The sequence below is a fragment of the Streptomyces sp. NPDC002817 genome, from assembly GCF_053592055.1.
Window position 1 is genome coordinate 1 of sequence record NZ_JBSFUY010000042.1, and the last position, 56,716, is coordinate 56,716.

Below are 56,716 nucleotides of genomic sequence, written 5' to 3' on the forward strand. Positions count from 1 at the left end.
CCCCCTCAAACTCTCCGACTCCCCCACCCACATCACCACCCCACCCCTCCTGGGCCAGCACACCGAAGAAATCCTCATCGGCGAACTCGGCATCGAGGAAACGGAGTTGCCGCTCCTCAAGGCACAGGGCGTGATCTGACCGACGGCGGCCCACGCCGCTTCCACTCCGTCCCGGGCGAGCCACGACCGCTCCCCGGGACGGTTTCCGTGAGTACCCGAACCGGAGTGAGGTAGCCCAGCATGTCGACACACGCATCCCGTATCGCCCCGCCCGTCGGCGACACCGTCATCGACCGGCTCGTGGAGTCCAACCGTGCCTACGCCGCAGGGTTCGTGGACCCGGGCATGGGTGCCCGTCCGGTCCTGCGCGTGGCCGTCGTGGCCTGCATGGACGCCCGTATCGATCTGCACGCCGCGCTCGGCCTGCAACTCGGCGACTGCCACACCGTCCGCAACGCCGGCGGTGTGGTCACCGACGACACCATCCGCTCCCTGACGATCAGTCAGCGAGCCCTGGGTACCCGCAGTGTCGTCCTCATCCACCACACCGGCTGCGGTATGCAGACGCTGACCGAGGAGTTCCGGCACGAGCTGGAGATGGAGGTGGGGCAGCGACCGGCGTGGGCGGTGGAGGCCTTCCGGGACGTCGACCAGGACGTACGGCAGTCCATGCGGCGGGTGCGCACCTCGCCGTTCCTGCCGCACACCGACGATGTGCGCGGTTTCGTCTTCGACGTGACGTCGGGGCTGCTGCGGGAGATAGAGGCGGGGGTCTGAGCCGGTCCAGGGGCCGTGGGACCATCTCGGCATGCGCCTGACAGCTGACGGGGCCGCGCCGGTCCCGCGGTCGGTATGGGTGGAGGGTCTCGAGACCGACGACCGCTACGTCTTCGAGCTTGTGCGCCCGCTCTTCCTGGCCGCCGGTGATCGCATCGGGTTCGAGGGCGACGGCCTCGTCGTCGTGCGGCCCTGCGGAGCGCGGCTGACGGCGGAGGGCTCCTGGTCCACTCGTTGCGGACCGGGAGTCGGAAGCCGCCGGTAGGCGCTCGGCGGGACTGCCGTCCGGCCCGCCCACCCGGCCCACCCGGCTCGCCCCTGCTCTCGAAGCCGGGCGGGCCTTGCCCCCTCGCCCGTCGTCACACGCCCCGGCCGGCCATCGCGGCGATCTGCTTGCAGTAGAAGTCGGTCGTGTTCGCGGTGTGCCGGCGCATGAGCTCCTCGGCGCCGTCGGGGTCGGCGCCGGCTATGGCCTCGATGATCAGGGCGTGCTCGCTCCAGGCGTCCGTGCCGCGGGGCTTGGCGATGGGCATGTAGTACCAGCGCACGCGCCGGTCCACCTGGGGGATGAGCTCGGCGAGGACCGCGTTGCGCGAGAGGTGGGTGATGTGGGTGTGGAGGGCGGCGTTCGCCTCCACGATGGCGCGGGCGTCGCCGGCCGCGAGCGCGGTGAGGCCGCTCTGCTGCAGTTCCCACAGCCGGGCGACGTCGGTGGGGGTGGCGTGCTGGGCGGCGCCGCGCGCGGAGTGGGTCTCCAGGACGGCCCGGACGCTGAGGAGTTGGGCGCACTCCTCGGCGGTGGGGGAGTGGACGAAGGCGCCCTGCGAGGGGCGCAGGTCGACCCAGCCGGCGGTGTGGAGTCGTTGGAGGGCTTCGCGGATGGGCTGACGGCTGACGCCGAGGTGCTCGGCGAGGTCGGCCTCGACGAGATGCTGACCGGGTGTGAGCGTGCCGTTGATGATCAGCTCGGTCAGGGCGTCGTAGACCGCCTGGCGCAGCGGGGCGGGCCGGGCGATCGGGCCGCGGGCTGCCACGGTGGGTGTGTCGGGCATGGACCCTCTCCCTCGTTCGACTGCGGACGGCGAACATCGACTACGGGATACTGAGTTTAGTATGCAATAGCCACTCCAGCGTGGCCCGTGTTGCGGACTCCCGTGAATTGCCTCGGCGCACCTCTGGTGTCGATCGATCGAGGGATGCAAAATACTGTATGCAATTACCGTCCCCGCCTGACAGCGGACCGGACACCGCTCCTGAGGGGGTCACTCCGTGTCGTACCGCACCGCTCTCGCAGAAGTCCTCACCCGTGCCGTCGCACCCTGCGCCGAACTGACCGGCGCGGAAGGCAGGTTCCCCCGTGGCGCCGTGACGGCCCTCGGGGCCACCGGGCTGCTGGGACTCACCGTCGCCACCGAGTTCGGCGGCGCCGGCCTCGGGCTGCCGGAGGCCGCCGAGGTGGTGGCGCGGACCGCATGCGTCTGCCCCGCCACGGCGGCCGTGCTCCAGGCCCACTACACGGCGGTCGCCGTCATCGAGTCGTACGGCAGTCCCTGGGTGCGCGGAGAGATCGCCGCCGGACGCCACCTCACCAGCCTCGCCCTCGCCGAGGACGGCACGGGTGGACACGGGGAGGAGGCCCAACTCCTCACGTCACGTTGCACCGCGGTCCGTTCCGGTGGCGTGGTCGCGCTGCGGGCGCGCAAACGCCAGGTGGTCGCGGCGGGGGAGGCCGACAGTTACCTCTGGTCCTCCCGCCCGCTCGGCGCGCGGGACGGCCTGAGCCTCTGGGGGGTTCCGGCACACGCTCCGGACCTGTTCGTCCCGGCCCGGCCGGACGCCGCGGGGCCGCCCGGCGGCGCGACCTCCACCGTGCTCGCCGATCCGGTGCTGGTGCCCGCCGACGCGATGCTCGGCGAGGACGGCGGCGGGCTCGACATCGTGCTGCGCACGGTCCTGCCCTGGTTGCTGGAGCTGCGGGCCGCCGCCGGCGCGGAGGGGCTGCGCCTCGCGGCCGCCGACGTGGTGCGCCGGCCCGCCGGCTCCCTCGCGCCGTCCTGAACTCCCGCCCGGGGGAGGCTCGTTCGGCTGCGGCCCGTGCGGTCAGTCCTGGCCGGAGCCGGACGCGATCTGCTTGCGGTAGAAGTCGCTCGTGCGCTCGGTGTGCTTGCGCATCACCTCGCCCGCGCGGTCCGCGTCGCCCTTGGCGATGGCCTTGATGAGCTGGGTGTGCTCGTTCCAGGCCTCCTTGCCGCGGGGTTTGGCGATGGGGGTGTAGTACCAGCGCACCTTCTGGCCCACCTGTGCGAGCAGTTCGGCCAGGACGTCGTTGGCGGCCACGGAGGTGACGAAGGCGTGCAGGGCGGTGTTGGCCGCGACGAGGCGTTCGACGTCGCCCTCGGCGAGCGCGTCGACGCCTTCCTGCTGGAGCTCACCGAGGCGTTCGACGTCCTCGGGCTGTGCGTTCTGCGCGGCGAGCTGGGCCGAGTAGGTCTCCAGCACCGAGCGGACGCCGAGGAGTTGGGCGGCCTCCTCCTCGGTGGGGGAGTGCACGAAGGCGCCCTGGGCCGGGCGCAGGTCGACCCAGCCGGCGGTCTGCAGTCGCTGCAGGGCCTCGCGGACCGGCTGGCGGCTGACGCCGAGGTGCTCCGCGAGCTCGGCCTCGACCAGGTGCTGGCCGGGCTTGAGGGAGCCGTTGACGATCAGCTCGGTCAGGGCGTCGTACACGGCCTGGCGCAGTGGTGCCGGGCGGGCGACGCGCCGGGACGCTGCGGCCGTGAGTGCCTCGCGCATGGTTGTCCCGTTCTGCCGCCGGGCCGACGGCTTTGGCAAGTGGTAGCCGCCGAGTGGGTTGCCGACGGCGGCTTCAGCATACAGGTTTTGGTATGCAACATGGTGTCGGCTGTTGGTTGTGCGGCCTGGCTCGACCGAGGCTCCGGGCTCCCTCGTGGGCCGGAATCGGCGCAGGCTTCTTTACGACTGTCGTCTGTATACAGAAGCCTGTATGGGGTATTGTCTCAGTCTCCTGCAACCCTCGCCGGGGACCCGTGTGACGGAAGGCGAAGCGATCATGACGACCAGCGGGAGCGATGTGACGGTCGAGAGCGTGGTCCGGAGGGTGGTGGCCGATCACCGGGATCAGCGCGGCGCGCTGCTGCCCGTACTGCACGCTCTGCAGGCCGAGTTGGGCCATGTGCCGCAGGAGGCGGTCCCGGTGCTCGCCGACGAGCTCAACCTCTCCAGGGCGGACGTCCATGGAGTGGTGACCTTCTACCACGACTTCCGCCGTGAGCCCGCGGGACGCACCACGGTCCGTATCTGCCGCGCCGAAGCCTGCCAGGCGCTGGGCGCCGACCGCCTGGTGAGCTACACACGCGAGGCGGGACTCACTCTGGGCGAGACGACACCCGACGGTTCCGTGACCGTCGAGCAGGTCTTCTGCCTGGGCAACTGCGCGCTGGGGCCGTCGGTGGAGGCGAACGGACGGCTGTACGGACGAGTGGGCCCGGCCCGGCTGGGCTCGATCCTCAACGGGACGGTCTGATCATGAACAACTCCTCCCCGGCCGGCATCCCGGCCGACACCCCCGCGGACATCCCGGTCGGCGCCCCGTCGCACTCCGCGGTGACGGTCTACGTCCCCCGCGACTCGGCGGCCAGGTCCGTCGGCGCCGACGAGGTCGCCGGCGCCCTCCAACGCGCCGCCACACGCGGGGACTTCGCCATCGACGTCGTACGCAACGGCTCGCGCGGCATGCTCTGGCTGGAGCCGACGGTCGAGGTCGTCACGCCGCAGGGCCGCGTCGGCTACGGCCCGGTGACCCCCGAGGACGTCGACGGACTCCTGGCCGCCGGCCTGCTCGACGGCGCGGACCACCCGCTGCGGCTCGGCCTCGTCGACGAACTGCCCTGGCTGGCCCGCCAGAACCGGGTCACCTTCGCCAGAGTCGGCGTCATCGACCCCCTCTCGCCGCGGGACTACGTCGAGCACGGCGGCCTCGCCGGACTGCGCGCCGCCCTCGAACTCGCCCCCGCGGACGTGGTCGCCGAGGTCACCGACTCCGGGCTGCGCGGACGCGGCGGCGCCGGATTCCCGGCCGGTATCAAGTGGAAGACCGTGCTGGGCTGCGCCGACGAGCTGAAGTTCGTCTGCTGCAACGCCGACGAGGGCGACAGCGGGACCTTCGCCGACCGCATGGTCATGGAGGGCGACCCGTTCCTGCTCATCGAGGGCATGACCATCGCCGCGCACGCGGTCGGCGCGAGCGAGGGTTACGTCTACATCCGATCCGAGTATCCGGACGCGATCGCCACGATGCGCGAGGCGATCGAACTCGCCCGTGAGCAGGGCTGGTTGGGCAAGGGTGTCCTCGGCTCCGCGCTCGACTTCGACCTGCACGTACGCGTCGGGGCGGGCGCGTACATCTGCGGCGAGGAGACCTCCATGCTGGAGAGCCTGGAGGGCAAGCGCGGCATGGTCCGCGCGAAGCCGCCCATCCCGGCGATCGAGGGCCTGTTCGGCAAACCGACCGTGGTGAACAACGTGCTGACCCTCACCACCGTCCCCACGGTCCTCGCGAACGGCGCCAAGGCGTACCAGGACCTCGGCGTCGGTCGCTCCCGCGGCACCCAGGTCTTCCAGCTCGGCGGAAACATCGCCCGCGGCGGCATCGTGGAGACCGCCTTCGGCATCACCCTGCGCGAGCTGATCGAGGAGTACGGGGGCGGCTCCCACACGGGCCGCCCGGTCCGTACCGTGCAGGTCGGCGGGCCGCTCGGGGCATATCTGCCGGATTCGCTGTTCGACCTGCCGATGGACTACGAGGCGTTCGCCGAGGCCGGTGCGATGCTCGGGCACGGCGGGATCGTGGTCTTCGACGACACCGTCGACATGGCGGCCCAGGCCCGCTTCGCGATGGAGTTCTGCGCCGAGGAGTCCTGCGGCAAGTGCACTCCGTGCAGGGTCGGTTCGGTCCGTGGCGTCGAGGTGATCGACAAGATCGTCGCCGGCACGCACCGGGACGAGAACCTGGCCCTGCTGGAAGACCTCTGCGACCTGATGACCGACGGCTCGCTGTGTGCGATGGGCGGACTGACCCCGATGCCCGTGCGCAGCGCCCTCACCCACTTCCCCGACGACTTCCACGGCGGCCGCCGGCTCCTGGAGATCCAACCCGTGAACGCCACTGGCGTGAGGACGGAGGGCACGGCATGAGCCTTCTCAAGGAACCCGACTACGGAACCCCGGAACAGCCCGGCCCGGCAACGGTGTCGGTGGAGATCGACGGCCTGGCGGTGAACGTCCCCGAGGGCACTTCGGTGATGCGCGCCGCGGCACAGGCAGGCGTCGACATACCCAAGTTGTGTGCCACCGACAGCCTGGAGGCGTTCGGCTCCTGCCGCCTGTGCGTGGTGGAGATAGACGGGCGGCGCGGCACCCCGGCGTCCTGCACCACTCCGTGCTCCGACGGGATGAAGGTGAGCACCCAGACACCGAAGGTGGAGAAGCTCCGCCAGGGCGTCATGGAGCTCTACATCTCCGACCATCCCCTGGACTGCCTCACCTGCCCCGCCAACGGCGACTGCGAACTCCAGGACATGGCAGGCGTGGTGGGCCTGCGGCAGGTCCGCTACGGCTACGAGGGCGAGAACCACCTCGACGCCGAGAAGGACACCTCCAACCCCTACTTCGACTTCGACCCCGCCAAGTGCATCGCCTGCTCCCGCTGCGTCCGCGCCTGCGGCGAGGTCCAGGGCACCTTCGCCCTCACCATCGAGGGCCGCGGTTTTGACTCCAAGGTCTCGGCCGGCGCCGGTGAGTCCTTCATGGACTCCGAGTGCGTCTCCTGCGGCGCCTGCGTCCAGGCCTGCCCGACGTCCACGCTCCAGGAGCGGTCGGTCGTCGAACTCGGCATGCCGACCAGGTCGGTTGTGACCACCTGCGCGTACTGCGGTGTCGGCTGCTCCTTCAAGGCCGAGCTGCGCGGCGACGAACTCGTGCGCATGGTGCCGTACAAGGACGGCGGTGCGAACGAGGGCCACTCCTGTGTGAAGGGCCGCTTCGCCTTCGGCTACGCCACCCACCCCGACCGCCGGCTCAAGCCCATGGTCCGCGAAAGGATCACCGACCCCTGGCGTGAGGTCGAGTGGGACGAGGCGATCGGCACCGTCGCCCGGCGGATGCGTGAGCTCCAGGACCGGTACGGCACGAGTTCCGTCGGCGCCATCACCTCCTCGCGCTGCACCAACGAAGAGGTCTACGTCGTGCAGAAGATGGTCCGCGCGGCCTTCGGCAACAACAACGTCGACACCTGCGCCCGCGTCTGCCACTCCCCGACGGGATACGGCCTCAAGCAGACCTTCGGCGAGTCGGCGGGCACCCAGGACTTCCGTTCGGTCGCCGAGGCCGATGTCATCATGGTGATCGGGGCCAACCCCACTGACGGGCACCCGGTATTCGCCTCCCGGATGAAGCGCCGGCTGCGCGAGGGCGCCGAGCTGATCGTCGTCGATCCGCGCCGCATCGACCTCGTACGCTCGCCGCACGTCGAGGCCCGACACCACCTCCAGCTCAGGCCCAGCACCAACGTGGCCGTGGTCAACGCGATGGCCCACGTGGTCGTCACCGAGGGTCTGGTCGACCGCGCCTTCGTGGACGCCAGGTGCGAAGGCTTCGACGACTGGGCGGAGTTCATCGCCCGGCCGGAGAACAGCCCGGAAGCGGTGGAACCCGTCACCGGCGTCCCGGCCGCCGAACTCCGCGCCGCCGCAAGGCTGTACGCCGAAGCCCCCAACGGCGCCATCTACTACGGTCTCGGCGTCACCGAGCACAGCCAGGGCTCCACCATGGTCATGGGAATGGCCAACCTGGCGATGGCGTGCGGCAACATCGGCCGCGACGGCGTCGGCGTGAACCCCCTGCGCGGCCAGAACAACGTCCAGGGGTCCTGCGACATGGGCTCGTTCCCGCACGAACTGCCCGGCTACCGCCACGTCTCGGACGACGCGGTACGCACCGTCTTCGAGAACCTCTGGGGCGGAACCATCCTCGCGGAGCCGGGACTTCGCATCCCCAACATGTTCGACGCGGCCATCGACGGCACCTTCCGCGGACTCTTCGTCCACGGCGAGGACATCGCCCAGTCCGACCCCAACCTCCAGCACGTCACCGCAGCGCTGAAGGCCATGGAACTCGTCGTCGTACAGGACCTGTTCCTCAACGAGACGGCCAAGTTCGCCCATGTCTTCCTGCCCGGGGCGTCGTTCCTGGAGAAGGACGGCACCTTCACCAACGCCGAACGCCGCATCAACCGCGTCCGCGCCGTCATGAAACCCAAGACGGGCAAGCACGAGTGGCAGATCGTCAGCGAGATCGCCACCGCCATGGGCTATCCGATGGCCTACGACCATCCGAGCCGGATCATGGATGAGATCGCCTCGGTCACACCGACGTTCACCGGCGTCTCCTTCGACCTCCTCGACAAGCTCGGCAGCGTCCAGTGGCCGTGCAACGAGGAGTCGCCGGAGGGCACGCCCATCATGCACGTGGACGAATTCGTGCGCGGCAAGGGCAAGTTCGTGGTCACCTCCTATGTGCCGACCAACGAGCGCAGCACCCGGCGCTTCCCGCTGGTCCTCACCACTGGACGGATCCTCAGCCAGTACAACGTCGGCGCGCAGACCCGCCGTACCGGCAATGTCGCCTGGCACCCCGAGGACATCCTCGAACTGCATCCCCACGACGCCGAGGACCGCGGGATCAAGGACGGCGACATGGTCACCCTGGCCAGCCGTGTCGGGCGGACGACCCTGCGCGCGGAGATCTCCGACCGGATGCCGACCGGGGTCGTCTACACCACCTTCCACCACCCCGTGACCGGGGCCAACGTGGTGACCACGGAGAACTCCGACTGGGCCACCAACTGCCCCGAGTACAAGGTGACCGCCGTCCAGGTGGGGCTCGCCCGCCCGGACCGGGCCGGTGACGGTGAAGCCGCGGAGAACGACCTCGTGACGGTGGTGGACTGAGATGACAGCGACCGTGCCGTCCGAGCTCCGGATGGCGAACGACATCGCCCGCAACCTCGGCCATCTGCCGGGGGAGCGGGCCGCCGAGGAGATCGCCGGGCACATCGGCAGGTTCTGGGACCCGAGGATGCGTACCAGGCTGTACGAGTTCGTCGACGCCGGCGCGGACGGCCTCGACCCCCTGGTGGTGGCCGCGGTGAAGCTCCTGCGCTGAACAGACCGCGCCTGCGCCCGCTGCGGGGACGCGCAGCGGGCGCAGGCGCTCTCATGCCCGCCGCCGAGATGCTCCTCGCCGCAGCCGGCGAGGAGTTCCCCGCATCAGCCCCCGATCGCCGACATCGGCCGCTCAGGCTGGACGAAGGACGCCTCGTCGAGCCCGGCGCCCGCCTTCTTGCCCCACATCGCGGTGCGCCAGAGCCCGGCGATCTCCTCGTCCGGGGTGCCGGAGCGCAGGGCCGTGCGCAGGTCGGACTCCTCGCGGGCGAACAGACAGGCGCGGACCTGCCCGTCGGCGGTGAGCCGGGTGCGGTCGCAGGCGCGGCAGAACGGCCGGGTGACCGAGGCGATCACCCCGACCCGCCCGGGTCCGCCGTCCACCAGCCAGCGTTCGGCGGGCGCGGAGCCGCGCACCGACGAGGGCTCGGGGGAGAGGGCGAATCGGGGGCGGAGGCTCTCGAGGATCTCCTCGGCCGTCACCATGTCGGCCCGCTGCCAGCCGTGTTGGGCGTCCAGCGGCATCTGCTCGATGAAGCGGAGCTCGTAGCCGTGGAGCAGGGCCCAGTCGAGGAGGTCGGGGGCCTCGTCGTCGTTGACGCCGCGCATCAGCACCGAGTTGACCTTGACGGGGAGGAGCCCGGCGGCGCGGGCCGCGTCGAGGCCGGCGAGCACGTCGTGGTGCCGGTCGCGGCGGGTCAGGGTACGGAAGACCTCGGGGCGCAGGGTGTCGAGGGAGACGTTGACCCGGTCGAGCCCGGCCGCGCGCAGGGCTTCGGCGGTACGGGCCAGTCCGATGCCGTTGGTGGTGAGCGAGAGCCTGGGGCGCGGGGCGAGGGCGGCACAGCGGGCGACGATGCCCACCAGGCCGGGGCGCAGCAGCGGCTCGCCTCCGGTGAAGCGCACCTCGGTGACGCCCAGTTCGGTGACCGCGACGGAGACCAGCCGTACGACCTCCTCGTCGGTGAGCAGCTCCGGCTTGGCCAGCCACCGCAGTCCTTCTTCCGGCATACAGTACGTGCACCGGAGATTGCACCGGTCGGTCAGTGAGACCCGTAGATCGCGGGCGATCCGGCCATGGGTGTCGATCAGCACGACTTCCTCCCCTGTACATATCCCAAATACTGCATACAGTATGGAGCTAGATGGGGCGGCCTCGGGCAGAGAGGAGTCGTTCATGCTGTTCCGGCAGCTCGAGTACTTCGTGGCGGTGGCGCGGGAACGCCACTTCGCCCGGGCGGCGGAAGCCTGCTACGTCTCCCAGCCCGCGCTCTCGGCGGCGATAGCCAAGCTGGAGCGGGAGCTGAACGTCACGCTCATCAACCGCGGGCACAACTACCAGGGCCTCACCCCCGAGGGTGAGCGGCTCGTCGTATGGGCCAAACGGATCCTCGCCGAACAGGACGCGTTCAAGGCGGAGGTGGCCGCCGTGCAGTCCGGCATCACGGGCACGCTGCGGCTCGGCACGGACCCCACGGCGTCGACGACCCTGGCGCTCCCCGTGGCCGCGTTCTGCGCCGCCCACCCCCTCGCCAAGGTGCAGGTGCGCTCCCGGCTGTCCACGAAGGAGCTCCACCGCCAACTCCGCGACTACGAACTCGACGTCGCCATCGCCCACTTCGACCCCGGCGACCAGGAGGGCCTCCAGGTCGTACCCCTCTACCAGGAGCGCTACATGCTCCTGGTGTCGGACGACCACCTGGTGGCGCAGTCCTCGACCGTGACATGGGCGGACGCGGCCCAGTTGCCGCTCGCGCTGCTCACGCCGGACATGCGGATCCGGCAGATCGTGGACACCGTGTTCGCGGAGAAGGGGTTCGTGGTCACCCCGCAGGTCGAGACGGACTCCATCGCCTCCCTCTACGCGCACGTCGGCGGCGGCGAGTGGGCCAGCATCGTGCCGCACACCTGGCTGCGGGCGATGCCCGTCATCGGCCGGACCAGAGCGCTGCCCCTGGTCGACCCGGAGGCCGGCGCGCAGGTGTCCGTGGCGATCCACGCCGCGACCCCCGGCTCGGTCGCCGCCCGGGCCTTCGTCAACGCGGCGACCGGCCTGTCGCTGGACGACTTCTTCGCCCGCCCGCTGCCCAGCGAGCACCGCGTGCGCTGAGCCCTCGTCCGCGTGTGCCGAGCCCACCGTCCGGAGCCTGTGTCAGGGTGCGTGGCGCGCCTGCACCGCCTTTCGGTCCAGCCCGCCCTTCGCGGTGTACGGCAGCGCGGTGACCAGCTCGAGCCGGTCCGGCACCTCGAACGCGGCCAGCCGGTCACGGCAGTACCGCAGGATCTCCTCGGGCCCCACGCTCTCGCCCTCCCGCACCACCACGGCGGCGCCCACCCGCTGCCCGTACACCGTGTCGGGCACGGCGAACACGGCCGCCTCGGCGACCCCCGGACACCCGGCGAGGATGTCCTCGACATGCTCGGGCGAGATCTTCTCGCCGCCGCGGTTGATGAGGTTCTTGATACGCCCGGTCAGGGACAGGTACCCGTCCGCGTCGAGGGTGCCCAGATCGCCGGTGCGCAGCCAGCCGCCGACGAAGGTGTACGCCGTCTCCTCCCGGTCGCCGAGATAGCCGCGCGCGACGGTGGGACCGCGCACCCACAACTCGCCCTCGACACCCACCGGACAGGCCCGCCCGCCGCGGTCGAGCACCCGGATCTCGACACCGGTCGGCCGCCCGACCGAACCGTGCTTCAGCGCACCCCGCCCCGGCAGCGGCTCGCTGGTCGCCTGGTGCGAGGACTCCGTCATCCCGTACGCGGACAGCAACGGCGCCCCGAACGTACGCTCCAGCGCCCGCTGCGTGGCCGGGTTGAGGGGAGCGCTGCCACTGCGTACGAACTTCAGGGCCGGCGCCCGCGGGCCCGGGTACTCCCGTTCCGACCGGTCCAGCAGGATCTCGTGGATGGCCGGGGCCGCGGTGAACCAGGTGGCGCCCACGGCGCGCATGTCGCTCCAGAACGTGCCTGCCGTGAACCGGCCCCGCTCGGGCAGCAGCACACAGCCGCCGCTGGCGAGGGAGGCCAGCAGCGCCGCGAACAGCCCGTGACCGTGGAAGAACGGCATCACCGCGACCGTGGCGTCGTCGGGCCCCAACTCGTAGGTGATGCACAGGGAGTGGACGGACGCGGCCACGTTGGCATGGGTGAGGGGAACCATCTTCGCCCGGTCGCTGGTGCCGGCGGTGAAGAGAACGAGTGCGTCATGGGCAGTCAACTCACCTGCTGAGCCGCTGACGTGGGGTGCTGCACACGCACCGGGTTCGAACACGACGGCCGCCGTCCCCGCACGGGAGACGTCCACGCGCAGCGGCCAGGCGGGGACCGGCAGCGGGGCGCTTGTCGCGGCCGGGCCCAGAAGCACCGCCCGCGCCCCCAACGCATCGATACGTGCCGAGAGTTGGGACACGGGCAGCGCCGGGTCCAGAGGAGCCGCCACCAGGCCGGCCCGCGCCGCTCCGAGGAGCGCCACGACGAACTCCGCGGTGTTGGCGCAGATCAGGCCGACCGCGTCGCCGCGGCGCAACCCCGTGCCGCCGAGCCGTGCCGCCACCCCGTCCGCCAGGGCCGCGAGACCCCGGTAGGACAGATGCACCCGTTCTCCGGTGACGACCAGGGCCCGGGCGTACGGGCGTTCACGCACCTGCGCGTCGAGGAGATCGACGAGGCCCGTGACCGTCGGAGGCCGGTACCCGTTGGCGTCGCGCACGGATGCCGCGGCCGGAACGGCCATGACCCCACCCCCTCGCGCCCAGGTCCGATGCTTCAGTCCTCTGCGAGCCTGCGGTGACCTGCGGTGCACGTCCAATACCTACTGGCGAACGGCCGATAGCAGGCGTCTATCAAGGGAGTTGCGAGGGCCCTCGGCGGCCGTCGATAGATGTTGTTTATCGGCTGGTCGCCGATGGGTCTTGGACGCGGACGGACGCGCTGCGGATGGTGAGAGCAGTAGCCGCTCCGGCAGGACCTGCCCAAGGAGGACCTCGGACCATGACCGCCCCCTCGCCACTGGAGACCGCGGCAGCAGCCGACGTTCCGACCGAGCTCACCGACGGGTACCACCTGGTCGTCGACGCGCTCAGGATGAACGACGTCGACACCATCTACGGCGTGGTCGGCATCCCGATCACCGACCTGGCCCGCCTCGCCCAGGCCCAGGGCATCCGTTACATCGGCTTCCGTCACGAGAGCAACGCCGGTCACGCGGCGGCCATCGCCGGCTACCTCAACAAGAAGCCCGGCGTCGCCCTGACGGTGTCGGCCCCCGGCTTCCTCAACGGCCTGGTCGCGCTGGCGAACGCGACCACCAACTGCTTCCCCATGGTCCAGATCTCCGGCTCCAGCGAGCGCCACCTCGTCGACCTCAAGCAGGGCGACTACGAGGAGATGGACCAACTCGCCGCCGCCCAGCCCTTCGTGAAGGCCGCCTACCGGGTCAGCCGCGTGGAGGACATCGGCCGCGGTATCGCCCGCGCCCTGCGCACCGCGATCTCCGGACGCCCCGGCGGTGTCTATCTCGACATCCCCGCCGCGGTCCTCGGCGCCATCATCCCCAAGGCCGAGGGCGACCGCACCCTGAGCCGCCTCGTCGACCCCGCCCCGCGCCAACTGCCCGCGCCGGAGGCCGTGGACCGCGCGATCGAGCTGCTGGCCTCCGCCGAACGCCCGCTGGTGGTGCTCGGCAAGGGCGCGGCGTACGCCCAGGCGGACGCCAAGGTACGGGAGTTCGTCGAGTCGACCGGCATCCCCTACGTACCGATGTCGATGGCGAAGGGCCTGCTGCCCGACGACCACCCGCAGTCGGCCGCCACCGCCCGTTCCCTGGCGCTGAAGAAGGCCGACGTCGTGATGCTGATCGGCGCCCGCCTCAACTGGCTGCTGGGCCACGGGCAGACGGGCTGGAACCCCGACGCCAAGTTCATCCAGATCGACATCGACCCCAAGGAGATGGACAGCAACCAGCCCATCTCCGCCCCGCTCGTCGGCGACATCGAGTCGGTGCTCGACGCACTCGCCGAACGCACCAAGCCCGGCCAGATCCAGGCCCCTTCGGCCTGGCGGGACGAGCTCGGGGAGCGCTCGGCGCAGAACGTCGCCAAGATGGCCGAGCGCCTCGAAGCCGACCCGCACCCCATGCAGTTCATGGGCGCCCTCAAGGCCGTACGCGACGTCGTGCGCCGGCACCCGGAGACGTACATCGTCAACGAGGGCGCCAACGCGCTGGACATCGCGCGCAACGTCATCGACATGCATGTGCCGCGCCACCGCCTGGACAGCGGCACCTGGGGCGTCATGGGGATCGGCATGGGGTACGCCATCGCCGCCGCCGTCGAGAGCGGACAGCCGGTCGTCGCCATCGAGGGCGACAGCGCCTTCGGGTTCAGCGGCATCGAGATCGAGACGATCTGCCGCTACCGACTGCCCGTCGTCACCGTGATCATGAACAACGGCGGTGTCTACCGCGGCGACGACATCAACCCGTACGACGACGCACCCTCGCCCACCACCCTGATGTCGGCGGCCCGCCACGACCTGCTCATCGAGTCGTTCGGCGGCAAGGGCTACCGCGCCACCACCCCCGCCGAGGTCACCGCCGCCCTGACCGAGGCCCTCGCCTCCGGCGGCCCGGCGCTCATCGACTGCGTGATCGACCCGTCGGCCGGCACCGAGAGCGGCCACATCTCACACCTCAACCCCAAGGGCATCACCGTCGGCAACATCACGCCGGCCAAGAAGTGACCACGTAACTTCACGTAAAGGAAGCACACATGAGTGAAAAGCCGCTCGCCGGAATCAAGGTGATCGACTTCACCGGGGTCCAGGCCGGCCCCGCCTGCACACAGATGCTCGCCTGGTTCGGCGCCGACGTCCTGAAGGTGGAGCGTCCCAACGGCGGCGACGTGACGCGCCGTCAGCTCCGGGACATCGAGGACCTCGACGCGCTCTACTTCACGATGCTCAACAGCAACAAGCGCTCCCTCGCCATCAACACCAAGACCGCCGAGGGCAAGGAGGTCCTGGAGAAGCTCATCGAGGGCGCCGACGTCCTGGTGGAGAACTTCGCCCCGGGCGCCCTGGACCGGATGGGCTTCACCTGGGAGCGCATCCAGGAGCTCAACCCGCGCCTGATCTTCGGCTCGGTCAAGGGCTTCAACGACCAGTCCTCCTGGAACGACCTCAAGGTCTACGAGAACGTCGCCCAGTGCGCGGGCGGCGCCGCCTCCACCACCGGTTTCTGGGACGGGCCGCCGACCATCTCCGGTGCCGCCCTCGGCGACACCAACACCGGTATGCACCTGGCGATCGGCATCCTCACCGCGATCATCGACCGCAACAGGACCGGCAAGGGCCAGAAGGTATCCGTCTCCATGCAGGACGCCGTCCTCAACCTCTGCCGCGTCAAGCTGCGCGACCAGCAGCGGCTGGAGCGGATCGGCTACCTGGAGGAGTACCCGCAGTACCCCAACGGCGAGTTCACCGACGTGGTGCCGCGCGGCGGCAACGCGGGCGGCGGCGGCCAGCCCGGCTGGGTGCTCAAGTGCAAGGGCTGGGAGACCGACCCGAACGCGTACATCTACTTCACCGTCCAGGAGCAGAACTGGAAGCGCACCGCCGAGGTCATCGGCCGCCCCGAGTGGGCCGAGGACCCGCAGTACGCCACCGCGCGCGCCCGTCAGTCGCACATCTTCGAGATCTTCGAGGAGATCGAGAAGTGGCTCGCGGACAAGACCAAGTACGAGGCCGTCAACATCCTGCGTGAGTGGGAGGTGCCCTGCGCCCCCGTGATGAGCATGAAGGAGATCGCCTACGACGAGGACCTGCGCCGCAGCGGCACCGTCGTCGAGGTCGAGCAGAAGGAGCGCGGCACCTATCTGACGGTCGGCAGCCCGGTGAAGTTCTCCTCCTTCAAGCCGGACGTCACCGGCGCCCCGCTGCTCGGCGAGCACAGCTCCGAGGTCCTGGTCGAACTCGGCTACGACGAGGAGACCATCGGCCGGCTGAAGGAGAGCGGCGTCATCGTCTGACCTGAGTCCGACGACGCGGAAGCGGCCGTGGCCTTCGGGCCACGGCCGCTTCCGTACGCGGTCCGCCGGGGCTCAGACCGAGGCCTCGGCCCGTCGCCGCATCAACTCCCGCTCCCGCTCACGGCGTGCGGTCACGTCCCGGATGACCGCACCGACGTACGTGCTGCCGTCGGGACCGGGAAGCAGCACCACGCTGAACTCGATGGACAGCTTGCGGCCGTCCGCGGCCAGTGCGGGAACGTTCAGCAGGTCCGCGTCCCCGTACTTGCTGTACCCCCGCTCCATGGCTTCCTCGAAGCCCTCCTGGTGCCGCTTCCGGTGCCGCTCGGGAATGATGACGTCCAGGCTGTCACCGTCCACGTCGTCCGCCGAGAACCCGAAGATGCGCTCCGCGCCCCGGTTCCAGTAGCGGATCAGTCCTTCGCCGTCGACGATCACGATGCCGTCGGGTGCCTGGGCGGCCATTTCCAGCACCACATCGGGGTTCAGATCTTCCATGTCGCCTCCGAGCCGGGGCCGTTGGATGCTGATCGAGTACAGGTCGGCAGTATACAGAGGATCGTATACAGGATCCAGGCCTCGAACGACTGAGGCGGGACCCCTCCGGCGCAGGGGGCGCTCCCCGCCGGTAGAGGTCCCGCCGTCGTGCAGCGGAGGGCCGGTCAGCCCTGGGTGGCCGCGCCCCGCAGGGTGAAGCGGTCCGCTTCCGCGTGCACGTTCATGGAAGTGCCGTCCCGTGGCGGCGGGTCGGGCCGCCTCATGCGGCGGTCCGGTGGGCGAGGAGGTCGCTGATGGCGTGGACGGTACGGAGGGTGGGGACGTCCGTGTGGGTGATGTCGGCCAGTTCCACGACCGCGGCGAGCAGGACGTCGAGTTCGAGAGGCTTGCCCGCCTCCAGGTCCTGGAGGGTGGAGGTGCGGTGGTCGCCGACGCGTTCGGCGCCGGCCAGCCGTCGCTCGATGGAGATCCCGATGTCGCAGCCGAGTGCTTCGGCGACGGCCAGAGTCTCCTGCATCATCGTTTCGATGACTTGGCGGGTGCCGCCGTGGTGGCACATCTGACGCATGGTGGCGCGGGCCAACGCGCTGATCGGGTTGAAGCTGATGTTGCCGAGCAGCTTGAGCCAGATGTCGTTGCGCAGGTCGGGTTCGACGGGGCACTTGAGCCCGCCGGCCTTCATGGCCTCGCTGAAGGCCTGACAGCGCTTGGAGGTCGACCGGTCCGGTTCGCCGATGGAGAAGCGGGTGCCTTCCAGGTGGCGGACCACGCCCGGTCCTTCGAGTTCGGTGGCGGCGTAGACCACGCAGCCGATGGCGCGTTCGGGGGCGAGCACCGCACTGACCGCCCCGTCCGGATCCACGCTGTCGATGCGGTGGCCGTCGTACGGTCCGCCGTGTTGGTGGAAGTACCACCAGGGGATGCCGTTCTGGGCGGCGACGACGGCCGTGGTGTCGTTCAGGAGTGGCTCGATGAGCGGCCCGCACGCCGCGTACGAGTTGGCCTTGAGCCCGAGGAAGACATAGTCGACGGGGCCGATGTCGGCCGGGTTGTCGGTGGCGTGGGCGAGGGCGGTGAAGTCACCGCGGGGGCTGAGGACCTGTACGCCGTTGCGCCTCATGGCCGCGAGGTGCGGTCCACGGGCGATGAGGTGGACGTCGGCGCCTGCGCGGTGCAGGGCGGCGCCGACGTAGGCGCCGATGGCTCCGGCGCCGAGGACTGCGACTTTCACTGGGTGGCGCTCCGTTCGGTCGAGGGTGTACCGCGGAACTGTCGAAATCTGTCGACGAAATATTGTCTACAGGATGGAACGGGCGCCAGCAAGAGTTTGGGACGGCACCCGGACGGCCGCCCGTGGCGCGTGAGAAGCGCGGGCCGTTTGCTCATCCGCGCTCGTGAGCTGCTGGTACGGCCCACCGGTGAGGGCCCAACTCCCGGGTGTCCAGGGGTTTGTGCGCCGTAGACTGTAGGCGAAAGCCAATCCATACTTGGCTCTCGCATACAGCGATGACGCTGCTGAGGAGGGCCCGTGATGTTGTCGACGACAGGACTGCCGCAGGGCGCGGTGCCCAAGCTCGAACGCCCCGGCCCGCTGCGCGACCGTGTCTACGAGGCGCTGCTCGAACTCATCACCACCCGAGCGCTCCAGCCCGGCCAGCATCTGGTCGAGAGCGAGCTCGCCGGCCACCTCGGCGTCTCCCGGCAGCCCGTGCGCGAGGCATTGCAGCGCCTCAGCACCGAGGGGTGGGTCGATCTGCGGCCCGCCCAGGGCGCGTTCGTGCACGAGCCCACCGAGGAGGAGGCCGACCAACTCCTCACCGTCCGTACGCTACTGGAGGCCGAAGCCGCCCGGCTCGCCGCGGCCAACGCGTCCAAGGCCGCCATCGGCGTGCTCGAGGAGATGTGCGCGGAGGGCGAGCGCGCGGTCGCCGCCGACGACGTGGACCGCGCGGTCGCGATGAACGCCCGACTGCACGCGAAGATCATGGAACTGGCCGGCAACGCCGTCCTCGCCGAGCTGGCGGCACAGGTCGACCGCCGGGTCCGCTGGTACTACACGCCGGTCGCCCGGCAGCGCGGACAGCAGTCCTGGATCGAGCACCGTGAGCTGATCGCGGCGATCGCGGACCGCGACGAACAGCGCGCCACGGCGGTCATGCGGGCCCACACCGAACACACGCGGAAGATGTACCACGAGCGCGACAAGTAGGGGTCCGATCGACCCTGGGTACAGTCCCCGCATGTCCGACGATCAGAGACCCTCGCCCCCCGGGGACCGGCTCGGCCACCTCCTGAAACGGGCGCAGGCCAAGCTGGCCAGGGCGTCAGCCGAGGCGCTCGCGCCCCACGAGGTGGACGGTCACGAGCTGACGGTGCTCGCGGTGCTCTCGGGGGCGGCGTCGCTGTCGCAGGTGGAGGTGGCCGGGCGGCTCGGTGTCGACCGTACGACGATGGTGGCGCTCCTCGACGGCCTGGAGGATCAGGGGCTGGTCGAGCGGCGTCGCAGTCCACGCGACCGGCGCAAGAATCTCGTCGAGCTGACGGCCGCCGGACGGGAGTGTCTGAGCCGGGCCGAGCAGGCGCGCCGGGTCGCCGAGGAACGTTTCCTCGCGCCGTTGGGGGAGGAGACGGCGGCATCGTTCGTACGGGCCCTGCGGGTGCTGGCCGCGGAGAAGCGCGTCCGCGGATGACCCCCTCCGTGTAATCGTTCCGTCGCTGGTGGTGAGTCCTCGGGAGCGCTCCGCACCGGGCCCCTGAGCACCGTCCGAGGCACGGATATGCAGGTGAAAGGCGCTCCGAAAGCTTGGTATTGTTGTCCATGTCGCCGCGGGGAACACCCCCGGCCAGGCGGCAGACACCTGGTCCGGGTGGCGGAATGGCAGACGCGCTAGCTTGAGGTGCTAGTGCCCTTTATCGGGCGTGGGGGTTCAAGTCCCCCCTCGGACACCAGCTCAGCTGAGACCCCTGTTGATCAGGGGTCTTCTGCTTTGGTCCGGAACTCTGGTGGCTGAGGTCGCCCACGGCCTGCCGGGCCTCGCTGCGTACCGCCCCCATGCCGGCGACGGTCACCAGCACGACGCCCGCGCTCTGGGCCCACGAGGGCTGTTCGGCAAGGAGTACGAAGCCGGCGACGGTCCCGATGGCGGGTTCCAGGCTCATCAGGGTGCCGAAGACCGTCGTGGGCAGATTGCGCAGGGCGACCATCTCGGCGGTGTACGGCAGGATCGGCAGCAGTAGCGCTGCCAGGGCCGACAAGGCGAAGGTCTGCGGGTCCATGTGGCCGACGATGTGACCGGCGCCGGCGAACGGCAGGGTCACCGCGGAGGCCGCCACCATGGAGGCGCCCAGGCCGCCCAGGCCGGTGAACTGGGCGCCGACCCGTTTGGTCAGCGGGATGTAGTCGGCCCAACCCGCCGCAGCTCCGAGTACGAAGCCGACTCCGGCCAGATCGACCTCACTGCCAGGCCACCTCCTGGCGGCCCTCGGCGAGGGCGAGCAGCCATGTGCCGACCTCGGGGATCCAGGGCACCCCCGGTGACCCGCCCGCCGCGCCCCGCGGCGCCCAGTCCGAACCGCTGGTGGCCGGCCTGCGCCGAGCAGTCGATGACATGGCCGACGCCCTTGCCCCTGGTGAAGTCCCGTACGGCGGCCGGGGCCGCGTCCGGTGTCCCCAGCTCGACGATCAGCTCCACGCCCAACTGCCGTGCCGGCGCCCGGCGGTAGGGGCTGCGGCCGGCGCAGATCACCCGGGCACCCCTGGCCTGCCCGTTGATCACGGCGCCGAGCCCCACCTGACCGAGCCCGGTGACCAGGACCGTGTGGCCGGCGACCGCCGCCGCGCGGCTCCACGGCACGCGGATCCCGCCTTGTCCGGAGGCCGGCTGGTGCGGGGCTCCCTTGCCGCGCCAGAGCCGCTGGAGCGATCGCTTGGAGTCTCTGCGGATCCGCTGGGGGACGACTCGACCCACGGCGGATCCCTCGCCCTCCTGGGGGCGCGGGCAGCAGCGGTCCGGGCAAGGGGTCGCCGCAGGTCTGGGGCAGGATGGCAGCCATGGGACAGACTCCGAACCCGGTCGATGTCCTCGTGGTCGGCGCCGGAGCCGCCGGAGCGGTGCTCGCGGCACGGCTCAGCGAGGACCCCGACCGGAGCGTGCTGCTGATCGACACGGGTGAAATGCCCCGCGGGGAAGCGGAGTTCGGCCCCGACCTGCTCGACGCACGGCTCGTGCCGGGTGCGCGGCCCGGTCATCGCGCCACGACCTGGTATCCCGTGCACCTGACTCCGCGGCGCCCGTGGCGGGTCCCGCGCGGGCGCGGTCTGGGCGGTTCCACGACCGTCAACGGCGGCTACTTCGTACGGGCCCGGCGCGCGGACTTCGACCGCTGGGCCGCCGCGGGCAGTCCCGCCTGGGCCTACGACCAGGTCCTGCCGTTCCTCAAGGATCTGGAGAACGACCTCGACTTCGGCCAGGGTGCGTCGCACGGCGCCTCCGGCCCGGTCCCCGTGCGTCGTAGCCTCCTGACGCACCCGGCGGCGCGGGCCTTCCGCGACGCCGCCCGCCGTCTCGGTCTCCCGGCCGAACCCGACAAGAACGACCAGGCGCCGCCCGGGTTCGGCCCCGTGCCCTCGAACGCGGTCGACGGTATACGGCACAACGTCGGCCTCGGCTATCTGCCGCCGGAGGTCATGGACCGCCCGAACCTGCACGTCCTCGGAGGCTGCCGCGCCCTGCGGGTGGTCGTCGATCGCGGCCGCGCCACCGGCGTCCTCGTGGAGTACGAGGGAGCGCGCCGCACGCTGGACGCGAGGACCGTCGTGCTGAGTGCCGGAGCGTTCGCCACCCCGCACCTGCTGCTGCTCTCCGGCATCGGCCCCGCCGCCGACCTCGTGCGCCACGGCATCCCCGTCGTCCGTGACCTCCCCGCCGTCGGCGCCCGCCTCGCCGACCACCCCCAGCTGGTCCTGGACTGGACGCCGCGCGACGACCTCGGTGAGCCGGCCGACACCTGGCTGGGCGGCTGTCTGCACCGAGCCTCGGCGGGAGGGTCCGACGGACCGGGCGACACCGAGATCCTCCAGTCCCTGGTGCCCGTGGCCGGGCTCGTCGAGGGAGTCGTGCGGGTGCCGGGCGCCCCACTGTCGTTCCTCGTCTCCGTGCAGCCGTCCCGGCCGGGCGGCACGCTGCGGCTGACCTCCGCCGACCCCGACGCCATGCCGCACATCGCATACGGTTTTCTGACCACCGGCGACGACTTCCGGCGGCTGCGCGAGGCCGTCCGCCTGACCGCGGCACTGCTCGACAGCCCGCCACTGTCAGCGGTGTCCGAGGGACTGCTGGACCCCGGCCCCGAGGTTCTCGACGACGACCGGGCGCTGGACCGGTGGATCTCCGAGCACCTGAGTACCAGTCAGCACACCTGCGGCACCGTGCCGATGGGGCCCGCCGACGACCACCGGCAGACCGCGGTGGACCAGTTCGGGCGCGTCCACGGCGTACGAGGGCTACGGGTGGCCGATACCTCGATCCTGCCGGACACCCCCCACCGGGGCCCGGCGGCGACGGCCGTGCTCATCGGCGAGGTCGTCGCCGACGCGATCCGTCGGGAGCTGCCGTGAAGCCCTCCTCGCCGGGGCGAGGGAAAATCGGGTGACCCGTCCGTCCCCGTCTCCCTACACTCGCCACACGTCGCGCACCGCCCACGCCGGGCCGGTGCGCGTGTCATGACGAGGACCGACGAGTGAGGGGAGACCGGCCGTGTGTGACCGCGCCGCTGTTCTCGTTCCCCCGTCGTCGTACGACGTGATCCTCGTGTCCTGCCCCGTCCGGTGCCCGCTGCGCGGCCGGTACCGGATGCCCCGGACATCCGCCTGACCATCAACTGACCTCGCATGTCCCTGTATTGACGTGCCGTCAGATCAGTCATGTCCGGGAATCGCGCCGCCCTGTCACACGTCATCCGAAAGGCCATGGGCCGTGCGCATCAACCTCGACACCCTCGCAGTCGTCCGCAACCTGGGCATCCTCGCCCACGTCGACGCCGGCAAGACCACCGTCACCGAGCGGATCCTCTACGCCACCGGAACCATCCACCGGCGTGGCGAGGTCCATGACGGCACGACCGTCACCGACTTCGACTCGCAGGAACGCGACCGCGGCATCACGATCTTCGCGGCGGCGGTCAGCTGTGCCTGGGACGGCCACCGGATCAACCTGATCGACACCCCAGGACACGTCGACTTCGCCGACGAGGTGGAGCGTTCGCTCCGGGTGCTCGACGGGGCGGTCGCCGTGTTCGACGCCGTCGCCGGCGTCGAGCCGCAGAGCGAGTCGGTCTGGCGGCAGGCCGACCGGTACGGCGTACCGAGGATCGCCTTCGTCAACAAGCTGGACCGCGCGGGCGCCGACCTCGACACCGCCGTCGAGTCGATCCGGGAACGGCTGCACCCGGCCCCGCTGGTCCTGCAGCTGCCCATCGGCACGGAGGACGCGTTCCGCGGCGTCGTGGACCTGGTGCGTATGCGGGCGCTGACCTGGGCCGACGGTGCCGACATGGTCGTAGCGGACATTCCCGAGGGCCTGCGGGAGGAGGCGCGGCGCCGGCGTCGACTGCTGGAGGAGACGGTGGCCGAACGGCATCCGGCCGCGCTGGAGGAATTCTGTATGCGGTCGACGCTCGACACGGGAACGCTCGTCGACGCCCTGCGCGACCTCACCCGCACCGGCGACGCCGTCGTCGTGCTGTGCGGCTCGGCCTACCGCAACCGTGGGATCGAGCCGCTGCTGGACGCGGTCGTGGCGTATCTGCCGTCGCCGCTCGACGTGCCGCCCGTGCACGGCACCCTCGGCGACACCCGGCAGGAACGGCCCGCCGACCCGGCGGCGCCGTTCGCGGCGCTGGTGTTCAAGGTGAACGCCACGCCGACCGGGCGGCTCACCTACCTGCGGGTGTACTCCGGAACGATCGAGAAGGGAGACATGGTGATGGACGTGGGCGCGCGGCGCGGCGAGCGCGTCGGACGGATCCTGCGCGTACAGGCCGACCGGCACGCCCAGTTGGACCGGGCGGTCGCCGGCGACATCGTCGCGGTCGTCGGGCTGAAGTCCGCCCGCGCCGGGTCGACCCTCTGCGCGCCGGACGCCCCGCTCGTCCTCGAACCGCCGAGCGTCGCCGAACCGGTCGTCTCCGTCGCGGTCGAGGCCGTCAGGTCCACCGACACCGACCGGCTGGCCTCGGCGCTCGCGAGGCTCGCCGAGGAGGACCCGTCGCTGGTCGTGCGGACCGACCCGGAGACCGGGCAGACCGTGCTGTCCGGCATGGGCGAACTCCATCTGGAGGTCGCGCTGGAGAAGGCGCGGCGGGACCTCGGGCTGGATGTCAACGCCGGCCGGCCCCGGGTCGCGCACCGCGAGACCGTCGGGCGCGGCGTGTCCGGACATGTCTTCCGGCACGTCAAACAGGACGGTGGCGCGGGGCAGTTCGCCCATGTCGTCCTCGATGTGGAGCCGCTGGACGTCGACGCCGGGTTCGAGTTCCGCTCGGCGGTCGTCGGTGGACGGGTGCCGCAGGAGTACGTCCGGGCGGTCGAGGCCGGCTGCCGGGACGCCCTGGCGGAGGGGCCGCTCGGCGGGCACCCGGTGACGGGGCTGCGGGTCACCCTCACCGACGGGGCGACGCATGTGAAGGACTCCTCCGACACGGCCTTCCGCACGGCGGGCCGGTTCGGACTCCGGGAGGCTCTGCGGGCCTGCGCGATGGTCCTGCTCGAGCCGGTGGCCGAGGTCACGGTCACGGTGCCCGACGCCGCCGTCGGGGGAGTCCTCGGCGACCTGGCGGCACGGCGCGGCCGGGTCTCCGGCTCGGTGACGCGGGCCGGCTCGGCGGTCGTCACCGCCACCGTGCCGCTGGCCGAACTCTTCGGCTACGCGACCCGGTTGCGCAGCCGGACCCAGGGCCGCGGCACCTTCACGGCCCGGCCCACCGGGTACGCACCGGCGCCGGCAACCGTGGCACCGGCCCAGAGGTAGCGGTACCGGGGCGGTCCCTCTCCCGCACGGGAGGGGCCGCCCGCTCCCCGTTCAGGAAGTGAACGACCCGACACCGAGCCGCACGATCCATTGAACTCCCGCCGCTCAACCCCTTGACGTCCCGAACCCGTGGCATTTAACTCACGTCCTAAATTAAGTCGTGAGTGCATTCCCTGAAGGGACACCAGGAGCCATGCGCAGCATCCGAGCCGCGGCCGTAGGCGCCGTCACCCTGTCTCTCGCCCTGGCCGCATCGGCCTGCGGAGGCGGTTCGTCGACGGGCGGCGGGTCCAACGACTCGCCGAAGACGCTCACTTACTGGGCCTCCAACCAGGGGGCGAGCATCGAGGTCGACAAGAAGGTCCTCCAGCCCGAGCTCGACAAGTTCGAGAAGCAGACCGGCATCAAGGTGAAACTGGAAGTCGTGCCCTGGTCGGACCTGCTCAACCGCATCCTCACCGCGACCACCTCGGGCCAGGGCCCCGACGTCCTCAACATCGGCAACACCTGGAGCGCCTCGTTGCAGGCCACCGGCGCGCTGCTGCCGTGGGACGCCAAGAACTTCGCGAAGATCGGCGGCAGGGACCGCTTCGTCGACTCGGCGCTCGGCTCGACGGGCGCCGAGGGCAAGGACCCCTCCGCCGTGCCGCTGTACTCGATGGCGTACGCCCTCTACTACAACAAGAAGATGTTCGCCGACGCGGGCATCGCACAACCTCCCGCCACCTGGGCGGAGTTGGCCGCGGACGGCAAGAAGCTCTCCAAGGACGGCAAGTGGGGCCTGGGAGCGGAGGGTTCGAACCCGTCGGAGAACATCCACCACGTCTTCGTCTTCGCCCAGCAGCACGGCGCCGACTTCTTCACCGCCGACGGCAAGCCCGACTTCACCAGCGACGGGGTCGTCACCGCGGTCAAGCAGTACGTCGATCTGATGGCCAAGGACAAGGTCATCGCGCCCGGCAACGCCGAGTACGCCCAGAACCAGTCCGTCAGCGACTTCGCCAAGGGCAAGACGGCGATGCTCCTGTGGCAGTCCGCCTCCGCCAACCTCAAGTCCCAGGGCATGAGCGAGGACGACTACGGCATCGCCCCGGTGCCCGTGCAGTCCGGCACCCCGGGCACCGGCGCTCAGGTCAACTCGATGGTCGCGGGCATCAACCTGGCCGTCTTCAAGAACACCGACAACCTCGACGGCGCCACGAAGTTCGTGAAGTTCATGACCGGCGACGCGGAGCAGAAGATCCTCAACACCGCGTACAGCTCGATACCGCCGGTGAAGACGGCCCAGACGGACAGCGCCTTCAACACACCCGCCAACGCCGTCCTGAAGGACACCCTCGCCAAGAGTGCCGCAGCGCTGCCCCAGGTCGCCGACGAGTCACAGTTCGAGACGGCGGTCGGCACGGCCGTCAAGGGCCTGTTCGCCGACGCGGCCGCCGGACGCGCCGTCACCACCGACTCGGTGAAGGCGGCGCTGGAGAAGGCCCAGCAGCAGATGCCGGCCGCCTGATGACCACCACTCTGGAACGGGCCGAACCCAAGGCGCCGTCCGGCGAGAAGCGCACCCCGCGCCCCGGCCGCATCCGCCGCATCGGACTGCCGTATCTGCTCCTGCTGCCCGCCCTGCTCCTCGAACTCCTGGTCCACCTGGTGCCGATGGGCGTCGGCATCGTGATGAGCTTCAAGGAGCTCACGCAGTTCTACATCCGCGACTGGGGCACCGCGCCCTGGTCCGGACTCGACAACTACAAGGTGTCGGTGGACTTCGACGCCCCCGTCGGCGAGGCACTGCTGCACTCCTTCCTCGTCACCGTCGCCTTCACCCTGCTGTCGGTCGCCCTGTGCTGGCTGATCGGCACCGCGGCCGCGGTCTTCATGCAGGACACCTTCCGCGGCCGCGGACTGCTGCGGGCGCTGTTCCTGGTGCCGTACGCCCTGCCGGTCTACGCGGCCGTCATCACCTGGGTGTTCATGTTCCAGCACGACAACGGCCTGGTGAACCACGTCCTGCACGACCAGCTGCACCTCACCGACAAGCCCTCCTTCTGGCTCATCGGCGACAACAGCTTCTTCGCCCTGCTGATCGTGTCGGTGTGGAAGGGCTGGCCGTTCGCCTTCCTCATCGTCATGGCCGGACTCCAGAACATTCCCCGGGAGCTGTACGAGGCGGCCGCCCTCGACGGCGCCGGTGTGTGGCAGCAGATCCGCCGCATCACCCTGCCGTCGCTGGGCGCCGTCAACCAGGTGCTGATCCTGGTCCTGTTCCTGTGGACGTTCAACGACTTCAACACGCCGTACGTCCTGTTCGGCAGGACCGCCCCCGAGGCCGCGGACCTCGTCTCGGTCCACATCTACCAAGCCTCGTTCGTCACCTGGAACTTCGGCACCGGTTCCGCCATGTCCGTACTCCTGCTGCTGTTCCTGCTGCTCGTGACGGGCGCCTACCTCGCCGTCACCTCGCGCGGGCGGAGGGCCACACGTGCGTAACTCCCCGATGGCACCGCCGCGTTCGTTCCTCTGGTCCCGGCGGATCTTCCTCACCCTGCTCGGCGGCTTCGTGCTGGTGCCGGTGTACGTGATGGTCTCCAGCTCGCTGAAGCCCCTCGCGGACGTCACCGGCAAGTTCCGCTGGATACCGAGCGAGTTGACGATCCGCCCGTACATCGACATCTGGTCCACGGTCCCGCTCGCCCGGTACTTCGTGAACTCGCTGATCGTGGCGGGCGCGGCGACGGTCTGCTCGGTGGTGATCGCGGTGTTCTCCGCGTACGCGGTGAGCCGCTACGACTTCCGCGGCAAGCGCGTCTTCACGGTCACCGTCCTGTCGACGCAGATGCTCCCGGGCATCCTCTTCCTGCTCCCGCTGTTCCTGATCTACGTCAACATCGGCAACGCCACCGGCATCGCCCTGTTCGGCTCGCGCGGCGGACTGATCCTGACGTATCTGACCTTCTCCCTGCCGTTCTCGATCTGGATGCTGATCGGGTACTTCGACTCGGTGCCGCGCGACCTGGACGAGGCGGCGCTGGTCGACGGCTGCGGGCCGCTCCGGGCGCTGTTCCGGGTCGTCGTGCCCGCCGCGATCCCCGGCATCGTGGCGGTCGCCGTCTACGCCTTCATGACCGCCTGGGGCGAGGTGCTGTTCGCCTCGGTGATGACCAACGACACCACCCGCACCCTTGCCGTCGGACTCCAGGGCTACTCCACGCTCAACGACGTGTACTGGAACCAGATCATGGCCGCCTCGCTGGTCGTCAGCGTGCCGGTGGTGGCCGGCTTCCTGCTCCTGCAGCGCTACCTCGTCGCGGGGCTGACGGCGGGTGCCGTCAAGTGACCGACCTCGAAAGGGATTTCGTGACCATCGACCTCGCCGCACTCCCGCACGACTTCCTGTGGGGCACGGCCACTTCGGCGTACCAGATCGAGGGAGCCGTGGCGGAGGACGGCCGTTCGCCGTCGATCTGGGACACCTTCGCGCACACCCCCGGGAAGATCGCCGGCAACGACCACGGTGACGTCGCCTGCGACCACTACCACCGCTGGCGCGAGGACATCGCGCTCATGCGTCAACTGGGCACCAACGCCTATCGGTTGTCGATCGCCTGGCCGCGCGTGCTGCCGGGCGGCGACGGACCGGTCAACGCCAAGGGGCTCGACTTCTACGACGAGTTGATCGACGGCCTGCTGGAGGCGGGCATCACCCCGTCCGTCACCCTCTACCACTGGGACCTGCCCCAGGCGCTCCAGGACCGGGGCGGCTGGCCCGAGCGGGAGACCGCCGAGCACTTCGCCGCGTACGCCTCGGTCGTGGCCGTGCGACTGGGCGACAGGGTCAGCCACTGGACCACCCTCAACGAACCTCTGTGCTCCGCCTGGATCGGCCACCTCGAAGGCAAGATGGCCCCCGGGTCCACCGACCTGACCGCCGCGGTGCGCGCCTCGTACCACCTCCTGCTGGGCCACGGACTGGCGAGCCAGGCCATCCGGGCGGCCGTCCCCGCCGCCGAGATCGGCATCGTCAACAACCTCTCCACCGTGTACCCGGCCACCGACCGTCCGGAGGATCTCGAAGCCGCCCGCCGGATGGACGGCCACACCAACCGCTGGTGGCTGGACCCGATCCACGGCCGCGGCTTCCCGGAGGACATGCAGAAGCTGTACGGCGTCGAACTGCCCGCACGGGAAGGCGACTTGGAGACGATCGCCGCCCCGCTGGACTGGCTCGGCCTCAACTACTACTTCCCCGCCACCGTCGCCGACGACCCCAGCGGCCCGGCCCCGCACGCCCGTTCCGTACGCCGCCTCGGCGTGCCCCGCACCGGCATGGACTGGGAGATCGACGCGAGCGGCATCGAGACCCTCCTGCTCCGCCTCACCGACGAGTACGGCGCCCGCAAGCTGTACGTCACCGAGAACGGCTCCGCCTACCCGGACGTCGTACGCCCCGACGGCACCGTCGACGACCCCGAGCGGCAGGACTACCTGGCCGGGCACCTCGCCGCCTGCGCCTCCGCCGCCCGCCGGGGCGCACCGCTGGCCGGCTACTTCGCCTGGTCACTGCTGGACAACTTCGAGTGGGCCTACGGCTACGACAAGCGTTTCGGCCTGGTCCACGTCGACTACCGGACCCAGACCCGCACCATCAAGGGCTCCGGACACCGGTACGCGGAGATCATCCGCGACCACCGGGGACGGGCGCGGCGCGCGGCGTGAGCAGGCGGGCGGCGGGGGCGGAAGCCCCTGGTCAGGGGGCCCTGGGGCGGGTCGTGCTCCCGTCCTGGGCTCTGCTGTCCGCTGTGCCGCGGGAGGAGGGTGAAGGAGCAAGGACACCCTCCTCACCACCAGGAACAGCCATGTGACCAGTGGGATGTGGGGCTTCGTGGCCTTCTGCGCAGGGGCGCGGAGTCGCCGAGCCGAGCGTCGTGGAGAGGGGGAGGGCGGGCGGATCGCCCGGCCCTTCTCCCTGCGCCGCGCGAGCCGCGCCAAATACGTTGCCGCAGGCCAGACCAGGTGAAAGCCTCACGCCATGCCCACCTTCACCACCCCGGACGGCACCACCCTCGCCTACCACGCGACCGGCGAGGGACCGCCCCTGGTCTGCCTCCCCGGCGGCCCGATGCAGGCTTCGGCCTACCTCGGCGACCTGGGCGGCCTCAGCGCCCACCGCACCCTGATCCGCCTGGACCTCAGAGGCACCGGCGACTCGGCGACCCCCGCGGACCCGGCGTCGTACCGCTGCGACCGTCAGGTCGACGACGTCGAGGCACTGCGCGAGGAACTGGGCCTGGACCATTTGGACGTGCTGGCCCACAGCGCGGGCGCCAACCTGGCCGCCCTCTACACGGCCCGCCACCCCGACCGCGTGGCACGCCTGGCCCTGATCACGCCGAGCGTCTACGCGGTCGGCATCGCCGTCACCGCCGAGGACCGCCTGAGCACGGCCCGTCTGCGCCGGGACGAGGAGTGGTTCGCCCCGGCGTACGCGGCCCTGGAATCCCTCAACGCGGGCCGTCCCGCCCCCGACGCCTGGCAGGCCATCGCCCCCTTCTGGTTCGCCCGCTGGGACGAGGAGGCCAAGGCGGTCCGCGCGGCCGAGGACGAGCAGCGCAACGACGAGGCGGCGGCGGTCCACGGCTCCGAGGGCGCCTTCGACCCGGAGGCGACGCGGGCGGCACTGGCCGGGTTCGCGGGGCGTGTGCTGGTGCTGGCCGGGGAGGTGGACGTGGCCGGGCCCCGGCGGGCGATGACCGAGTACGCCGGGCTCTTCCCGGAGGCCGAGTCGGTGGTCCAGGAGGGGGCGGCGCATTTCCCCTGGCTGGACGACGCACGGCGGTTCGTGGCGGAGACCGCGAGGTTCTTCGCGTAGATCGCGTTGTCAGTGGTGCCTGTCATGATCCGGGGCATGCTCTACGACGACTTGGTCCGGGCGTTGACCGACCCCGCCTTCGCAGTCGACGTCCGGGCGGCCGACCTGGTGGGGCTCTCCGACGAGGAGGTCGGCGGGCTGCTCGCGACGGCCTACCGGGCCCGGCCCGAGGCCACGGACGTGATGCAGCGCGCGAGGACGGCGGTGCACCTGGCCGTCCGGGACAGGGAACCGCGCTACACGCCCGACGCGTGCCGCCGGATGTTCGAGGCGGTCGTCGCCCGCGGCGAGGACCGCGACGACGTGGTGAGCCTCCGGCCGGTCGTGGACGCGCTGGTGCACTGCACGGGGCCGTGGCCCGATCTCTCCGGTCCGGCCCGTGCCTTGACCGGCTTCCTGGTGGAGAAGGGGGACGCCACCCACCCGTACTCGCTGCTCATGGTGGCGAGCCTCGGGGGCGACGAGGCACTGCGGACGGCGGCCGACCTCCTGCGACGCGACAACGGAGCCATAGCCATGGACGGGATCGAAGCCGTCATCGGCCTCACTCCCGCCGAGCGGACGCTGCTGGTCCAGGTCGACGGGCTCAACACCTACGACCCGCCGCCGAACGCACCGGACCTCTGGCGGCAGGTGGCCGGCATCCCGGCCTACGTCGCCTTCGCCCGCCGTGCGCTGGAAGCCGCGGCCGACCGCGCCGACGCCCTCCAGCGCGGCGAGATCCCCTACCGGGCCGACAAGGCGTTCACGCCCCGCGAGGTCGACATGCTCGGACAGGCCGCGCGGGTGGCGCTGCTGCGCGACGAGCCCTGGCTGCCGGACCTCCTCGACCGGCTGCTGCCCGGCATCGCCGTCGCCCCGACGTCCGCGAGGACCGTCCCCTCGCAGGCCCTGCTGTACGAACTGGTCCGCGCCGCCAGGGACTTCCCGACGCCGGAGCTGGTCACCGCGATCCGCACCGCGCGCTCGGTGACCCGCCACGCCGGAATACCCCGGCAGCTCGACAAGCTGCTCAAGAAGGTCGAGCCGGCCCTGGCCGAGCGGACCGAGGTGGCCCTGCGGCTGTCGAGGGCGGGGTTCGACGACGACGGTGTCCTGCGCAGGGAGGCGGGCGGCGGGTACACGGCCGTCGTCACGGTCACCGAGACGGCCCAGCTGACCTGGGAGAAGGACGGCCGCCCGCTGAAGAGCGTCCCCGCGCCCGTCCGCCGCGACCACGCCGGCCTGGTCAAGGAGGTGCGCGACCTGGTGAAGCGGGTGGACATCCAACTCGGCACCCTCGCCCGGGCGTTGGAGGGCGGGTTCACCGTCGATGCCGTCCATCCGTACGGCTGGTGGCGCGCGGAACTGGCCGGGCATCCGCTCGCCCGGTCCGTCGTACGCCGGCTGATCTGGGAGATCGAGGTCGCGCCCGGAGAGTGGCGGGCGGTCCTGCCGTCGACCGAGGATCTCCCCGACGCGCCCGACGAGGCGTCCGTACGGCTGTGGCATCCGATCCGCTCCGAGGCCGACACCGTGCGGGCCTGGCGGGACCGGCTCGTCGACGGGCAGCTGAGGCAGCCGTTCAAGCAGGCGTTCCGGGAGATCTACCGGCTCACCCCGGCGGAGGAGGAGACCCGCGTCCACTCCCTGCGCTTCGCCGCCCATCTCGTGCACTACCGCCGGATGTTCGCGCTGTTCCGGGCCCGGGGCTGGACGAGTCGGCTGCTCGGACCGTGGGACTGCGGGGACGGGGACGCGGCCGTCCGGACCCTGGGCGCGGGGGAGTGGCAGGTCGCCTTCTTCCACACCTACGTGGACTGGGCGCAGGGCGACGGGGTGGCCTCGACCGACCGGGTCCGCTTCGAGCGCCGGGTGGCGGGCGCCTGGCGGGAGGCGTCCCTCGCGGAGGTGCCGCCGCTGGTGTTCAGCGAGGCGATGCGCGACGTGGATCTCTTCGTCGGCGTGACCTCGATCGCCGCCGACCCCGACTGGACCGAGCAGGGGCCGGGCCGCTCCTACTGGGAACGGGCCGGGTTCGCCGAGCTGAGCGAGAGCGCCGAGGCCCGCCGTGATGCCCTCGCGCGGATCCTGCCGCGCCTGAAGGTCGCCGACCGGTGCGCCCTCGACGGCCGGTTCCTGGTGGTCCGGGGCGACCTGCGGACGTACCGGATCCATCTCGGCTCGGCGAACATCCTGATGGAGCCCGACAACTCCTATCTGTGCATCGTCCCTTCGCGCGGCAAGGTCGGCGGCAAGGTCTTCCTGCCGTTCGAGGACGACCGGCTCACCGTGATCCTCAGCAAGGCCCTGCTGCTGGCCGCCGACACCGAGATCACCGACCCGTCCATCCTCAGGCAGATAGGGAGCGGAGGGAGAGCGGGCTGACGACTACGGCCCTCCCCGGGCCAGATGCGTGGGGTCCACCAGGCCACGCTGCTCGCCGTCCTCGAGGAGGAGGCCCGTGAGTCGCTGGAGCGAGCCGACGATCCTCGGTACCTCCCGGAGCTCCGCGCTCGCGCGGTCCACCGGAGCCGGGGGGAACCGACCGAACTGCGCACCCGCTGTCCCGCCGCCGCGGAACCGTCGTCGGGGGGCGACGGTTCCGCGCGGACGGGTCAGCAGTCCCTGAACTCCGGCGACTGGTTCAGGATCTGTGAGCGCGTCGAGGTGAAGCGCGCGTAGGTCTCACTGTCCTGCGCGCCCGGCCGGAACGCCGCCACCCGGTGGCAGTTCTGGAAGGCCAGGGCGACCCCGAAGTGCCGCTCCAGGCTGCCGCGGATCGCGTCGCTGGCCAGGGCCCGCAGCAGCTGGCCGCGCTCCTTCTCGGACGGCGGGGGCGTCTGGTTGTCGGTGAACTCGGCCTTGCCGTCGTGGAGTTCGCCGGCGAGAGAGGCGATCAGGTCGTAGGCGTACGGGAGGGACGTGCGGACGGTGTCCACGAAGTCCTCCTCGCGGACGGCGCCGTTCTCGGCTTCGGCGAGGAGCTTCGGGGAGACGTCGAGAGACATGAAGGTGCTTGTCCTGTCTGTGCGTTGAGTGGGGGGAGGGGGTGTGTCAGATGAGGGAAGCGGGGCCCGGTACGAACTCGGGGTCGACCTGGGAGGCCAGGTCCTCGCCCGCCCAGGCCCGGGCGTTGCGCAGATGGAACTCGACGGCGTGGCGGTGGAGCGTCGCCCAGTCGCGAGGGCAGGCGTCCACGGTCTCCCGCAGGACGTTCAGGGCGTGCCGGTTGTGCGGCTCCAGGGCCTCCAGGGGCTCCGGGCCGCCCTGTACCCGGCCTTGTTCGGCGGCCCGCACGAACGGTGAGTGGACCAGGTGGGTCAGCAGGTCGTCCCCCACCTCCTCCTTGAGGAAGAGCAGATCGTCCTCGCCGGTCACCTTGTTGCCGACGACGGCGATCCGGATGCCGAACTCACGGGCGTGGTCGCGGTACTGGCGGTAGACCGAGACGCCCTTCCGGGTGGGTTCCGCCACCAGGAACGTGAGGTCGAAGCGGGTGAAGAGACCGGAGGCGAACGCGTCCGCGCCCGCCGTCATGTCCACCACCACGTACTCGCCGGGACCGTCGACGAGATGGTTGAGGTAGAGCTCCACCCCGCCGAGCTTGGAGTGGTAGCAGGACACCCCGAGGTCGCTCTCCTCGAACTCGCCGGTCACCATCAGCGGCACGTCGCCCACCCGCCGGACGTGCCGGGCGTGCAGTGCGTCGTCGCCGAGAAGGGTCAGCAGCCGGGAGCCGCGGCCCGGCGGAGTGGTCTTGATCATGGCCTCGGCGGAGGCGATGCGCGGGTTGGTGCCGCGCAGATGGTCCTTGACGGAGTTCAGGTGTGCGCCCAGCGGAGGGGCGGCCGGCAGATCCCCGTCGTGGCCCAGCGCCTCGGCCAGATGCTGGTTGATGTCCCCGTCCACGGCGAGCACGGGAGCGCCGGACCGCGCCAGGTGACGGGAGAAGAGTGCCGACAGGGTGGTCTTGCCGCTGCCACCTTTGCCGACGAAAGCGATGCGCATCAGCACTCCGCCCTTTCGGATAAGGGCTTTTTGAAAATGGATGTCATGTCGGTAGATTTGTAGGGCGTCACCGCGACGCTGTCAAACCGCCATCCGGGAGGCGTGGATCAAGCTCCTCCGCTTAATGCATATGATGTGCAAGTGCGTGATTACAGCATCAGGGCCGCGGGCCCGGACGACCTCGAGGGTGCGCGAGCCGTGATGCTCGACACCGTCTACCGCGACTTCGGTTCCGGCTATGTGCCCCGCTGGCACGGCGACATCATCGACCCGGCCGCCGCCTACCTGGTCCCCGAGCGCCACACCCTCCTCGTGGCGCTCGACCCGCACAGCGGCGAGGTCGTCGCCACCGGCGCCCTGGACTCCCGGGGCCCGGTCCACCCGCCGAACCCGCGCCATGTCGCCGAGCGCTACCCCTCGGGGCGGACCGCACAACTGCGCCGCGTCTACGTCCGTCCCGAGCACCGCAGGCGCGGTCTCGCCCGGCGACTGGTCGCGGGGCTGATGGAGTTCGCCGTCGCCGAGGGCGGCTACCGCTCCGTGTATCTGCACACCGACCCGGCCGTCCCGGGCGCCGAGGCCTTCTGGCGATCGCTCGGCAAGCTCGTGCACGACGAGCGCGAGGACCCCGAGGGCGCGTCCGGCGTCCTGCACTTCGAGATCCCGATGGGGCGATGACCCGAATGACCCGACCGCGCTTCCTCCTCGCCCTCCTTCTCGCCCCCGCCCTCACCGGCTGCTTCGCCTCCGACGGCTCGGGCGGCTCGTCCGACGACGTCGGCGACGGCTCCCGGCTGCGGGTCGCCCTAGCCTTCCCGCCCGCCGAGAACCTCTCGCCCTACGGCGCCGACGCCACCCTCCTCAGCCGCCTCGGCGTCACCGAGGGCCTGACCGCCCTGGACGCCAACGGTGCCGCGGCCCCCGCGCTCGCCGCGTCCTGGACCCGCGAGAACGACCGCACCTGGCTGTTCACCCTGCGCGAGGCCGCCTTCCAGGACGGCACCGACGTCACCCCGGCCGCCGTCGCCACCGCCCTCACCCACGCCGCCGAGGCCCGCCCGGCCCCCGCCGCCCTCTCCGGCGTGACCCTCACCGCGAAGGCCGAGGGCACCACCGGCGTCCGGGTCACCACGAAGGACCCCGACCCCGCACTGCCGCTGAGGCTCTCCAGCCCGAGCCTCGCCGTTCTCTCCGCGAAGGCCTACGGCAGGACGGACCGCGTCGACCCGATCGGCCACGCCACCGGCCCCTTCGAGCTCACCAAGGTCATGGGCTCCACCGCCGCCACCCTCGACCGCTACGACGACTACTGGGGCGGCCGCGCCCAGGCCTCGGGCATCGACGTGAAGTTCGTCGCCGACGGCACCGCACGTGCGAGCGCGCTCCGTACCGACCAGGTCGACCTCGCGGAGGCGATCCCCGTCGCCCAGGCCGCCACCCTCGACAAGGGCATCCGCAAGGCCACCGCCACGACCCGCACCACGAGTCTGCTCCTCAACACCGAGTCGGACGTGTTCAAGGACGCCGGCCTCCGGGCCGCCGCACGGCAGGCGGTCGACACCTCCGCGCTCGCCGAGGGCGTCTACGAGGGGTACGCCGACGCCGGCGCCGGCCTCTACGGACCCGCTGTGACCTGGGCCGAGGGCAAGCGGACCGAGCCGGCCGGGCGGGCGGGGGCCGCTGCCCCCGACGGGGCCACGATCACCCTCGCGACGTACGACAACCGGCCCGAACTCCCCGAGGTCGCCCAGGTGCTGAAGCAGCAGCTGGAGAAGGCCGGGTTCGAGGTCGAGCTGGAGGTGCGCGAGTACTCGCGGCTGGAGAGCGATGTGCTGGAGGGCAGGTTCGACGCGTTCGTCGGTGCCCGCAACAGCCTCCTCGACACCGGCGACCCCGTCTCGCTCCTCGCCAGCGACTTCACCTGCGACGGCAGCTACAACCTGGCGCTGCTGTGCGACAAGGACGTCGACAAGGCGGTGAAGAGGGCCGAGGGCGTCGCCGACACCGCCGAGCGCCAGGACGCGGCCATGGCGGCCGAGGCGAAGATCCTCGCCACCGACGCCGTCGTCCCGCTGGTTCACCAACGCGTCATCACCGGCGTCGGCCCCAAGGTCGGCGGCGCCCTCCTCGACCCGTACGAGCGCACCCTCGTCGGCCTCGGCACCCGGCGCTGACGCATGCGGCAGCAAGCGGCCACGCTCCTGTGGCGGGCCGGGATCGCCGCCGCCCTCGTGTGCGCCATCGGCCTGCTGCCCTGGCTCACGCGCACGGACCCGGCGCTGACCGTGCTCAAGGCCCGGTCGGCCGAACGCGACCCCGACCCGCAGGTGCTGGCCGAAATCCGGGACCGACTCGGCCTGGACGACGGCCCGTTCCACCTGCTGGGACAGTGGCTGGGCGGACTGTGGCGCGGGGACACCGGACAGTCGTGGATCTCCGGCGGCGAGGTCACACCCGCTGTGCTCCAGGCACTTGGGGCGTCCCTGCTGCTGATGGCGGTGGCCCTCGCGCTCGCCACCGTCACCGCCGCGCTGATCTGCGCCCGCACCCTGTGGCTCGGCGCGCACCACCGGCTCGGCGGACGCGGGGCCGGCGGCAGCGGGTCCGCGGTCCTCGCCGCGCTGCCCGAGTTCCTCACCGCGTCCGTGCTCGCCACCGTCGTCGGCGTCCAGCTCGGCTGGCTGCCCGCCCTCGGCTGGTACGGACCGAAGTGGACGATCCTGCCCGCCCTCGCCCTCGGCCTGCCCGCCGGGGCCGTGCTCGGCCGCCTCCTCGACGACCTGCTGCCCGGCGCCTTCGCCGAACCGTGGGCGCTGGCCGCCGCCGCGCGCGGACTGCCCGGCCGCAGCATCGCCCGCCAGGCACTGCGCCGCTGTCTGCCCGGACTCCTGCCGAACACCGGCCTGTTCGCGGTCGGCCTCACCGGTGGCTCGGTCGCCGTCGAGCAGATCTTCGACATACCCGGCCTCGGCCGCACCACCCTCCAGGCCGCCCTCGCCCAGGACCTCCCCGTCCTCCAGGCCGGCACCCTCGCCCTCGTCCTCCTCGCCGCCGCCTTCGCGGGCCTCGCCGCCCTCGCCACCCGCCTGCTCATCGGCACCGCCCTCCGGGACGGCGCCCTGCCCTCGCTGCACGGACCGAAGCCGCCGGTACGCGGTGTACAGCCGATTGCATACGGTGGACTGCTGGCGGTCGTCATCGCGCTCGGCCTGCCCCGCGACCCGCTCGCCCTCGACACGGGACAGCGCCTCCAAGCGCCGTCCCGCGCGCACCCCTTCGGCACCGACGCGCTCGGCCGCGACGTCCTCGCCCGCGTCGGCCACGGCGCCCTGGAAACCCTGCTGCTCGCCCTCGCGATCGGCACGGCCGCGCTGCTCATCGGCGTCCTGCTCGGACTGCTGCCCCGCCTGTCCGGCCCGCTCGTCGACACCGTCACCGCACTGCCGCCGGTCCTCGTCGCCCTCCTCGTCACCGCCGTCGCCGGCAGCGGCCCCGCCACCCCCGCGCTCGCCGTCGGCGCGGTCGCCTGGGCGCCCCTCGCCGCCCACACCTCCGCACTGCTCCGCCAGGAACGCGCCGCCCTCCACATCACCGCCACCCTCGGCCTGGGCGCAGGCCCCTGGCACCTGCTGCGCCACGAACTCCTGCCCGCCGTCCTGCCGTCCGTCACCCGCCACGCCCTGCTGCGGCTCCCCGGCATCGCCCTCGCCCTGGCCTCCCTCGCCTTCCTCGGCCTGGGCGCCCAGCCGCCCTCCCCGGAGTGGGGCCTGCTGCTCGCCGAGAACCAGCCCTACGCCGAGCGCGCCCCCTGGGCCGTCCTCGCCCCGGCCGCCGTCCTCGCCCTGCTCGGCGCGCTGGCGGTCACCGCGGGGAGCGGAGCGAGATGGGGGTCCCCCCGGCCGAAGGCCGGGGGAGGAGTGCGCAGGCTGCGCCGCGCCCCGCGCCCACCCGTGACCGAACCCGAACAGCAGCCTCGTACAAGGGAATGGGTGGAAGCCCGATGAGCGGCTCGCTGTCGACAGCCCTGCGCGGGACACCGGACCGTACCCGCCTCACACCCCTCCTGCGGCTGCTGATCCTCACCCAACTCGCCTTCAACGTGGGCTTCTTCGCGGTGCTGCCGTTCCTGTCCGAGCACCTCGGCACGGCGGTCGGCATGGCGGGCTGGACGGTCGGGTTCGTGCTGGGGTTGAGGACCTTCAGCCAGCAGGGGCTGTTCGTGGTGGGCGGGGCGCTCGCCGACCGGTACGGGATCCGACCGGTCGTGCTCGCGGGCTGTGCGTTGCGGATCGCCGGGTTCGCCTGGCTCGGGTACGCCGAGGCGACCTGGGCGGTCATCGGGGCCGTGCTGCTGATCGGGTTCGCCGCCGCGCTGTTCTCCCCCGCGGTCGAGTCCGAGGTGGCCCGGCAGGCCGTCGTCCACGAGGAGGAGGGCGGCGGATCCCGGACCCGGGTGTTCGCGCTGTTCACCGTGGCCGGACAGGCAGGGGCGTTCGTCGGGCCGCTGCTCGGCGCGCTGCTGCTGTCGGTGGACTTCCGGAGCGTGTGTCTCGCCGGTGCCGGGATCTTCGTGCTCGTCCTCGCCGGGCACGCGTGGCTGCTGCCGCAGCACATTCCGGGACGCCGGCGGGTCCACGTCAAGGGCGGGATGCGGGTGCTGGTGCGCAACCGGCGCTTCCTCGCGCTGTGCTGCGCGTACGGCGCCTATCTGCTCGCCTACAACCAGCTCTATCTCGCCCTGCCCGCCGAGGTGGAGCGGGCCACCGGCTCCCAGTCCGCGCTGGCCTGGCTGTTCGCCCTGTCCTCGCTGCTGGTGGTGACCGCCCAGCTGCCCGTCACCCGCTGGGTGGGGGACCGGCTCGCACTGCGTCGCTCCATGCAGGCCGGGTTGCTGCTGATCGCCGCCGGGTTCGCCGTCGTGGCGCTCGCCCGGCCGGCCGGCTGGACCGGGACGGCGGGGCTGCTGCCCGCGGCCGGGTTCGTCGTGCTGCTCACCCTCGGCCAGATGCTCGTCGCCCCCGTCGCCCGCGCCTGGGTCCCCGATCTCGCCGAGGAGGGACGGCTCGGCCTCTACACCGGCGCGCTGTCCTCGGTCTCCGGCCTGATCGTGCTCGTCGGCAGCTCACTGACCGGCACACTCCTCGACAGCGGGCTGCCGGCGGCCGTGCCGTGGCTGGTGCTGGCCGCCGTACCGGCCGCGGCGATCGCGCTGCTGCCGCGCCGTGCGTAGGTCATCCGGCGACCAGCTCGCGCACGTCCTCCAGCAGGACCTCCTCGATCCGGGAGGTGCGCAGCAGCCACAGGATGTCCCGGCCGAACGACCACACCAGCGCGCCCAGCGCCGTCGCGACGACCCCGAACTCCAGGGCGTACGGCAGCAGGCCCGAGGCGGCCAGCAGCAGGAACACACCCTGGAGGGCGGCCACCGTCTTGCGGGCCGTGCTCGGCGGGAGCGGGGCGTTGAGCCACGGCCAGACACGGGCGGCGGCGACGAAGGCGTAGCGCATGCCGCCGATCAGCAGGACCCACGGGCCGTGCGCCATCGACACGTAGACGCTGAGCACCAGGATCAGGAACGCGTCGACCTCCATGTCGAAGCGGGCGCCGAGCGGGGTGGAGGTGCCGGTGCGGCGGGCGACCTTGCCGTCGACGCCGTCGAGGATCAGGGCCACGGCCGTCAGACCGACGAAGAGGGTGACCGGCGGTGAGCTCTGGAAGGAGTCGGCGACCAGGGCCGTGACCCCGCCGACCAGGGTGGCCCGGCCGAGCGTCACGCGGTTGGCGGGGCCGAAGGAGCGCGGACGGTGGCGGTGCAGGGCCCGGGAGAGCACCGCCCAGGTGGCGACGGCGAAGACGAGACCGGTCAGCCAGCCCGCCGGTCCCATGCCGATCGCCGTCCCGAGCAGAGCCAGCAACAGGATCTGCAGACCCGCTCCCACAGCGGTCTCCTGCTGGACCAGCCTTGCGTCGTAAGTGTTGTTCAGGGCCACCGAACATCCTCCGGCCGTGTGACAGAGTCGATCAACGCCGCGTACTGTGCGCGACCTGTGCACACCTCGGTACGTGAACTACTTCCCAAGCGTTCAGGAGGACGCCGATGAAGCGCACCGCGAGTGCTTTCTGGCTCAACAGCCCCGGTGCGGGTGAGATACGTGAGGTCACCCTCCCGGCTCCATCCGAGGGGGAAGTGCTGGTCCGCGCCCTGTACTCCGGCGTCAGCCGCGGCACGGAGACGCTCGTCTTCCGCGGCGGGGTCCCCGAGAGCCAGCACGCGGCCATGCGGGCGCCGTTCCAGGAGGGCGACTTCCCGGCACCCGTGAAGTACGGCTACCTCAGCGTCGGAGAGGTCGAGGAGGGCCCGGCGGACCTCGTGGGCCGTACGGTCTTCTGCCTCTACCCGCACCAGACGCGCTACGTCGTCCCGGTGACCGCCGTGACCCGGGTGCCCGAGAACGTGCCCCCCGAACGGGCGATCCTCGCCGGCACGGTGGAGACCGCCGTCAACGCGGCCTGGGACGCGGTGCCGTTGGTCGGCGACCGGATCGCCGTGGTCGGCGGCGGCATGATCGGCTGCTCGGTCGCCGCACTGCTGGCCCGCTTCCCCGGCGTACGGATCCAGTTGGTCGACGCCGACCCGGCGCGGGCGACGGTCGCGAAGGCCCTGGGCGTCGACTTCGCGCTGCCGCGGGACGCGCTGGGGGAGTGCGACCTCGTCGTCCACGCCAGCGCCACCGAACAGGGACTGGCCCGCTCCCTGGAACTGCTGACGCCCGAGGGCACGGTCCTCGAACTCAGCTGGTACGGCGACCGGAAGGTCAGCCTTCCGCTCGGTGAGGCCTTCCACTCCCGGCGGCTCGTCATCCGCAGCAGCCAGGTCGGCACCGTCTCCCCGGCCCGCCGCTCCAGCCGCACCTATGCCGACCGGCTGGCCCTCGCCCTCGAACTGCTCGCCGACCCGGCGCTCGACGCGCTCGTCACGGGGGAAAGCGCGTTCGAGGAGCTGCCGCAGGTGATGCCCAGGCTCACTTCCGGGGAAATTCCTGCTCTCTGTCACCGCGTGAGGTACGGCAAGAGCGCCTGACCTGAGAAAAGAGTGAGAGACGGCTGAACGCGGGGACGCGAAGAGCCGTACTACTCGGCATCCCCGCCGGCGGTCGGCCGGGGGGATCAGACGTGCCGCACCTGGAGGGTCGTCCGTTGTTCAGTGTCACCGTCCGCGATCACATCATGATCGCCCACAGCTTCCGCGGCGAGGTCTTCGGACCCGCGCAGCGCCTGCACGGAGCGACGTTCCTCGTGGACGCCACCTTCCGACGGGAGCAGTTGGACGACGACAACATCGTCGTCGACATCGGACTGGCCACGCAGGAACTCGGAGCCGTCGTCACCGAGCTGAACTACAGAAACCTCGACAACGAGCCCGACTTCGCCGGGATCAACACGTCGACGGAGTTCCTGGCCAAGGTCATCGCCGACCGGCTCGCCGAGCGGATCGAGAAGGGCGCGCTGGGCGACGGCGCCCGGGGCATCGCGGCGATCGCCGTCACCCTGCACGAGTCGCATGTCGCGTGGGCGAGTTACGAGCGTGCGCTGTGACCGACGTGACCCTGGAGAAGGCCCCGCAGGCGGCCCTGGGCTATGTGCCCGTGCAGCATTCGGCTCTCAAGAACGCGGACATCGTCCCCATGGCTCTGCGCTCCGTGCACTTCGTCATGCCCGGCGGTGTCGACGACGCGGCCGCGCCCAGCGGCGGCAACGCCTATGACCGGCGGGTGAGTCTGGACCTGCCGGGCTTCGGCTGGCAGGTCCACAAGCACGCGGTTCCGGGCGAGTGGCCCCGGCCGGGCGCCTCGGGCCGTGCGGAACTGGCCGGTGTGCTGCGGGGGTTGCCGGACGACACCGTGGTCCTGATGGACGGCCTGGTCGCCTGCGGCGTCCCGGAGATCGTCGTACCGGAGGCGGAACGGCTGCGGCTCGTGGTCCTCGTCCACCTTCCGCTCGGCGACGAGACCGGTCTCGATCCCGTCCTGGCCGCCGAGTTGGACGCGAAGGAGCGCGCGGTGCTCCGCGCGGTCCCCGCGGTCGTCGCCACCAGCGACTGGGCGGTCCGCCGCCTCGTCTCCCACCACGGCCTCGCCCCCGAGCGGGTCCATGTCGCCGCCCCCGGCGCCGACATCGCCCCCCTCGCCTCCGGCACCGACGGCCTCTCCCGGCTGCTGTGCGTCGCCGCGGTGACACCCCGCAAGGGACAGCACCGCCTGGTGGAGGCGCTGGCCGCGGTCCGGGACCTGCCGTGGAGCTGCGTGTGCGTGGGCGGCCTCGGCCAGGACCCGGAGTACGTGGCCGACCTGCGGTCCCTGATCGCGAAGTACGGCCTGGAACACCGACTGCACCTGGCCGGACCGCAGGCCGGCGCCGAACTCGACGCCAGCTACGCCGCCGCCGACCTGATGGTCCTCACCTCCTACGCCGAGACCTACGGCATGGCGGTCACCGAGGCCCTCGCCCGCGGCATCCCGGTGCTGGCCACCGACGTCGGCGGTCTCCCCGAGGCGGTCGGCCGCGCCCCCGACGGCGGCGTGCCCGGCATCCTCGTCCCGCCGGAGGACCCCGCCGCCCTCGCCGCGGAGCTGCGCGGCTGGTTCGGCGAGGCGGACGTACGACGCCGGCTGAAGGCGGCTGCCCGGGGCCGGCGGGCCGCCCTGGACGGCTGGGCGACCACGGCCCGCAGCCTGGCCGGAGTACTGGGCCGACTGCCGAGCGAACCCAGGAGGGCGGCATGAGGAAGACGGCTACGACGACACAGCGCGCGGGAAGGATTCCGGCGCAGGCGGGACCGCGGGACGTGGCAGGGGTGGAGTCCGATATGGCCGGCGAAACCCCGACGCACTCGGTGTCATCGGCGTCCGCCGACCCCGGCACCGACACGGAGTCCGTGATCCCCGGCGCCGGCCCCGCCGCCCGCCCCGGCGAGCGGCCCACCGTACGGCTGCGCGAGGACGGGCCCGAGGAGCAGCCCCGCTACGCGCCCGAGTGGCTGGAGCTGCGGGAACCCGCCGATGCCGGCGCTCGCTCGCTCGATCTGCTCGACCCGCTGCGGATCCGGCTCGCCAACCTGCCCGGCAAGGCAGGGGTGGTCGTGCACGACCTCGGGTGCGGCACCGGGTCGATGGGCCGCTGGCTCGCGCCCCGCCTCGACGGCCCCCAGCACTGGGTGCTGCACGACCGCGACCCCTACCTCCTGCACTTCGCGGCCGTCGCCTCCCCGCGGGTCGCCGCGGACGGCAGCCGGGTCACCGTCGAGACCCGGCGCGGTGACGTCGGCCGGCTGACCCCGGACGCCCTCTCCGGTGCCTCCCTGGTGACGGCCTCCGCACTCCTGGACGTCCTCACCCGCGAGGAGATCGAGACCCTGGCGGCCGCCTGCACCGGCGCCGGCTGCCCGGCCCTGCTCACGCTCTCCGTGGCCGGCCGCGTCGACTTCACCCCGTCCGACCCGATGGACAGCGAGATCACCGAGGCGTTCAACACGCACCAGCGCCGCTCGGGCCTGCTCGGCCCGGACGCGATCACGGTGGCCTGCGAGGCCTTCTCCGAACTCGGCGCGACGGTACGGCTGAACCCGAGCCCGTGGCGGCTGGGCCCCGCCGAGTCCGCGCTCATGGCCCAGTGGCTGCGCGGCTGGGTCGGTGCCGCGGTGGAAGAGCGCCCGGAGCTGCGCGAGCGCGCGGACCGTTACCTCCGCGCCCGCCTGGAGGCCTGCGAGGCGGGCGAGCTGAGCGTGGTCGTCCACCACACCGACCTGCTGGCACTGTCCCGCCCGACGGGCGGGGCGGCATGAGCGTGGAGACGGTACGGGCGGCCCACGCGGGCCTGCGGGGGCCGGGCCGCAGGCGGTGGGCCGGGGTGACACGGGGGCGCGACCGCGTCGCGGTGACGCCGGTGGACGCGACCGCGTCGATGACGGGCGTGGCCGACCTCGCGGCCCGTACGGCGGTGGCGGAACGGTACGCCGACACGGCGACCGGCGGGGCACGTCCCGAGGTCGGCTCCGCCACCGTCGCCCTCCCGCCCGCCAAGGCCGTCCCGCCGCCGCCCGTCGCCGTCTCCGAGGACCGCATCGGCGTGATCGTCTCCGCCCCCCGGCCCGACACCGCGTCGGCGGCCCCTGTCGCCTCCTGGTGGCGAAACGTTCTCGCCCGCCTCAAGTCGCCCGCCGTACGCACCCACGTCGGCAGTGCCGTCGGCGTGCTCATCCTCGCCGTCCTGCTGTGGCGGCTCGGCACCGGTGTCTTCCTCGACGGGTTGCGCCGGATCGACGGGGCCACCCTGCTCGCCGCGCTCGGGATCGGCGTGGTCACCACCGTCTTCAGCGCCTGGCGCTGGCAGCTGGTCGCCCGGGGCCTGAAGATCCGGCTGCCGCTCGGTGCGGCCGTGGCCTCGTACTACCGGGCCCTGTTCCTCAACGCCGCCCTGCCCGGTGGCGTTCTCGGCGATGTGCACCGGGCGGTACGGCACGGGCGCAGCACTCAGGAGCTCGGGCGCTGTGTGCGGGCCGTCGTCCTCGAACGGGTCGCCGGGCAGCTCGCGCTGGCGGTCGTCGGCGCCGCGGTGCTGCTGACCATGCCGTCACCGGTGCTCTCCCAGGCCCGCCATCTCGCGCCGCTGCTCCTGTTCGCCACGCTGGGCGCGCTGGCCGTCGTGCTCGCCCTGCGGATGAACCGGGCGCCCTCACGGGCCGGCAAGGCCCTGCGCGAGGCCCGCGAGGGACTGCTGTCGCGGCAGAACGGGCCCGGAGTCGCCCTGTCCTCCGCCGTCGTCCTCGCCGGACACCTCGCGATGTTCGTGCTCGCCGCCCGCGTCGCCGGTTCCGCCGCCTCCGTCGCCGTCCTGCTGCCGATCGCCGTGCTCGCCCTGCTCGCCATGGGCCTGCCGCTCAACGTCGGCGGCTGGGGCCCCCGCGAGGGTGTCACCGCCTGGGCCTTCGGCGCCGCCGGTCTGGGCGCCGGCAGCGGGCTGGCCGTCGCCGTCGTCTACGGGGTGCTCTCGCTCGCGGCCAGCCTGCCCGGCGTCATCGTCCTGCTCGCCCGCTATCCGCGCGCCGAATCGCCGTCGGAGGTGAGCAGTGAGAAATACGTGCCGAAGGAATCCGCCAGGCTCGCAAGCAGCGCTTTGCCCTTTTCCGCCGAACCCAGCGAAGCACGGCCGATGACACCGGAATCGGTATAGGCGGACATACCGAGGGTGAGCAGATGGCGTCGGTCGTCGGCGACGAAATCGGAGGTCTCATAACCGGGTCGGACGAATTCGGGATGAGCGTGCAGAAGGATGGAGGTCTCGATTTCCCCCGCATGCATGTCGGTGAGCAGCGAGGTGACCACCCCCGCCTGCTCCCGGGCCGTCTCCCAGTCCTCCGCGGCCGGGAACAGTGCCATTCGCTCGCCGCGGGCGGAGGATTCCTGAACGACGTTGCCCAGTACGTAGTTTCCGCCGTGCCCGTTGACCACGACCAGGGTCTCGACGCCGGACCGGCGGAGCGAAGACGCTATGTCCCGTACCACCGAGTGAAGGGTCACCGAGGAGATGCTGACGGTTCCCGCCCACGCCGCGTGCTCGTGCGAGCAGGAGATCGTCACGGGAGGGAGGAGGTGCACCGGGTATGCCGCGGCGATCTCCCGGGCGACGGCGCAGGCGACGAGCGTGTCGGTCGCCAGCGGAAGGAACGGGCCGTGCTGTTCGAAGCTCCCGACGGGAAGGACGGCGATCTGTCGTGAGACACCCTCGCCCCGCGCCCGTACGTCTTCCGTGGTGTCCGCCGGCAACGTACCGTGCTCCGCCGACCGCGTTTGCGAACCACTCATTCTTTCACGGCCTTTCGTCTCTGCTTAGGAACTCGAGAATCATGACAGAAAAAGTTGGCGTACTCGGCAAGAAGACTCCACAGCGTACGGGCGTGGAACGCGTCGTGAATGCTCCGCTGCCCACGGTGTACGGTGAATTCAGGGCGGTCGGTTACCTCGACCACGATCGCGGTGACGAGCAAGTGGCCCTGGTCTACGGCGAGATCGGCACGGACGAGGTCCTGACCCGGCTGCACTCGGAATGCCTGACCGGTGACGCCTTCGGCTCCCGGCACTGCGAGTGCGGCGAACAGCTCGACTCGGCACTGCGGGCAGTCGTCGCCGAGGGCAGCGGCATCGTCGTCTACCTGAGGGGCCACGAGGGCCGCGGCATCGGACTGCTCGCCAAGCTGCGCGCCATGGCCCTGCAGGCGGAGGGCCTGGACACCGTCGAGGCGAACCTCGCCCTCGGCCTGCCGGTGGATGCCCGCGACTACGGTGTCGCCGCCGGGATGCTGCACGACCTGGGTGTGCGCTCGGTGCGCCTGATGTCCAACAACCCGGACAAGCGCGAGGCGTTGGTGCGCCACGGCATCGAGGTCGCCGAGACCGTGCCGCTGCTGATAGCGCCGTGCGAGAGCAACATCACCTACCTGCGCACCAAGCGGGAACGGCTGGACCACCACCTGCCGCATCTGGACGCGGTGGCCCACCTGTCCTGATTACGGGCACCGGAGTCCGGACAGGAAGAGGGGACCGGCCCCGACACCCCTGGGAGGCTCGCTCGTGAGGACGCAGGCAAACGCCGTTGTGATCGGCGGCGGAGTGATGGGCGCGAGCATCGCCTACCATCTCGCCGCCGCCGGTGTCCGTGACGTCGTCCTCGTCGAACGTGACGAACTGGCCTCCGGGTCCACCTCGAAGGCGGCCGGAGGGGTGCGGGCCCAGTTCTCCGACGGCCTCAACGTGCAACTCGGCGCGCGCAGCCTGGAGGCGTTCGGCCGGTTCCGGGAGGAGATCGGCCACGACATCGGCCTGCACCGCGTCGGCTATCTGTTCCTGCTGTCGACGCCCGAGGACGTGGCCTCCTTCGAGGCGGGAGTGCTCCTGCAGAACTCCCTCGGCGTGCCCAGCCGCATGCTCACCCCGAAGGAGGCCCGCAAGCTCTCCCCGCTGATCAGCACCGACGGGCTGCTGGCGGCCGCCTTCTCGCCGGACGACGGCCACTGCACTCCCGAGGCCGTCGTCCACGGCTACGCCTCCGCCGCCCGCGCCCTGGGCGCCCGCGTCCTGCGGCACACCGAGGTCACCGGCATCACCGTGCGGGGCGACACCATCAGGGCCGTCGAGACGACGCTCGGCACCATCTCCACCGACACGGTGGTCTGCGCGGCCGGCGCATGGTCGCGCGCGATCGGGAAGATGGTCGGCGTGGATCTGCCGGTGGAGCCGCTGCGCCGCCAGATCGCGGTCACCGAGCCGGTCCGGGGCCTGCCGCCCGGCCTGCCGATGACCATCGACTTCAGCAGCACCCTCTACTTCCACCGCGAGGGCCCCGGCCTCCTCCTGGGCATGTCCGACCCCGACGAGCGCCCCGGCTTCGCCACCGACACCCACGACCGCTGGATCCCCCGCCTCGCCGCCGCCATGGAGCACCGCGCCCCCTCCCTCCTGGACCTGCGTCGCACCGGCGGCTGGGCGGGCCTGTACGAGGTCACCCCTGATCACAACGCCCTGATCGGCGAGGCGACTTCGGTATCCCGTTTTCTGTATGCGACCGGCTTCTCCGGTCATGGTTTCCTCCAGGGGCCGGCCGTCGGCGAGGTCGTCCGTGACCTGTGCCTGGGCCGCGTACCCTTCGTGGACGTCAGCCCGTTGAGCGCCGGCCGGTTCGCGGCCGCCGCCCCGCGCCCGGAGGCCAACTGCGTATGACCGAGCTCCATCTGTGGCTGCGCCACGAGGACCGACCCACCGAGCGGCGCACCCCGGTCGTGCCGTCCGACGCACGCGGGCTCGTCGGGAGCGGGGTGACCCTGACCGTCGAGGAGTCCCCGCAGCGGATCTTCCCGATCGAGGAGTACGAGGCCGTCGGCGCCCGGGTCGCGCCCATGGGGTCCTGGGTGGCGGCGCCGCCGGCGGCGGTCGTCCTCGGTCTGAAGGAACTCCCCGACGCTCCGGCCGAGTTGACGCACCGGCACATCTTCTTCGGGCACGCCTACAAGCAGCAGCCGGGCGCCGCGGACCTGCTCCGCCGGTTCGCCGCCGGGGGAGGGGAACTCCTCGACCTGGAGTACCTGGCCGACGACCACGGACGCCGGCTCGCCGCCTTCGGGTACTGGGCGGGCTACCTGGGCGCGGCCCTGGCGGTGCTCCGGCACCGGGGCCGGCTCGTCGCACCGCTCACGCCCACCTCGAAGGAGGAGCTCGACGAGATCCTCCGGCCCGCAGCCGGGGACGAGGAGTTCACCGCGCTCGTCATCGGCGCCCTGGGCCGCAGCGGACGCGGCGCCCGCGTCGCCCTCCAGGTGGCCGGGCTCGACCCCACCTGCTGGGACCTGGAGGAGACCCGCGACCTGGACCGCGCGGCTCTGCTGGAGCACGACGCGATGGTGAACTGCGTCCTCGCCACCACCCCGGTCCCGCCCTTCCTCCGGGAAGCCGACCTCGACGCCCCCACCCGTCGGCTGCGCACGCTGTCCGACGTCACCTGCGACGTCGGCTCACCCCTGAACGTCCTGCCGGTCTACGACCGCACCACCGAGTGGGACGAGCCGGTACGCCGGCTCCGCAAGGAGGAGCCCCCGCGCACCCCTCTCGACCTCATCGCCATCGACAACCTGCCGTCGCTGCTGCCGAAGGAGTCCAGCGAGGGCTTCTCCGGCCAACTGCTGCCCCTGCTCATGGACTTCGGGACCGGCGGCCCGTGGGGGCGCTGTCTGGACCGGTTCCATGCGACCTGTCGGGAACTCGGCATCGTGGAAGGGGAGTCGCGGAATGTCTGAGCCGGTTCCGGCGAGCGGCACCGTCCACTGGATCGGTACCGGACTGTCCACGGGCAGCGGTCTGGCGCGGGTGTGCGGGACGGCCGAGCGGGTGCGGGTGTGGCACCGCACCGAGGAGCGCGCGGCCGAGGCCCTCGACCGGCTGGGTCTCACCGGCCGCGCCGAACCCCGCGCGTACAGCCTTCCCGCGCTGACGGCGGAACTCGCGCCCGGGGACGTCGTCGTGTCGATGCTGCCCGCACCGGAGCACGCCGGGATCCTCGCCGCGTGCGTCGCGCGGAAGGCGCACTTCGCCTGCTCCAGCTATGTGTCGGACGCCGTGCTGGAACAGGTGCCCGCGGCCCTCGCGGCGGGGATCGTCGTCCTCACCGAGGCCGGGCTCGACCCGGGCATCGACCACCTCTTCGCGCACAGCCTCGTCGCCCGCGCCCGGGACGCGATCGGCGACGCCACGGTGGCCTCGTACCGCCTGACCTCCTACTGCGGCGGCATTCCCGCGGTGCCGAACGACTTCCGGTACCGCTTCAGCTGGGCGCCCCTCGGAGTCCTGGGCGCCCTGCGCTCGCCCGCCCGTTACATCGAGGACGGCGCCGAGACCACCGCCGCGCGGCCGTGGGAGGCGACCCGGCGCCATGTCGTCGACGGGGAGGGCTTCGAGGTCTATCCGAACCGCGACAGTGTGCCGTTCGTCGAGCAGTACGGGATGCCGCCCGCCTGGAAGGCGCAGTCCTTCGTGCGGGGCACCCTGCGGCTGGAGGGGTGGCTGCGGGCCTGGGACGCCGTCTTCGAGGAGCTCAAGGGCGGCGACGACGCCCGGATCGCCGCGCTGGCAAGGGAGTTGGCGGCAACCTATCCGACCACGGACACCGACCTGGACCGGGTCGTGCTCGCGGTGTCCCTGGATGTGCAGGGACCCGCGGGGCAGGCGTGGTCGGGCAGTTGTCTGCTGGACCTGGTGGGGGACGAGGAGGAGAGCGCGATGGCCCGCTGCGTCTCCCGCACTCTCGCCCTCGGCGTGGGGCACGTCCTGGACGGCTCGCTGCCGCCCGGCCTCAGCCGGGCCGCCGAGACGGCGGCCCGTTCGGAGGAGTGGCTGCGCGAACTCGCCCTGGCAGGCGTGGAGTTCACCCTCCGTGTGGATGCCTGATCACTCGATCACGGCCTCGTGCACCAGGCGCCTGAGGTCCGGGTTGAGCTTCAGGGTCTTCGGCCGTACCTGGGTGTAGAACTGCACGGTCAGATCGCGACCGGGGTCGACCCAGAAGGTCGTGGACGCGGCCCCGCTCCAGCCGAACGTGCCCGGGCTCGTGGGTGCGAGCGTTCGGGCGGGGTCGATCACCACGGAGACGCTGAGTCCGAATCCGACACCGTCGTTGTTGGGCTCGTCATGGGCCGGTCTGCTGCCGAAGGCGCGCAGGTCGGCGCCGCCGGGAAGGTGGTTCCTGGTCATCAGGTCCACTGTTTCGGGGGCGAGCAGACGGATGCCGTCGAGTTCGCCGCGACGGCGCAGCACCTCCATGAAGCGGTGCATGTCGTGCGCGGAGGCCGCCATGCCGCCGCTGCCGGAGAGGAACCGGGGCCGGCCGTGGAGCGGGAGCCCGGGGACCGGTTCGATGCCGCCGTCGTCCTTCTCGCCGTACAACTCGGAGAGTCTGCCCGCCTGTTCGCCCGTGACGCTCAGGCCGGCGTCGGTCATGCCGAGCGGTCCGAAGACCCGCTCGGCGAAGAAGACGTCCAGCGGTTGCCCGGACACCACCTCGATGACCCGGCCGAGCACATTGGAGGAGACCGAGTAGTTCCACTGCGTGCCCGGCTCGAACTGGAGCGGCAGGCTCGCGTACACGTCGACCGTCTCGGCCAGGGTCGAGCCCGGTACCACCGACGACTCCAGATCGGCCGCCCGGTACAGGGCGTCGACCGGGTGGGAGTGGTAGAAGGCGAAGGTCAGACCTGCCGTGTGGGTCATCAGGTGCCGTATCAGCATGGGCTGTCCGGCGGGCCGGGTGACCATGTCGGAGCCCGAGCCGCTGACGTGCACCCGGGCGTCGGCGAAGGCCGGCAGATGCCGGGCGACCGGGTCGTCCAGCGACAGCTTCCCCTCCTCCACCAGGATCAGCGCGGCCACCGCGGTGACGGGCTTGGTCATCGAGTAGATCCGCCACAGGGTGTCCGGCTCGACGGGGAGTCCGGCGGCGAGATCGCGGTGGCCGTGCGCCGTGAGGTGGGCGACGCGGCCGCCGCGGGCGACGGCCACGAGGAAGCCGGGCATGCGTCCCTCGTCGACGTAGTGGGCGAGGTGCTGGTCGAGGCGGTCCAGCGCCTTCGGGTCCAGTCCGGCCTCCCCCGGGTCGACTTCCTGCCGCAGCTGTGCCATCGCTCTCCTCCGCTCGCGTTCGTCGAGGTGCGATCCGGCATACCCCGCCGCGCCGACCTCAGACCTCATCGTCGCGCAGGAATCTCCGAACGGTTGCCCGGTCGACCCCGATCGGTGATCGTGGCACGGAAACCCGCCGCCGGCACCGCGCCGGCCAGTGCGACAGCGGCGAACGTGACGAGTGACACCTCCGTGGCGGCGAGGGCCACCCCGAGCGTCGGCCCGACGTTCATCGCGGTCTGCTGCAGCCCGCCCGCCACCCCGGCCGACCCGACCGGACTCTCGCGTACGACGACATGGGTGGCCGCCACCATGACGGTCCCGAACCCGGCCCCGAGCAGGGCGAATCCGGCGCCCAGCGCGAGCGCCCCCGACGCGTGGGAGAGCACCAGGATCCCGACGGCGAGGACCGCCATCGCGGTCGCCGTCGTGCGGCGGGCTCCCGCCCGGCGCAGCAGCACGGGGCACAACGCGGCGGCGGCCACCATCAGAACCGCCAACGGAAGGCAGCGCAGGGCACTTTGGAAGGGGTCGAGACCGAGCGTGTGCTGCAGGACGTACGTGCTCACGAACAGGGTGCCCGACAGGGCGGCCGACGCGGCGACCAGGACGCCGAGCGGTGCGCCGGGGACGGTGCGCGGTATCAGCGGGCTCGCGGTGCGGCGCTCGTGGCGTACGAAGGCGACGCCGGTCACCGCGGTCACCGCCAGGCCGAGCCAGTGCGGGGAGACCAGCGTATGGACCAGGAAACCCAGGGTCACCGCGAGCAGGGCGGCACCGGGCAGGTCCAGCCGGACCCCGGTGGCCCGCTCCGGCTCCCGCACCGCCAGGGCGAGCACGCCGAACACCAGCGCGGGCACGACGTTGACGAAGAACACCGCCCGCCACCCGGACCCGGCCACCAGCACTCCGCCGATCAACGGGCCGACCGCGGCGGCCACCCCGATCGCCGCGGTGCGCACGGCGATGGGCCCCCGGAGCCGGTCCGGCGGGTAGGCGACGCGCAGCATGCCGAGGGTCGCGGGTTGCAGCAGCGCCCCGAACACCCCTTGGACGACCCGCAGTCCGATCGCCCAGCCGACACCGGGTGCCAGTCCGATGCCGGCCGACGCCACCCCGAAGCCGAGCATGCCGATCCCGAAGAGCCGCCGGTGCCCGTACCGGTCGCCGAGCCGCCCCGCGAACACCAGCAGACTCGCCACCGCGATGAGATAGCCGGTGCTGGTCCACTGGACCTGGGCGAAGGAGGCGTCCAGGTCCCTTTGCAGGGTGGGCTGGGCGATGGTGAGGACCGTGCCGTCGAGGGCGACGATCACGGCTCCGGTCACGCTGCCCGCGAGGACGAGACGAGGGTTCACCCGTCCTCCCGGCCGAGGTGCGCGTCGAGGGCGTTGCGCAGGAGAGGTGCGAAGTCCTCTGCTCCGGTGGCCAGTTGGAGGCTGCCCCAGCCCCACAGCTGGGCGATGCCGTGCAGGTTCGCCCACAACGCCCCGGCGACGAGACGGGCGTCCGCGTCCGGGCGGGCCACGGCGACCAGCTCCACCAGGCGGCCGAAGAGGGGCAGGCTGGTGTCCCTGAGTCCCAGGTGGCCGCTCTCCAGCAGATCGTGACGGAACATCAGCTCGTACATGCCTTGGTTGTCCAGCGCGAACCGCAGATAGACCCGCCCCAGCTCCGTCAGCCGGTCGCGCGGGCTCGCGGTGCCGTCGTCGGCCGACCCCGCCCGCTCCGCGAGCTCGCCGAAGCCGCGGCGCGCGATGGCCGACAGCAGCTCCAGATGGGTCGGGAAGTAGCGGCGCGGCGCACCGTGCGAGACGCCCGCCCGGCGGGCGATCTCCCGCAGGGTCAGCGCCTGCACGCCCTCCCGGGCCACCAGTTCCACCCCGACCTCGACGAGTCGGGCCCGCAGTCCGCTCTCCGGTTCATGCATAGACACTGTCTACCAGGTGCTCGTAGACAGCGTCTACTCACTTTCCCTCCGGGAATGCGCGCACCCCGTGTGCCGGTTGACCCAGGCATGACTCAGGACGCGACGCAGAACGCACTGCTCGGGCTGCTCTCCGAGGGCCACGGCGGGGTGCTGGTCACGCTCAAGCGCGACGGCCGGCCCCAGCTGTCGAACGTCAGCCACGCCTACTGCCCCGACGAGCGGATCATCCGGATCTCGATCACGGACGACCGCGCCAAGACCCGCAACCTGCGCCGCGATCCGAGGGCGTCCTACCACGTGACCGCCCCGGACCGGCGGGCGTACACGGTCGCCGAGGGCACGGCCGAGCTCGCACCGGTGGCGCAGGACCCGTACGACGAGACCGTCGAGGAGCTCGTCCGGCTCTACCGCGACGTCGTGGGCGAACACCCCGACTGGGACGACTTCCGTGCCGCGATGGTCCGCGACCGGCGGGTGGTACTGCGGCTGAAGGTGGAGCGGGCGTACGGGATCCCCGCGGGGGCCAACCGGGTCTGAGTCCCTGGGCGTCGCGGCCGGTCCGGCATCCTGGCGGTGACGCCGTTCTCTCTCGCACGGCGACGGACATGAGGACCTGGCCGTCGGCGGGCCCGACCAGCAGCGTGCTCGGGCGCACGGCACCGTGTGCGCGAGCACGAACATCACCGCGAACGCCGTCCGCCGGCCCGGCGCCCCGCCGAGACTCGTCCCCGAGGGCACTACCACCGGCACGCCGGTCATGGCGACAGCGACGGCCCGGTTCCGGAGCCGGGTGCGACCGGGGCGGCATCTCCGCGCGTACCGGCCGCCCCTGAATCCGGCCGGTACGCGCGGAGCCCTCCCCCCGGACCGGCTGCGCGTGACGAGCGTCTGTTCTTTTCTGCTCGTTCCGGCCGATGTTCTTGCTGAAAACGTCAACTGTCAACGGGGTAGGGCGGTTCACGCGGTCCTAGGACCCGGGGCGCAGGGCGGACGGCCGATGGTTTCGCGATCACGCGCTGCCTAAGCTGGCTGAGGAGACGCCACGCTCAGGAAGAGGTCACGATGCCGGTCCACGGCCGCAGTCACATCCGTATCGCCCGCCCGTCCCGCGACCTCGCCGCGGCGGAGCGTTTCTGGGCCGACGGGCTCGGTCTGGCCGTCGTGTGGCGGGCCGAGGGCGGCGCCGAACCGGGCCACCACGATCTGCTCATGCTCGGCTGGCCCGACGCCGGGTGGCATCTGGAACTCGTCCACGAGTCGGCCCACCCCGTCGAACCCCGCCCCACGGAGGAGGACCTCCTGGTCGTCTACGTCGACGGTCCCGTGCCGCAGGACCTGGTCGCCCGACTCGAACAGCACGGCGGCAAGCGGGTCCCCTCACCCAACCCCTACTGGAACGAGTGGGGCGTGACGATCGAGGACCCGGACGGCTACCGGCTGGTGCTGTGCGAGCGGGCGTGGTCCAACTCGTAGGGGACGGGCCCGACTCGCGGCGGGACGGGGCCGAATCCAAGGCGGCTCCGACTCCGCTCGGGACCGCCTCGGCCGGCGGACGAGCCGGCGCAACGCGTCGTGGACCGGCCCGGTCCAAAGCGGGCCGGTCCCCACTCCTGGGCCCGTTCAGGCCCCGACGTACTCCGCCAGGTGCTGGCCCGTGAGCGTGGAGCGGTCCGCGATCAGTTCGGTCGGGGTGCCCTCGAAGACGATCCGGCCGCCGTCGTGGCCGGCGCCGGGGCCGAGGTCGATGATCCAGTCGGCGTGTGCCATGACCGCCTGGTGGTGCTCGATGACGATGACCGACTTCCCGGAGTCCACCAGCCGGTCCAGCAGGCCCAACAGCTGCTCCACGTCCGCGAGATGGAGCCCGGTCGTCGGCTCGTCGAGGATGTAGACCCCGCCCTTCTCGCCCATGCGGGTGGCCAGCTTCAGCCGCTGCCGCTCACCGCCCGACAGCGTCGTCAGCGGCTGCCCGAGGGTGAGATAGCCGAGGCCGACGTCCGCGAGCCGCTCCAGGATCTTGTGCGCGGCCGGCGTACGCGCCTCGCCCGTGCCGAAGAACTCCACCGCCTCGGACACCGGCATCGCGAGCACCTCGCTGATGTCACGCCCGCCGAGGTGGTACTCCAGCACGGCCGCCTGGAACCGCTTCCCCTCGCACTCCTCGCATGTGGACGCCACCCCGGCCATCATCGCCAGGTCCGTGTAGATGACGCCCGCGCCGTTGCACGTCGGGCAGGCGCCCTCGGAGTTGGCGCTGAAGAGGGCCGGCTTCACACCGTTGGCCTTGGCGAACGCCTTGCGGATCGGCTCCAGAAGCCCGGTGTACGTCGCCGGGTTGCTGCGCCGCGAGCCGCGGATCCCGGTCTGGTCGACCGTGATCACGCCGTCCTGCCCGGACACCGAGCCATGGATCAGCGAGCTCTTGCCGGAACCGGCGACCCCGGTGACGACGACCAGCGCGCCCAGCGGGATGTCGACGTCGACGTCCTGGAGGTTGTTCGTACCGGCGCCGCGTACTTCCAGTGCCCCCGACGGCTTGCGCACCGTGGGCTTGAGCGAGGCCCGGTCGTCCAGGTGCCGTCCGGTGAGCGTGTCGCTGGACCGCAGCCCCTCGACGGTGCCCTCGAAGACCACCTCGCCACCCGCGGTGCCGGCGCGCGGGCCGAGGTCCACGACATGGTCGGCGATCTCGATCGCCTCCGGCTTGTGCTCCACGACCAGCACGGTGTTGCCCTTGTCGCGCAGTTGCAGCAGCAGTTCGTTCATCCGGCGGATGTCGTGCGGGTGCAGCCCGATCGTCGGCTCGTCGAAGACGTACGTCACATCGGTGAGCGAGGACCCGAGGTGGCGGATCATCTTGGTGCGCTGCGCCTCACCGCCGGAGAGGGTGCCCGAGGGGCGGTCGAGGCTGAGGTAGCCGAGCCCGATCTCGACGAACGAGTCCAGCGAGTGCCCCAGCGCGGCCAGCAGCGGCGCCACCGACGGCTCCTTCAGGTCACGGACCCAGTCCGCCAGATCGTCGATCTGCATCGCGCAGACGTCGGCGATGTTCTTCCGCTTGATCTTCGAGGCCCGGGCCTCCGCGCTGAGCCGGGTGCCGTCGCACTCGGGACAGATCTGGAACGTCACCGCCCGCTCCACGAAGGCACG

Annotated in this window: 50 protein-coding genes, 1 tRNA gene and 1 pseudogene (1 of these 52 cut by a window edge); 36 read left to right on the forward strand and 16 right to left on the reverse strand. The window is 71.6% G+C overall.

Features of this window, described 5'->3' with window-relative positions; all coding sequences use genetic code 11:
* The first annotated feature begins 240 nt into the window (after positions 1-240).
* The gene (locus ACWD3I_RS43170) at positions 241-777 is read left to right on the forward strand and encodes a beta-class carbonic anhydrase (RefSeq protein ID WP_365412575.1); all 537 of its coding nucleotides are present in this window, start codon (positions 241-243) and stop codon (positions 775-777) included.
* A gap of 31 nt (positions 778-808) precedes the next feature.
* Positions 809-1,042: a hypothetical protein gene (locus ACWD3I_RS43175; protein WP_365412573.1), complete on the forward strand. Its 234-nt coding sequence runs from the start codon at positions 809-811 to the stop codon at positions 1,040-1,042.
* A gap of 94 nt (positions 1,043-1,136) precedes the next feature.
* Here ACWD3I_RS43175 and ACWD3I_RS43180 read toward each other — a convergent pair whose 3' ends face one another.
* Positions 1,137-1,829, reverse strand: coding sequence for a GntR family transcriptional regulator (locus ACWD3I_RS43180; RefSeq protein WP_365412571.1), 693 nt, complete (start codon positions 1,827-1,829; stop codon positions 1,137-1,139).
* Between the two features lie 217 nt (positions 1,830-2,046).
* Between ACWD3I_RS43180 and ACWD3I_RS43185 the strand changes: the two genes are divergently transcribed.
* Positions 2,047-2,835, forward strand: a complete 789-nt coding sequence (locus ACWD3I_RS43185; RefSeq protein WP_365412569.1) for an acyl-CoA dehydrogenase family protein — start codon at positions 2,047-2,049, stop codon at positions 2,833-2,835.
* A 42-nt stretch (positions 2,836-2,877) separates the two neighbouring features.
* Here the strand turns inward: ACWD3I_RS43185 and ACWD3I_RS43190 are convergent, their stop codons facing one another.
* The gene (locus ACWD3I_RS43190; protein WP_365412567.1) at positions 2,878-3,567 is read right to left on the reverse strand and encodes a GntR family transcriptional regulator; all 690 of its coding nucleotides are present in this window, start codon (positions 3,565-3,567) and stop codon (positions 2,878-2,880) included.
* Between the two features lie 277 nt (positions 3,568-3,844).
* Between ACWD3I_RS43190 and ACWD3I_RS43195 the strand changes: the two genes are divergently transcribed.
* The 4 genes from ACWD3I_RS43195 to ACWD3I_RS43210 are packed head-to-tail and all read left to right on the forward strand — an operon-like array spanning position 3,845 to position 9,015.
* Entirely contained in the window at positions 3,845-4,318 is a 474-nt protein-coding gene (locus ACWD3I_RS43195; RefSeq protein WP_266885896.1) for an NAD(P)H-dependent oxidoreductase subunit E, read from the forward strand.
* A gap of 2 nt (positions 4,319-4,320) precedes the next feature.
* Positions 4,321-5,988: a formate dehydrogenase beta subunit gene (locus tag ACWD3I_RS43200; protein ID WP_365412565.1), complete on the forward strand. Its 1,668-nt coding sequence runs from the start codon at positions 4,321-4,323 to the stop codon at positions 5,986-5,988.
* On the forward strand, positions 5,985-8,801 hold the full coding sequence (gene fdhF / locus ACWD3I_RS43205; RefSeq protein ID WP_365412563.1) for a formate dehydrogenase subunit alpha: 2,817 nt from the start codon (positions 5,985-5,987) through the stop codon (positions 8,799-8,801). The genes ACWD3I_RS43200 and fdhF overlap by 4 nt, the downstream gene beginning before the upstream one ends.
* A gap of 1 nt (position 8,802) precedes the next feature.
* Complete coding sequence (locus tag ACWD3I_RS43210; protein WP_267014422.1) at positions 8,803-9,015, forward strand: formate dehydrogenase subunit delta; 213 nt, start codon at positions 8,803-8,805, stop codon at positions 9,013-9,015.
* Positions 9,016-9,119: 104 nt separating this feature from the next.
* Here the strand turns inward: ACWD3I_RS43210 and moaA are convergent, their stop codons facing one another.
* Entirely contained in the window at positions 9,120-10,109 is a 990-nt protein-coding gene (gene moaA, locus ACWD3I_RS43215) for a GTP 3',8-cyclase MoaA (protein WP_365412561.1), read from the reverse strand.
* Between the two features lie 82 nt (positions 10,110-10,191).
* On the opposite strand from moaA, the gene ACWD3I_RS43220 reads away from it, so the two are divergent.
* Positions 10,192-11,124: a LysR family transcriptional regulator gene (locus ACWD3I_RS43220; RefSeq protein WP_046256165.1), complete on the forward strand. Its 933-nt coding sequence runs from the start codon at positions 10,192-10,194 to the stop codon at positions 11,122-11,124.
* Positions 11,125-11,166: 42 nt separating this feature from the next.
* Here the strand turns inward: ACWD3I_RS43220 and ACWD3I_RS43225 are convergent, their stop codons facing one another.
* Complete coding sequence (locus ACWD3I_RS43225) at positions 11,167-12,747, reverse strand: FadD7 family fatty acid--CoA ligase (protein WP_365412558.1); 1,581 nt, start codon at positions 12,745-12,747, stop codon at positions 11,167-11,169.
* 257 nt (positions 12,748-13,004) lie between these two features.
* On the opposite strand from ACWD3I_RS43225, the gene oxc reads away from it, so the two are divergent.
* Positions 13,005-14,753, forward strand: a complete 1,749-nt coding sequence (oxc, locus tag ACWD3I_RS43230; protein ID WP_365412556.1) for an oxalyl-CoA decarboxylase — start codon at positions 13,005-13,007, stop codon at positions 14,751-14,753.
* A gap of 29 nt (positions 14,754-14,782) precedes the next feature.
* Positions 14,783-16,039, forward strand: a complete 1,257-nt coding sequence (frc, locus tag ACWD3I_RS43235; protein ID WP_365412554.1) for a formyl-CoA transferase — start codon at positions 14,783-14,785, stop codon at positions 16,037-16,039.
* Between the two features lie 72 nt (positions 16,040-16,111).
* On the opposite strand, the gene ACWD3I_RS43240 is transcribed toward frc, so the two are convergent.
* Together ACWD3I_RS43240 and ACWD3I_RS43245 are read right to left on the reverse strand one after the other, a co-directional pair.
* On the reverse strand, positions 16,112-16,537 hold the full coding sequence (locus tag ACWD3I_RS43240) for a PAS domain S-box protein (protein WP_365414246.1): 426 nt from the start codon (positions 16,535-16,537) through the stop codon (positions 16,112-16,114).
* 259 nt (positions 16,538-16,796) lie between these two features.
* Positions 16,797-17,768, reverse strand: a complete 972-nt coding sequence (locus ACWD3I_RS43245) for a 2-dehydropantoate 2-reductase (RefSeq protein ID WP_365414248.1) — start codon at positions 17,766-17,768, stop codon at positions 16,797-16,799.
* A gap of 303 nt (positions 17,769-18,071) precedes the next feature.
* On the opposite strand from ACWD3I_RS43245, the gene ACWD3I_RS43250 reads away from it, so the two are divergent.
* The 3 genes from ACWD3I_RS43250 to ACWD3I_RS43260 all read left to right on the forward strand — a co-directional run bounded on the left by ACWD3I_RS43250 (position 18,072) and on the right by ACWD3I_RS43260 (position 19,486).
* The gene (locus tag ACWD3I_RS43250; protein ID WP_451084351.1) at positions 18,072-18,746 is read left to right on the forward strand and encodes a GntR family transcriptional regulator; all 675 of its coding nucleotides are present in this window, start codon (positions 18,072-18,074) and stop codon (positions 18,744-18,746) included.
* 31 nt (positions 18,747-18,777) lie between these two features.
* A complete protein-coding gene (locus tag ACWD3I_RS43255) occupies positions 18,778-19,227 on the forward strand; it encodes a MarR family winged helix-turn-helix transcriptional regulator (protein ID WP_365412679.1) in 450 nt (149 codons plus the stop codon).
* A 171-nt stretch (positions 19,228-19,398) separates the two neighbouring features.
* Positions 19,399-19,486: transfer RNA gene (locus ACWD3I_RS43260), tRNA-Leu, on the forward strand.
* Here the strand turns inward: ACWD3I_RS43260 and ACWD3I_RS43265 are convergent.
* Both ACWD3I_RS43265 and ACWD3I_RS43270 read right to left on the reverse strand, forming a co-directional pair.
* A complete protein-coding gene (locus ACWD3I_RS43265) occupies positions 19,448-19,984 on the reverse strand; it encodes an EamA family transporter (protein WP_451084352.1) in 537 nt (178 codons plus the stop codon). The two genes, ACWD3I_RS43260 and ACWD3I_RS43265, sit on opposite strands and share 39 nt — an antisense overlap.
* Positions 19,924-20,505: a zinc-binding dehydrogenase gene (locus ACWD3I_RS43270; RefSeq protein WP_365412677.1), complete on the reverse strand. Its 582-nt coding sequence runs from the start codon at positions 20,503-20,505 to the stop codon at positions 19,924-19,926. The genes ACWD3I_RS43265 and ACWD3I_RS43270 overlap by 61 nt, the downstream gene beginning before the upstream one ends.
* A gap of 83 nt (positions 20,506-20,588) precedes the next feature.
* On the opposite strand from ACWD3I_RS43270, the gene mftG reads away from it, so the two are divergent.
* The 8 genes from mftG (at position 20,589) to ACWD3I_RS43310 (ending at position 32,797) form a co-directional block, all read left to right on the forward strand.
* Positions 20,589-22,154 (forward strand): mycofactocin dehydrogenase MftG, encoded by a 1,566-nt coding sequence (gene mftG, locus ACWD3I_RS43275; RefSeq protein ID WP_365412675.1) that lies wholly within the window; start codon positions 20,589-20,591, stop codon positions 22,152-22,154.
* Between the two features lie 358 nt (positions 22,155-22,512).
* Positions 22,513-24,564 carry an elongation factor G gene (fusA, locus tag ACWD3I_RS43280; protein WP_365412673.1) on the forward strand — a complete coding sequence of 684 codons (2,052 nt, stop codon included), beginning with the start codon at positions 22,513-22,515 and terminating at the stop codon, positions 24,562-24,564.
* 193 nt (positions 24,565-24,757) lie between these two features.
* On the forward strand, positions 24,758-26,074 hold the full coding sequence (locus ACWD3I_RS43285) for an ABC transporter substrate-binding protein (RefSeq protein ID WP_365412671.1): 1,317 nt from the start codon (positions 24,758-24,760) through the stop codon (positions 26,072-26,074).
* Positions 26,074-27,051, forward strand: a complete 978-nt coding sequence (locus tag ACWD3I_RS43290; protein WP_365412669.1) for a carbohydrate ABC transporter permease — start codon at positions 26,074-26,076, stop codon at positions 27,049-27,051. The genes ACWD3I_RS43285 and ACWD3I_RS43290 overlap by 1 nt, the downstream gene beginning before the upstream one ends.
* A 7-nt stretch (positions 27,052-27,058) precedes the next feature.
* Complete coding sequence (locus tag ACWD3I_RS43295; RefSeq protein WP_365412685.1) at positions 27,059-27,898, forward strand: carbohydrate ABC transporter permease; 840 nt, start codon at positions 27,059-27,061, stop codon at positions 27,896-27,898.
* A gap of 20 nt (positions 27,899-27,918) precedes the next feature.
* Positions 27,919-29,277, forward strand: coding sequence for a GH1 family beta-glucosidase (locus ACWD3I_RS43300; protein WP_365412683.1), 1,359 nt, complete (start codon positions 27,919-27,921; stop codon positions 29,275-29,277).
* 313 nt (positions 29,278-29,590) lie between these two features.
* Entirely contained in the window at positions 29,591-30,430 is an 840-nt protein-coding gene (locus ACWD3I_RS43305) for an alpha/beta fold hydrolase (protein WP_365412666.1), read from the forward strand.
* A gap of 36 nt (positions 30,431-30,466) precedes the next feature.
* Positions 30,467-32,797, forward strand: a complete 2,331-nt coding sequence (locus tag ACWD3I_RS43310; RefSeq protein WP_365412664.1) for a DUF4132 domain-containing protein — start codon at positions 30,467-30,469, stop codon at positions 32,795-32,797.
* Positions 32,798-33,027: 230 nt separating this feature from the next.
* Here ACWD3I_RS43310 and ACWD3I_RS43315 read toward each other — a convergent pair whose 3' ends face one another.
* Together ACWD3I_RS43315 and ACWD3I_RS43320 are read right to left on the reverse strand one after the other, a co-directional pair.
* On the reverse strand, positions 33,028-33,420 hold the full coding sequence (locus ACWD3I_RS43315) for an SCO5389 family protein (RefSeq protein WP_266820594.1): 393 nt from the start codon (positions 33,418-33,420) through the stop codon (positions 33,028-33,030).
* A gap of 46 nt (positions 33,421-33,466) precedes the next feature.
* Positions 33,467-34,420, reverse strand: coding sequence for an ATP-binding protein (locus ACWD3I_RS43320; RefSeq protein ID WP_365413344.1), 954 nt, complete (start codon positions 34,418-34,420; stop codon positions 33,467-33,469).
* Between the two features lie 141 nt (positions 34,421-34,561).
* On the opposite strand from ACWD3I_RS43320, the gene ACWD3I_RS43325 reads away from it, so the two are divergent.
* Genes ACWD3I_RS43325 through ACWD3I_RS43340 form a run of 4 tightly spaced genes read left to right on the forward strand, consistent with a single transcriptional unit; the run spans position 34,562 to position 39,650 of the window.
* Entirely contained in the window at positions 34,562-35,098 is a 537-nt protein-coding gene (locus tag ACWD3I_RS43325; protein ID WP_365413342.1) for a GNAT family N-acetyltransferase, read from the forward strand.
* Positions 35,099-35,103: 5 nt separating this feature from the next.
* A complete protein-coding gene (locus ACWD3I_RS43330) occupies positions 35,104-36,594 on the forward strand; it encodes an ABC transporter substrate-binding protein (RefSeq protein ID WP_365413347.1) in 1,491 nt (496 codons plus the stop codon).
* 3 nt (positions 36,595-36,597) lie between these two features.
* Positions 36,598-38,424 carry an ABC transporter permease subunit gene (locus ACWD3I_RS43335; RefSeq protein WP_365413340.1) on the forward strand — a complete coding sequence of 609 codons (1,827 nt, stop codon included), beginning with the start codon at positions 36,598-36,600 and terminating at the stop codon, positions 38,422-38,424.
* Positions 38,421-39,650, forward strand: a complete 1,230-nt coding sequence (locus ACWD3I_RS43340) for an MDR family MFS transporter (protein WP_365413338.1) — start codon at positions 38,421-38,423, stop codon at positions 39,648-39,650. The genes ACWD3I_RS43335 and ACWD3I_RS43340 overlap by 4 nt, the downstream gene beginning before the upstream one ends.
* 1 nt (position 39,651) lies before the next feature.
* Here ACWD3I_RS43340 and ACWD3I_RS43345 read toward each other — a convergent pair whose 3' ends face one another.
* Positions 39,652-40,410 (reverse strand): CDP-alcohol phosphatidyltransferase family protein, encoded by a 759-nt coding sequence (locus tag ACWD3I_RS43345; RefSeq protein WP_266885840.1) that lies wholly within the window; start codon positions 40,408-40,410, stop codon positions 39,652-39,654.
* Positions 40,411-40,517: 107 nt separating this feature from the next.
* On the opposite strand from ACWD3I_RS43345, the gene ACWD3I_RS43350 reads away from it, so the two are divergent.
* The 5 genes and pseudogenes from ACWD3I_RS43350 to ACWD3I_RS43370 all read left to right on the forward strand — a co-directional run.
* A complete protein-coding gene (locus tag ACWD3I_RS43350) occupies positions 40,518-41,501 on the forward strand; it encodes a dehydrogenase (protein ID WP_365413336.1) in 984 nt (327 codons plus the stop codon).
* A 116-nt stretch (positions 41,502-41,617) separates the two neighbouring features.
* Positions 41,618-42,016 (forward strand): 6-pyruvoyl trahydropterin synthase family protein, encoded by a 399-nt coding sequence (locus tag ACWD3I_RS43355; RefSeq protein ID WP_365413334.1) that lies wholly within the window; start codon positions 41,618-41,620, stop codon positions 42,014-42,016.
* Positions 42,013-43,203, forward strand: coding sequence for a glycosyltransferase family 4 protein (locus ACWD3I_RS43360; protein ID WP_451084349.1), 1,191 nt, complete (start codon positions 42,013-42,015; stop codon positions 43,201-43,203). Before ACWD3I_RS43355 ends, ACWD3I_RS43360 begins: the two co-directional genes overlap by 4 nt.
* A gap of 83 nt (positions 43,204-43,286) precedes the next feature.
* A complete protein-coding gene (locus ACWD3I_RS43365) occupies positions 43,287-44,261 on the forward strand; it encodes a class I SAM-dependent methyltransferase (protein WP_451084353.1) in 975 nt (324 codons plus the stop codon).
* 119 nt (positions 44,262-44,380) lie between these two features.
* Positions 44,381-45,424, forward strand: a pseudogene (locus ACWD3I_RS43370) (lysylphosphatidylglycerol synthase transmembrane domain-containing protein); the annotation flags it as partial.
* Positions 45,425-45,510: 86 nt separating this feature from the next.
* On the opposite strand, the gene ACWD3I_RS43375 reads toward ACWD3I_RS43370, so the two are convergent.
* Positions 45,511-46,281 (reverse strand): creatininase family protein, encoded by a 771-nt coding sequence (locus ACWD3I_RS43375; RefSeq protein ID WP_365411131.1) that lies wholly within the window; start codon positions 46,279-46,281, stop codon positions 45,511-45,513.
* Between the two features lie 41 nt (positions 46,282-46,322).
* Here ACWD3I_RS43375 and ribA point away from each other — a divergent pair, with 41 nt between their 5' ends.
* The 4 genes from ribA (at position 46,323) to ACWD3I_RS43395 (ending at position 50,409) form a co-directional block, all read left to right on the forward strand.
* Entirely contained in the window at positions 46,323-46,982 is a 660-nt protein-coding gene (gene ribA, locus ACWD3I_RS43380; protein WP_365411134.1) for a GTP cyclohydrolase II, read from the forward strand.
* A 64-nt stretch (positions 46,983-47,046) separates the two neighbouring features.
* Entirely contained in the window at positions 47,047-48,192 is a 1,146-nt protein-coding gene (locus ACWD3I_RS43385; RefSeq protein WP_365411137.1) for an NAD(P)/FAD-dependent oxidoreductase, read from the forward strand.
* The gene (locus ACWD3I_RS43390; RefSeq protein WP_365411140.1) at positions 48,189-49,262 is read left to right on the forward strand and encodes a saccharopine dehydrogenase; all 1,074 of its coding nucleotides are present in this window, start codon (positions 48,189-48,191) and stop codon (positions 49,260-49,262) included. The genes ACWD3I_RS43385 and ACWD3I_RS43390 overlap by 4 nt, the downstream gene beginning before the upstream one ends.
* On the forward strand, positions 49,255-50,409 hold the full coding sequence (locus tag ACWD3I_RS43395) for a saccharopine dehydrogenase family protein (protein WP_365411143.1): 1,155 nt from the start codon (positions 49,255-49,257) through the stop codon (positions 50,407-50,409). The genes ACWD3I_RS43390 and ACWD3I_RS43395 overlap by 8 nt, the downstream gene beginning before the upstream one ends.
* On the opposite strand, the gene ACWD3I_RS43400 is transcribed toward ACWD3I_RS43395, so the two are convergent.
* From ACWD3I_RS43400 to ACWD3I_RS43410, 3 genes are all read right to left on the reverse strand, one after another.
* Positions 50,410-51,636 (reverse strand): serine hydrolase domain-containing protein, encoded by a 1,227-nt coding sequence (locus ACWD3I_RS43400; protein WP_365411147.1) that lies wholly within the window; start codon positions 51,634-51,636, stop codon positions 50,410-50,412.
* Positions 51,637-51,701: 65 nt separating this feature from the next.
* Positions 51,702-52,994 (reverse strand): MFS transporter, encoded by a 1,293-nt coding sequence (locus ACWD3I_RS43405; protein ID WP_365411150.1) that lies wholly within the window; start codon positions 52,992-52,994, stop codon positions 51,702-51,704.
* Positions 52,991-53,566 carry a TetR/AcrR family transcriptional regulator gene (locus ACWD3I_RS43410; protein ID WP_365411153.1) on the reverse strand — a complete coding sequence of 192 codons (576 nt, stop codon included), beginning with the start codon at positions 53,564-53,566 and terminating at the stop codon, positions 52,991-52,993. The genes ACWD3I_RS43405 and ACWD3I_RS43410 overlap by 4 nt, the downstream gene beginning before the upstream one ends.
* An 87-nt stretch (positions 53,567-53,653) precedes the next feature.
* Between ACWD3I_RS43410 and ACWD3I_RS43415 the strand changes: the two genes are divergently transcribed.
* Together ACWD3I_RS43415 and ACWD3I_RS43420 are read left to right on the forward strand one after the other, a co-directional pair.
* The gene (locus tag ACWD3I_RS43415; RefSeq protein WP_365411156.1) at positions 53,654-54,103 is read left to right on the forward strand and encodes a PPOX class F420-dependent oxidoreductase; all 450 of its coding nucleotides are present in this window, start codon (positions 53,654-53,656) and stop codon (positions 54,101-54,103) included.
* Positions 54,104-54,628: 525 nt separating this feature from the next.
* Positions 54,629-55,039, forward strand: a complete 411-nt coding sequence (locus ACWD3I_RS43420; RefSeq protein WP_365411159.1) for a VOC family protein — start codon at positions 54,629-54,631, stop codon at positions 55,037-55,039.
* 147 nt (positions 55,040-55,186) lie between these two features.
* Here ACWD3I_RS43420 and ACWD3I_RS43425 read toward each other — a convergent pair whose 3' ends face one another.
* Positions 55,187-56,716 carry the 3' portion of an excinuclease ABC subunit UvrA gene (locus ACWD3I_RS43425; protein WP_365411162.1) on the reverse strand. Its footprint extends 858 nt past the window's final position, so only the last 1,530 of its 2,388 coding nucleotides appear in the window; its start codon lies beyond the right edge, outside the window; its stop codon occupies positions 55,187-55,189.

Coding starts and splice junctions, on each gene's coding strand:
- ACWD3I_RS43390 (WP_365411140.1), top strand. CDS start 48,189: ATGACCGAGCTCCATCTGTGGCTGCGCCACGAGGACCGACCCACCGAG.
- ACWD3I_RS43415 (WP_365411156.1), top strand. CDS start 53,654: ATGACTCAGGACGCGACGCAGAACGCACTGCTCGGGCTGCTCTCCGAG.
- ACWD3I_RS43195 (WP_266885896.1), top strand. CDS start 3,845: ATGACGACCAGCGGGAGCGATGTGACGGTCGAGAGCGTGGTCCGGAGG.
- ACWD3I_RS43400 (WP_365411147.1), bottom strand. CDS start 51,636: ATGGCACAGCTGCGGCAGGAAGTCGACCCGGGGGAGGCCGGACTGGAC.
- ACWD3I_RS43335 (WP_365413340.1), top strand. CDS start 36,598: ATGCGGCAGCAAGCGGCCACGCTCCTGTGGCGGGCCGGGATCGCCGCC.
- ACWD3I_RS43285 (WP_365412671.1), top strand. CDS start 24,758: ATGCGCAGCATCCGAGCCGCGGCCGTAGGCGCCGTCACCCTGTCTCTC.
- ACWD3I_RS43180 (WP_365412571.1), bottom strand. CDS start 1,829: ATGCCCGACACACCCACCGTGGCAGCCCGCGGCCCGATCGCCCGGCCC.
- ACWD3I_RS43340 (WP_365413338.1), top strand. CDS start 38,421: ATGAGCGGCTCGCTGTCGACAGCCCTGCGCGGGACACCGGACCGTACC.
- ACWD3I_RS43225 (WP_365412558.1), bottom strand. CDS start 12,747: ATGGCCGTTCCGGCCGCGGCATCCGTGCGCGACGCCAACGGGTACCGG.
- ACWD3I_RS43190 (WP_365412567.1), bottom strand. CDS start 3,567: ATGCGCGAGGCACTCACGGCCGCAGCGTCCCGGCGCGTCGCCCGCCCG.
- ACWD3I_RS43220 (WP_046256165.1), top strand. CDS start 10,192: ATGCTGTTCCGGCAGCTCGAGTACTTCGTGGCGGTGGCGCGGGAACGC.
- ACWD3I_RS43255 (WP_365412679.1), top strand. CDS start 18,778: ATGTCCGACGATCAGAGACCCTCGCCCCCCGGGGACCGGCTCGGCCAC.
- ACWD3I_RS43350 (WP_365413336.1), top strand. CDS start 40,518: ATGAAGCGCACCGCGAGTGCTTTCTGGCTCAACAGCCCCGGTGCGGGT.
- ribA (WP_365411134.1), top strand. CDS start 46,323: ATGACAGAAAAAGTTGGCGTACTCGGCAAGAAGACTCCACAGCGTACG.
- ACWD3I_RS43305 (WP_365412666.1), top strand. CDS start 29,591: ATGCCCACCTTCACCACCCCGGACGGCACCACCCTCGCCTACCACGCG.
- ACWD3I_RS43210 (WP_267014422.1), top strand. CDS start 8,803: ATGACAGCGACCGTGCCGTCCGAGCTCCGGATGGCGAACGACATCGCC.
- ACWD3I_RS43290 (WP_365412669.1), top strand. CDS start 26,074: ATGACCACCACTCTGGAACGGGCCGAACCCAAGGCGCCGTCCGGCGAG.
- ACWD3I_RS43310 (WP_365412664.1), top strand. CDS start 30,467: ATGCTCTACGACGACTTGGTCCGGGCGTTGACCGACCCCGCCTTCGCA.
- ACWD3I_RS43375 (WP_365411131.1), bottom strand. CDS start 46,281: ATGAGTGGTTCGCAAACGCGGTCGGCGGAGCACGGTACGTTGCCGGCG.
- ACWD3I_RS43410 (WP_365411153.1), bottom strand. CDS start 53,566: ATGCATGAACCGGAGAGCGGACTGCGGGCCCGACTCGTCGAGGTCGGG.
- ACWD3I_RS43315 (WP_266820594.1), bottom strand. CDS start 33,420: ATGTCTCTCGACGTCTCCCCGAAGCTCCTCGCCGAAGCCGAGAACGGC.
- ACWD3I_RS43200 (WP_365412565.1), top strand. CDS start 4,321: ATGAACAACTCCTCCCCGGCCGGCATCCCGGCCGACACCCCCGCGGAC.
- ACWD3I_RS43395 (WP_365411143.1), top strand. CDS start 49,255: ATGTCTGAGCCGGTTCCGGCGAGCGGCACCGTCCACTGGATCGGTACC.
- ACWD3I_RS43170 (WP_365412575.1), top strand. CDS start 241: ATGTCGACACACGCATCCCGTATCGCCCCGCCCGTCGGCGACACCGTC.
- ACWD3I_RS43420 (WP_365411159.1), top strand. CDS start 54,629: ATGCCGGTCCACGGCCGCAGTCACATCCGTATCGCCCGCCCGTCCCGC.
- ACWD3I_RS43175 (WP_365412573.1), top strand. CDS start 809: ATGCGCCTGACAGCTGACGGGGCCGCGCCGGTCCCGCGGTCGGTATGG.
- mftG (WP_365412675.1), top strand. CDS start 20,589: ATGGGACAGACTCCGAACCCGGTCGATGTCCTCGTGGTCGGCGCCGGA.
- fdhF (WP_365412563.1), top strand. CDS start 5,985: ATGAGCCTTCTCAAGGAACCCGACTACGGAACCCCGGAACAGCCCGGC.
- ACWD3I_RS43330 (WP_365413347.1), top strand. CDS start 35,104: ATGACCCGACCGCGCTTCCTCCTCGCCCTCCTTCTCGCCCCCGCCCTC.
- frc (WP_365412554.1), top strand. CDS start 14,783: ATGAGTGAAAAGCCGCTCGCCGGAATCAAGGTGATCGACTTCACCGGG.
- oxc (WP_365412556.1), top strand. CDS start 13,005: ATGACCGCCCCCTCGCCACTGGAGACCGCGGCAGCAGCCGACGTTCCG.
- ACWD3I_RS43365 (WP_451084353.1), top strand. CDS start 43,287: ATGGCCGGCGAAACCCCGACGCACTCGGTGTCATCGGCGTCCGCCGAC.
- ACWD3I_RS43240 (WP_365414246.1), bottom strand. CDS start 16,537: ATGGAAGATCTGAACCCCGATGTGGTGCTGGAAATGGCCGCCCAGGCA.
- ACWD3I_RS43295 (WP_365412685.1), top strand. CDS start 27,059: ATGGCACCGCCGCGTTCGTTCCTCTGGTCCCGGCGGATCTTCCTCACC.
- ACWD3I_RS43320 (WP_365413344.1), bottom strand. CDS start 34,420: ATGCGCATCGCTTTCGTCGGCAAAGGTGGCAGCGGCAAGACCACCCTG.